Origin of the sequence: Paenibacillus melissococcoides (genome assembly GCA_944800085.1) — a bacterium.
GTDB classification, from domain to species: domain Bacteria; phylum Bacillota; class Bacilli; order Paenibacillales; family Paenibacillaceae; genus Paenibacillus_B; species Paenibacillus_B melissococcoides.
In genome coordinates, this window is sequence record CALYLO010000001.1 from 377856 (window position 1) to 435526 (window position 57671).

General features: G+C 53.8%; 50 protein-coding genes, 7 pseudogenes and 1 riboswitch (1 of these 58 only partly in view). Of the genes and pseudogenes, 44 read left to right on the top strand and 13 right to left on the bottom strand.

Annotated elements, in window-relative coordinates:
- The 5 genes from OCY70_RS01835 to OCY70_RS01855 form a co-directional block, all read left to right on the top strand.
- Positions 1–1306, top strand: partial view of a peptidoglycan D,D-transpeptidase FtsI family protein gene (locus OCY70_RS01835; RefSeq protein WP_213426539.1) — the 3' portion only. It extends 794 nt beyond the left edge of the window; 1306 of the gene's 2100 nt are visible here — the last part of the coding sequence; its start codon lies off the left edge, out of view; it ends in the stop codon at positions 1304–1306.
- Positions 1307–1405: 99 nt separating this feature from the next.
- Positions 1406–1714 (top strand): SGNH/GDSL hydrolase family protein, encoded by a 309-nt coding sequence (locus tag OCY70_RS01840; protein WP_213426490.1) that lies wholly within the window; start codon positions 1406–1408, stop codon positions 1712–1714.
- 552 nt (positions 1715–2266) lie between these two features.
- Complete coding sequence (locus OCY70_RS01845) at positions 2267–3004, top strand: Cof-type HAD-IIB family hydrolase (RefSeq protein ID WP_213426489.1); 738 nt, start codon at positions 2267–2269, stop codon at positions 3002–3004.
- Between the two features lie 24 nt (positions 3005–3028).
- Positions 3029–3514: a DUF456 domain-containing protein gene (locus OCY70_RS01850; RefSeq protein WP_197259999.1), complete on the top strand. Its 486-nt coding sequence runs from the start codon at positions 3029–3031 to the stop codon at positions 3512–3514.
- Between the two features lie 61 nt (positions 3515–3575).
- A complete protein-coding gene (locus OCY70_RS01855) occupies positions 3576–5210 on the top strand; it encodes a putative polysaccharide biosynthesis protein (RefSeq protein WP_213426488.1) in 1635 nt (544 codons plus the stop codon).
- 631 nt (positions 5211–5841) lie between these two features.
- Here the strand turns inward: OCY70_RS01855 and OCY70_RS01860 are convergent.
- Entirely contained in the window at positions 5842–6957 is a 1116-nt protein-coding gene (locus tag OCY70_RS01860) for an IS110 family transposase (protein ID WP_213426487.1), read from the bottom strand.
- 534 nt (positions 6958–7491) lie between these two features.
- On the opposite strand from OCY70_RS01860, the gene OCY70_RS01865 reads away from it, so the two are divergent.
- The 10 genes and pseudogenes from OCY70_RS01865 to fabG all read left to right on the top strand — a co-directional run bounded on the left by OCY70_RS01865 (position 7492) and on the right by fabG (position 16307).
- Positions 7492–9468, top strand: a complete 1977-nt coding sequence (locus tag OCY70_RS01865; protein ID WP_213426486.1) for a methyl-accepting chemotaxis protein — start codon at positions 7492–7494, stop codon at positions 9466–9468.
- Positions 9469–9565: 97 nt separating this feature from the next.
- Positions 9566–10745 (top strand): annotated as a pseudogene (locus tag OCY70_RS01870) (acetyl-CoA C-acetyltransferase).
- On the top strand, positions 10714–12051 hold the full coding sequence (locus tag OCY70_RS01875; RefSeq protein WP_213426485.1) for a class I adenylate-forming enzyme family protein: 1338 nt from the start codon (positions 10714–10716) through the stop codon (positions 12049–12051). Before OCY70_RS01870 ends, OCY70_RS01875 begins: the two are co-directional and overlap by 32 nt.
- A gap of 208 nt (positions 12052–12259) precedes the next feature.
- Positions 12260–13189 carry a hypothetical protein gene (locus tag OCY70_RS01880; protein ID WP_261944546.1) on the top strand — a complete coding sequence of 310 codons (930 nt, stop codon included), beginning with the start codon at positions 12260–12262 and terminating at the stop codon, positions 13187–13189.
- A 106-nt stretch (positions 13190–13295) separates the two neighbouring features.
- Positions 13296–13487 (top strand): annotated as a pseudogene (locus OCY70_RS01885) (branched-chain amino acid ABC transporter permease); the annotation flags it as partial.
- On the top strand, positions 13484–13723 hold the full coding sequence (locus OCY70_RS01890; protein ID WP_249724531.1) for a hypothetical protein: 240 nt from the start codon (positions 13484–13486) through the stop codon (positions 13721–13723). The pseudogene OCY70_RS01885 and the gene OCY70_RS01890, both read left to right, overlap by 4 nt.
- Complete coding sequence (locus OCY70_RS01895) at positions 13713–14525, top strand: 3-oxoacyl-[acyl-carrier-protein] synthase III C-terminal domain-containing protein (protein WP_261944547.1); 813 nt, start codon at positions 13713–13715, stop codon at positions 14523–14525. The genes OCY70_RS01890 and OCY70_RS01895 overlap by 11 nt, the downstream gene beginning before the upstream one ends.
- Positions 14526–14628: 103 nt before the next feature.
- Positions 14629–15009, top strand: a complete 381-nt coding sequence (locus OCY70_RS35695) for an alpha/beta fold hydrolase (protein WP_306433906.1) — start codon at positions 14629–14631, stop codon at positions 15007–15009.
- Complete coding sequence (locus tag OCY70_RS35700) at positions 15006–15440, top strand: alpha/beta fold hydrolase (protein WP_306433905.1); 435 nt, start codon at positions 15006–15008, stop codon at positions 15438–15440. The genes OCY70_RS35695 and OCY70_RS35700 overlap by 4 nt, the downstream gene beginning before the upstream one ends.
- A 123-nt stretch (positions 15441–15563) precedes the next feature.
- Complete coding sequence (fabG, locus tag OCY70_RS01905) at positions 15564–16307, top strand: 3-oxoacyl-ACP reductase FabG (RefSeq protein WP_213426483.1); 744 nt, start codon at positions 15564–15566, stop codon at positions 16305–16307.
- A gap of 109 nt (positions 16308–16416) precedes the next feature.
- Here fabG and OCY70_RS01910 read toward each other — a convergent pair whose 3' ends face one another.
- Positions 16417–17688, bottom strand: a complete 1272-nt coding sequence (locus tag OCY70_RS01910; protein WP_213426482.1) for a DUF2515 family protein — start codon at positions 17686–17688, stop codon at positions 16417–16419.
- Positions 17689–17842: 154 nt separating this feature from the next.
- Between OCY70_RS01910 and OCY70_RS01915 the strand changes: the two genes are divergently transcribed.
- Both OCY70_RS01915 and OCY70_RS01920 read left to right on the top strand, forming a co-directional pair.
- Complete coding sequence (locus OCY70_RS01915; protein ID WP_213426481.1) at positions 17843–18181, top strand: thioredoxin family protein; 339 nt, start codon at positions 17843–17845, stop codon at positions 18179–18181.
- Between the two features lie 221 nt (positions 18182–18402).
- Positions 18403–19353: a COX15/CtaA family protein gene (locus OCY70_RS01920; RefSeq protein WP_213426480.1), complete on the top strand. Its 951-nt coding sequence runs from the start codon at positions 18403–18405 to the stop codon at positions 19351–19353.
- A gap of 110 nt (positions 19354–19463) precedes the next feature.
- On the opposite strand, the gene OCY70_RS01925 is transcribed toward OCY70_RS01920, so the two are convergent.
- The gene (locus OCY70_RS01925; RefSeq protein WP_261944548.1) at positions 19464–19598 is read right to left on the bottom strand and encodes a hypothetical protein; all 135 of its coding nucleotides are present in this window, start codon (positions 19596–19598) and stop codon (positions 19464–19466) included.
- A gap of 441 nt (positions 19599–20039) precedes the next feature.
- Between OCY70_RS01925 and OCY70_RS01930 the strand changes: the two genes are divergently transcribed.
- The 12 genes and pseudogenes from OCY70_RS01930 to OCY70_RS01985 all read left to right on the top strand — a co-directional run bounded on the left by OCY70_RS01930 (position 20040) and on the right by OCY70_RS01985 (position 33508).
- Positions 20040–21824, top strand: a complete 1785-nt coding sequence (locus OCY70_RS01930) for a UbiD family decarboxylase (protein WP_213426479.1) — start codon at positions 20040–20042, stop codon at positions 21822–21824.
- Between the two features lie 15 nt (positions 21825–21839).
- A complete protein-coding gene (locus OCY70_RS01935) occupies positions 21840–22541 on the top strand; it encodes a Cthe_2314 family HEPN domain-containing protein (protein ID WP_213426478.1) in 702 nt (233 codons plus the stop codon).
- A 71-nt stretch (positions 22542–22612) separates the two neighbouring features.
- A riboswitch (SAM riboswitch) is annotated at positions 22613–22763 on the top strand.
- A gap of 127 nt (positions 22764–22890) precedes the next feature.
- Positions 22891–23916: a methionine ABC transporter ATP-binding protein gene (locus tag OCY70_RS01940; RefSeq protein WP_213426477.1), complete on the top strand. Its 1026-nt coding sequence runs from the start codon at positions 22891–22893 to the stop codon at positions 23914–23916.
- On the top strand, positions 23916–24584 hold the full coding sequence (locus OCY70_RS01945) for a methionine ABC transporter permease (RefSeq protein ID WP_213426476.1): 669 nt from the start codon (positions 23916–23918) through the stop codon (positions 24582–24584). The genes OCY70_RS01940 and OCY70_RS01945 overlap by 1 nt, the downstream gene beginning before the upstream one ends.
- Positions 24585–24713: 129 nt before the next feature.
- The gene (locus OCY70_RS01950) at positions 24714–25553 is read left to right on the top strand and encodes a MetQ/NlpA family ABC transporter substrate-binding protein (protein WP_213426475.1); all 840 of its coding nucleotides are present in this window, start codon (positions 24714–24716) and stop codon (positions 25551–25553) included.
- Positions 25554–25738: 185 nt separating this feature from the next.
- Complete coding sequence (locus tag OCY70_RS01955; protein ID WP_261944549.1) at positions 25739–25918, top strand: hypothetical protein; 180 nt, start codon at positions 25739–25741, stop codon at positions 25916–25918.
- 89 nt (positions 25919–26007) lie between these two features.
- Positions 26008–26793: an SDR family oxidoreductase gene (locus tag OCY70_RS01960; protein WP_261944550.1), complete on the top strand. Its 786-nt coding sequence runs from the start codon at positions 26008–26010 to the stop codon at positions 26791–26793.
- A gap of 112 nt (positions 26794–26905) precedes the next feature.
- Positions 26906–27603 (top strand): annotated as a pseudogene (locus tag OCY70_RS01965) (IS5 family transposase); the annotation flags it as partial.
- 214 nt (positions 27604–27817) lie between these two features.
- Complete coding sequence (locus OCY70_RS01970; RefSeq protein WP_213431159.1) at positions 27818–28984, top strand: sugar diacid recognition domain-containing protein; 1167 nt, start codon at positions 27818–27820, stop codon at positions 28982–28984.
- Between the two features lie 145 nt (positions 28985–29129).
- The gene (locus OCY70_RS01975) at positions 29130–30398 is read left to right on the top strand and encodes a GntP family permease (RefSeq protein ID WP_213431158.1); all 1269 of its coding nucleotides are present in this window, start codon (positions 29130–29132) and stop codon (positions 30396–30398) included.
- 64 nt (positions 30399–30462) lie between these two features.
- A complete protein-coding gene (locus OCY70_RS01980; RefSeq protein ID WP_213431157.1) occupies positions 30463–31608 on the top strand; it encodes a glycerate kinase in 1146 nt (381 codons plus the stop codon).
- 229 nt (positions 31609–31837) lie between these two features.
- Entirely contained in the window at positions 31838–33508 is a 1671-nt protein-coding gene (locus tag OCY70_RS01985) for a PucR family transcriptional regulator (protein WP_249725636.1), read from the top strand.
- A 1889-nt stretch (positions 33509–35397) separates the two neighbouring features.
- Here OCY70_RS01985 and OCY70_RS01990 read toward each other — a convergent pair.
- A complete protein-coding gene (locus OCY70_RS01990) occupies positions 35398–36588 on the bottom strand; it encodes an IS4 family transposase (RefSeq protein WP_261944552.1) in 1191 nt (396 codons plus the stop codon).
- Positions 36589–36748: 160 nt separating this feature from the next.
- On the opposite strand from OCY70_RS01990, the pseudogene allC reads away from it, so the two are divergent.
- The 12 genes and pseudogenes from allC to OCY70_RS02050 form a co-directional block, all read left to right on the top strand.
- A pseudogene (gene allC / locus OCY70_RS01995) lies at positions 36749–37915 on the top strand (allantoate deiminase); the annotation flags it as partial.
- Between the two features lie 64 nt (positions 37916–37979).
- On the top strand, positions 37980–39218 hold the full coding sequence (locus tag OCY70_RS02000) for an MFS transporter (RefSeq protein WP_213430501.1): 1239 nt from the start codon (positions 37980–37982) through the stop codon (positions 39216–39218).
- 23 nt (positions 39219–39241) lie between these two features.
- A complete protein-coding gene (gene allE, locus OCY70_RS02005) occupies positions 39242–40006 on the top strand; it encodes a (S)-ureidoglycine aminohydrolase (RefSeq protein ID WP_213430500.1) in 765 nt (254 codons plus the stop codon).
- Between the two features lie 131 nt (positions 40007–40137).
- Entirely contained in the window at positions 40138–41187 is a 1050-nt protein-coding gene (allD, locus tag OCY70_RS02010) for an ureidoglycolate dehydrogenase (RefSeq protein ID WP_213430499.1), read from the top strand.
- Positions 41188–41265: 78 nt separating this feature from the next.
- Positions 41266–43026 carry an acyl-CoA synthetase FdrA gene (gene fdrA, locus OCY70_RS02015; protein WP_261944553.1) on the top strand — a complete coding sequence of 587 codons (1761 nt, stop codon included), beginning with the start codon at positions 41266–41268 and terminating at the stop codon, positions 43024–43026.
- Positions 43027–43127: 101 nt separating this feature from the next.
- The gene (locus OCY70_RS02020) at positions 43128–44387 is read left to right on the top strand and encodes a YlbE family protein (RefSeq protein WP_213430497.1); all 1260 of its coding nucleotides are present in this window, start codon (positions 43128–43130) and stop codon (positions 44385–44387) included.
- A gap of 184 nt (positions 44388–44571) precedes the next feature.
- A pseudogene (locus OCY70_RS02025) lies at positions 44572–45246 on the top strand (DUF2877 domain-containing protein); the annotation flags it as partial.
- Positions 45247–45336: 90 nt separating this feature from the next.
- Entirely contained in the window at positions 45337–46278 is a 942-nt protein-coding gene (gene arcC / locus OCY70_RS02030; RefSeq protein WP_213430496.1) for a carbamate kinase, read from the top strand.
- Between the two features lie 211 nt (positions 46279–46489).
- On the top strand, positions 46490–46873 hold the full coding sequence (locus OCY70_RS02035; RefSeq protein WP_261944554.1) for an extracellular solute-binding protein: 384 nt from the start codon (positions 46490–46492) through the stop codon (positions 46871–46873).
- 4 nt (positions 46874–46877) lie between these two features.
- Complete coding sequence (locus OCY70_RS02040; protein ID WP_261944555.1) at positions 46878–47519, top strand: extracellular solute-binding protein; 642 nt, start codon at positions 46878–46880, stop codon at positions 47517–47519.
- Entirely contained in the window at positions 47479–48183 is a 705-nt protein-coding gene (locus OCY70_RS02045) for a carbohydrate ABC transporter permease (RefSeq protein ID WP_249725530.1), read from the top strand. Before OCY70_RS02040 ends, OCY70_RS02045 begins: the two co-directional genes overlap by 41 nt.
- A gap of 400 nt (positions 48184–48583) precedes the next feature.
- Complete coding sequence (locus tag OCY70_RS02050; RefSeq protein ID WP_213430495.1) at positions 48584–48790, top strand: hypothetical protein; 207 nt, start codon at positions 48584–48586, stop codon at positions 48788–48790.
- Between the two features lie 35 nt (positions 48791–48825).
- Here OCY70_RS02050 and OCY70_RS35970 read toward each other — a convergent pair whose 3' ends face one another.
- From OCY70_RS35970 to OCY70_RS02070, 5 genes and pseudogenes are all read right to left on the bottom strand, one after another.
- Positions 48826–49413 (bottom strand): ABC transporter permease, encoded by a 588-nt coding sequence (locus tag OCY70_RS35970; RefSeq protein WP_213430494.1) that lies wholly within the window; start codon positions 49411–49413, stop codon positions 48826–48828.
- Between the two features lie 20 nt (positions 49414–49433).
- Positions 49434–49766, bottom strand: a complete 333-nt coding sequence (locus OCY70_RS02055; protein WP_213430493.1) for a hypothetical protein — start codon at positions 49764–49766, stop codon at positions 49434–49436.
- A pseudogene (locus OCY70_RS02060) lies at positions 49759–50663 on the bottom strand (ABC transporter ATP-binding protein). The gene OCY70_RS02055 and the pseudogene OCY70_RS02060 overlap by 8 nt, the downstream one beginning before the upstream one ends.
- A 35-nt stretch (positions 50664–50698) precedes the next feature.
- The gene (locus OCY70_RS02065; protein WP_213430490.1) at positions 50699–51031 is read right to left on the bottom strand and encodes a LytTR family transcriptional regulator DNA-binding domain-containing protein; all 333 of its coding nucleotides are present in this window, start codon (positions 51029–51031) and stop codon (positions 50699–50701) included.
- Positions 51032–51046: 15 nt separating this feature from the next.
- The gene (locus tag OCY70_RS02070; protein ID WP_449290012.1) at positions 51047–51553 is read right to left on the bottom strand and encodes a tubby C-terminal domain-like protein; all 507 of its coding nucleotides are present in this window, start codon (positions 51551–51553) and stop codon (positions 51047–51049) included.
- A 976-nt stretch (positions 51554–52529) separates the two neighbouring features.
- On the opposite strand from OCY70_RS02070, the pseudogene OCY70_RS02075 reads away from it, so the two are divergent.
- Positions 52530–53689 (top strand): annotated as a pseudogene (locus OCY70_RS02075) (IS110 family transposase).
- A 115-nt stretch (positions 53690–53804) separates the two neighbouring features.
- Here OCY70_RS02075 and OCY70_RS35705 read toward each other — a convergent pair.
- The gene (locus tag OCY70_RS35705; protein ID WP_306433982.1) at positions 53805–53924 is read right to left on the bottom strand and encodes a DUF6677 family protein; all 120 of its coding nucleotides are present in this window, start codon (positions 53922–53924) and stop codon (positions 53805–53807) included.
- A 290-nt stretch (positions 53925–54214) separates the two neighbouring features.
- Between OCY70_RS35705 and OCY70_RS02080 the strand changes: the two genes are divergently transcribed.
- Entirely contained in the window at positions 54215–54499 is a 285-nt protein-coding gene (locus OCY70_RS02080) for a hypothetical protein (RefSeq protein ID WP_213430820.1), read from the top strand.
- 185 nt (positions 54500–54684) lie between these two features.
- On the opposite strand, the gene OCY70_RS02085 is transcribed toward OCY70_RS02080, so the two are convergent.
- Positions 54685–54930, bottom strand: a complete 246-nt coding sequence (locus OCY70_RS02085; RefSeq protein WP_006285354.1) for a NifU family protein — start codon at positions 54928–54930, stop codon at positions 54685–54687.
- A gap of 90 nt (positions 54931–55020) precedes the next feature.
- On the opposite strand from OCY70_RS02085, the gene OCY70_RS02090 reads away from it, so the two are divergent.
- Positions 55021–55275, top strand: coding sequence for a YuzB family protein (locus OCY70_RS02090; RefSeq protein ID WP_213430821.1), 255 nt, complete (start codon positions 55021–55023; stop codon positions 55273–55275).
- A gap of 28 nt (positions 55276–55303) precedes the next feature.
- On the opposite strand, the gene OCY70_RS02095 is transcribed toward OCY70_RS02090, so the two are convergent.
- Together OCY70_RS02095 and mqnE are read right to left on the bottom strand one after the other, a co-directional pair.
- Positions 55304–56377, bottom strand: coding sequence for an NAD(P)/FAD-dependent oxidoreductase (locus OCY70_RS02095; RefSeq protein WP_213430822.1), 1074 nt, complete (start codon positions 56375–56377; stop codon positions 55304–55306).
- Positions 56378–56555: 178 nt separating this feature from the next.
- Positions 56556–57662, bottom strand: coding sequence for an aminofutalosine synthase MqnE (gene mqnE / locus OCY70_RS02100; protein ID WP_213430823.1), 1107 nt, complete (start codon positions 57660–57662; stop codon positions 56556–56558).
- Positions 57663–57671: the final 9 nt, after the last annotated feature.

Below are 57671 nucleotides of genomic sequence, written 5' to 3' on the forward strand. Positions count from 1 at the left end.
TGTCAATGTGGCCAACCGCGTCATCGGGCCGATGGAAGTGACGAAGCCGCAGCGCGGCAATGACATTCATCTGACGATCCACCGGGATATTCAAAAAGCGACCGAGGAAGCGATTATGCGGACATTGGAGAAAATCCGCAATTCGACCAACCGCTCGGAGCGTGCGCCGAACGCCCGCACCGGGTTCGCGGTCGCGATGGAAGTCGAGACGGGCCATGTCGTGGCCATCGCCAGCATGCCGGATTATAATCCGGAGGTATGGAAGAACGGCTCGATCAGTCCCGAGAACTATAAAAAATATCAATATTATTTGTTGAACGGGGCGATCCGGGATGTGCCGGCTCCCTACGAGGACAATAACGAGCGCATGAAGCATCCCGGCTCGGTCGTCTATCTCGGCTCGACGATGAAGCCGTTGACCGTCTTGATCGGGTTGCAGGAGAAGCTGTTCTCGCCGGGCGAGACTTATCCCGATTACGGATATGCCGAGATCGGGCGCGCCGGGTCAGTGCGGCGGATCTGGAACTCGGGCAATGCGTCCTTCGGCCCCATCAGAGCAGCGAGAGCGTTGCAGGTGTCGTCGAACTCCTTCATGGTCGACATGGTCGGCAAGCGTCTCTACAGCCTGCCGTCGGTCAATGGCAGGAACGGACTGACGATCTGGGATGAGTATATGGAGGCGTTCGGTCTCGGCGTGCTGACGGGAAGCGGCCTGCCGCTTGAGCAGCCGGGGAGGAAGGATTACCTCATTGACGCGGAACAGAACAGCGCCCAATCCGCGCTTGCCGGAGCGTCCTTCGGCCAGATGGGCAAATATACGACGCTCCAATTGGCTCAATACGCCGCGACGCTGGCGAACCGCGGCGAGCGGATTAAGCCGCAGCTCGTCAGCAAGATTACCGATGGGAACGGACAGGTGATTCGGAACTTCGGCCGTGAAGTCCTGAACCGGACGAAGATTGAAGATGAATACTGGCGCATCGTCGAGGAAGGCATGTCCAAAGTGACAGCGCATGGCTTCGACGGCTTCCCGTATCCTTATTACCGGAAGACCGGAACCTCGCAGCAGCAAGGGGTGAACGGCGAAATGCTCGACAATGCGGTGTTCATCGCTTATGCGCCGCAGGATAAGCCGAAGCTCGCCGTAGCGGTCGTCGTTCCGGAGGGAGGATTCGGCGCTTACGGAGCCGCTCCGATCGGGCGGGCTATCTTCGATGCCTATGACGAGGTATATGGCCTGACAGGCAAGCCGAAGAAGAAGGCGAAGGAGCCGGCGGACAGCTCCGTTGGTCGGGACGCGGAATAATGGCACAGCGGGAAGCGAAGACGCGGTTGCGTTCGCTGAAGAAGGAAGCATGCGATGGCCTGCCCAAGCGATCGCTCCGCTTCGACAGGGAGGGTCAACATGCGGCTTATCGGATTGGGAGACAGTATTACGGCAGGTGTCTTTTTGCGGCCGGAGGATACGTTCCTGTACTTATTGGGCCAGCGCTATCGCATGGAAATCGTCAACGCGGGCGTGCCCGGCAATACGAGCGCGCAAGGTCTGCGGCGCATAAAGGAGGATGTGCTGGCCCGGCATCCCGATGTATACACCGTATTATTCGGAATGAATGATCACGTCGCGATTGGGCCGAACCGCCCGGCGGTTCCCGTGGATGAATTCCGAAGCAATCTGGTGCGCATCGTGCGGGCGCTGAAGTTGAAGCGCTGACCGGGCGTGCGGGATAACCCGTCATGCGAGTCACCTGCCAGGGGTGGTCCGCATACGATATCTCAACGGCCTTGCTTTTTTGCAACCTAAAAGTTGCCCCTATCCAATAGAGTTGGCCCTGTTAAATAATTGGACGAACCAGGAAGTAACATCAGCTTGCATATGTGCGAATAAAGGAGTGTTGGCAGCGATGAAGCCAAAGCAGTCGAAATGCAACTCGGCGTTTAAGAGGTTCATTATGACCCTCCTGTTCCTGAGTGCCGTCATCGGATTGTCCGCCTGAACCGATTCGAAGCTCACCTGTACAGGCAGGATGCAGCCGCGGCCGCGATCAACCCGTGGGGAAAGCTCCTGACAGCGAAATCGGAGGACGATAGGCGGTTCGTGACCGGGCGGTTGAGGAAGCCGGGCAGCGCATATGCGCAGCTTCCACACTAGCGTTAGACGGCTGCGCGCTGAAGATCTAGGCAGGAAGTCTTTGTTGCTGATGCTGTGTTATGGTACAATGGCGTTATGTGTTTTGGCGTCTTTTTTTGAGGAGTGGATACGAACATGAGTAAATATCAATTGTTAGCTCTGGATATGGACGGCACGCTGCTGACCGACGATCACCGCATCAGCAAAAAGACGGCAGAGGCCATACGGGACGCGCGCGAAGCGGGCATCACGGTCATCCTGTCTACGGGACGAGCGTTCGAAAATGCGGTGCCGTACGCGGAGGAGTTGGGTCTCGATTCCCCAATGGTCACTGTGAATGGCAGCGAAGTATGGAAGAAGCCGCATCAGATTTATATCCGCCATTTGCTGGATCGCGAGGCGGTGAAGCGTCTGGTGGCCCTGTCGGAGTGGCATGACACCTGGTTCTGGGCTTATTCCACAAAACGGCAATATAATCGGGAAAATTGGAATGCCGACATCGACAGCGAGGAGTGGCTGAAGTTCGGTTATTTCAATGAGGATAAGGATGTGCTCGGCTCGCTCTGGAAGGAGCTGCGCGTCATAGGCGGTCTTGAGCTGTCGAATTCCTCGCCTGATAATATCGAAATCAATCCATCCGGAATTCATAAAGCATCCGGTCTGCGGACGGTATGCGAACTGATCGGCTGCACGATGTCCCAGACCGTCTCCATCGGCGACAGCCTGAATGATCTGGCTGCCATCCAGGCGTCGGGTCTTGGGATTGCGATGGGGAATGCCCAGGATGATGTGAAGCGGGCGGCGGATGCCGTCGTGCGATCCAATAATGAGGACGGAATTGCCCAAGCCATTTGGGAGTATGTGCTGAAGTAAGTCTGAACGGGGAGGCCCTTGTCTATGACCTTCTTAGGCTGGTTATGTGTGCTCGTATTATTTGCGGTGGGGATGGCTGGCGCGATTTATCCCATTTTGCCGGGCGCGCTCGCCATTTATGCCGCATTCTTTGTATACGGGCTGTTTTTTGGGTTCGGATCCTTCGGGTTCTGGTTCTGGTCGATACAGACATTGATTGTGGCCATGCTGTTCGTCGCAGACTATGTCGTCAACGCCTGGGGGGTTAAGCGCTATGGCGGTTCGAAAGCCTCGGTAGTCGGCAGCACGATCGGCATTATTATCGGCCCTTTTGTCATTCCGGCGTTCGGTCTTGTCCTTGGACCGTTCCTCGGCGCTTTTCTTGGCGAGATTTTTACGGGAGCCGATGCGGAAAAGGCCCTAAAATCGTCCTGGGGCGCCGTCGTCGGGCTGTTCTCCAGCATTGCCGTAAAAATTGTTCTTCAGATCGTGATGATCGTCCTGTTCTTCACATGGGTGTTCATGTTCTAATGGATAGCGGTGAATAGCAGCATCATCCGGTGAAGACGGCATACAGAAAGAAGGGAAACGTTTGGCAAAGGAATCATTTATCAAAGGAACGATCATCATTGCCGCCGCAACGCTGGTGGCCCGCGTCCTCGGCCTGGTCCAGCGCGTGCCGCTCGAGCATATGCTCGGATCGGTGGGCAATGCCTCCTTCGCCGCCTCGCAGACGGTCTATTTACTGATTCTGGCCGTCGCGACGGCAGGCATCCCCAGCACATTGAGCAAAATGGTATCGGAGCGCTACGCGCTGAACCGTGTCCGGGAAGCGGAGCGGGTCTATTATGCCGCATTGCTGTTCGGTCTCGGCTCCGGCCTGATCGTGACGATATTGCTGTTACTGTTCGCGCCGGTGTATGCCAATATGATTCAGCTTCCGGAAGCCGCGCTGGCGATCCGGGCGCTCGCGCCTGCCTTGCTCCTGTTCCCGGTCATCGCCATGATGCGGGGATATACGCAGGGCCGCAATATGATGCAGGCGAGCGGCATGTCCCAGATCGTGGAACAGATTTTGCGCGTCATCACGGCGATTGGATTGGCCTTCATTTTCTTGCAGTCAGGAGCGTCCCAGGAGTGGACGGCCGCCGCCGCTTCGTTCGGCGGAGTGCTAGGAAGCATCGGGGCGTTCGCCGTTATGATCCATTATTTGCGCAAGCTGCGGCAGGCGGATCGGGAAGCCGGCGTCCGCGCCCGGCGATCCGGGGCCAAGAAGGTGCCATTAAGCGATATTTTCAAATCGATATTCGCCATGTCGGTGCCGATCGTCCTGTCATCGCTGGCTGTTCCGGCCGTGAACTTCATTGATACGTCGATTACGATTCCGCTGTTGTCCCCGGATGTGGGACAAGCCCAGGCGGCTCATTTGTACGCCATTCTCGGACAGCGGGCGCAGTCGATCGCCGGGATTCCTCCGATTTTGGCGATTGCCCTCAGTACCTCGCTTATCCCGGTTATCTCTGCGGCCTATGCGAAGAAGGACATGAATCATCTGAAGCGGCAGACCTCGCTCGCGATGCGGATTTCCGTCCTGAGCGGCATGCCGATTGTGCTTGCTCTCTCCGTTGGCGCGTTCTCAGTGAATGGCTTCCTGTTCAGCTCGCTGGACGGATCGGAAATTATTGCGATGCTGACGATCGGAACGATATTCCAGATTACGATGATGACATCCAGCTCGATTCTTATCGGGTTGGGCAAACCGTACATCGCCATGATCAGCGTAACGCTCGGCATTCTGATCAAGCTGCTGTCAAGCTTCCTGCTCGCCAATTACTTCGGTATCTACGGCATTATCGCAGGTACGATGATCAGCTTCCTCATCATTACATGGCTTAACCTGCGGGTCATGAAGAAGGTCGTTCCGTTCGACGTGCTCGGCAACCGTTGGACAGGCTTCCTGTTGACGATCGTGCTGGCGGGCGGCATCGGCTTCGGCGTCGAGAAATTGGGCGAGCAACTGGTCGTCATCCTGCCAGCCAAGCTTGTCTATATGCTCACCGCCGGAATCGTGGCGTTGGTCGTTGTAGCGTTGTTTGTCGTGGGCCTCGTCGCGTTCCGCGTGGTGCGCCAGGATGAGCTCGGAAGCTACCCGCGATTAGTCCAGAAGGCGCTGCGCCCTTTAATGCGCCTGCAGGGCGGATCGGCACGCGGACGCGCGCGAAGATGAGCTCCGCATTCGTGCTCTTATAATCACACCAGCTAAGATTGGATAATGGCCTGGTCCCTTTCGAAAGGAGAGGGATTAGGCCATTTTTACTTGGTGGAAAAAGACGCTTCGTCGCTGCCATTTCCCTTAAGGTCAAGAACTCGTGAATGGTGTATCTCTCTCTTTATGCGCATTATCCCAATGGTTCAGAGATGCGATGAACGAGTGTGTACGGGTTCTCTTATCGCTATGAACGTGACTTGTCAAGCTCCACCTCAAAAAGCTCAAATACTCGGCGCGAAGGCAAAATGCTAGTCGTCGGCTGGCACACTGCTATCCGTGGGTTGGGTACCACATTTTATACCTGCGACAAAGGGAGCTTCCGTCAACTATCCTCGCGTGTTCCTAAAGCGGACATACGCCAGCCTTACTAACGCAGTGCCTAAAACGCGGATTTCTCCCTTACACCTTCTCTTTGCCTTCGGGCCCAATATTTCAGACATGCACTTTCCGTAAGTTTGTCAAGGTGCTTTCCCTTGACAAACGACTCCTTTTACCCACACTATTTTTCATCCCCAGCCATTGCTGGGGAGCTGCCACACGGCGAGTGAGGGGGTGCAGGGGGCATCGCCCCTTGCCTATCCGTTTTCTCTTACGCATTCGCTCTTTCTGCTTCCCTGGCGGTGGCCCATACGAACCCAACGAGTTCTCTGGCTACGGCTCCAATCGCGACATTTTTGTGCTTTCCCCGTTGAAGGACAAGACGCATATATTTTTTGTGCAACCGGTTTTGAGCTTTCCATGAAATCTCCTGGATTCCCGGCTCCAGCTCCTCTAATCTAGTACGGAGTTTTCCCTTTACTGCAGGACGGTGCCTGTAATGCCAGGCGGCCTCCACCATAAGACGTCGAAGAGAAGCATTTCCAGCCTTCGTCATTTTGCCTTTCCGATTCGATTCACCCGAAGAGTATTCCCGAGGAACAAGACCTAGAAAAGCCATAAGCTGCATGGGAGATTTGAAGCGCTCAAAGCTTCCAATTTCCGCTGCAATGGTCACCGCGTTAACCAGACCAATTCGACGGAGTCCTTGCAAAGCCTGAATCACGGACGCATTCGCTCCCTCTGCCGCCTCCATGACAATCGCCTCTTCCAGTCGCTTTAACCGCATCTCGCATTCCACGATGGTATGATAGTATTCTTGAAAAACAACCTGCTCGGCTCTTCGTTCAAAAGTAAGTCTGGTTAACCATTGAACATAGGTCTTTGTCCATCGCGTTTTCATGGTAGGTGGATGATGAATCTGGTGTCGGAGCAGGAAATGAACGACACGCTGCCGGGCACGATGCAGATCTTCACGGGCGGCCTCCCTAGCTCGAACCAAATCACGTAAAGCTTCATTTTCACGAGAAGGAACAAAGACAGGAGTTAGTTCACCGGCCCGAAGTAGCTGGGCTAGTCTTAGGGCATCCCGTCTGTCGGTTTTGATATGGTCACCAGGACGAGCCGGGATGAGCGAGGGTGCAATGACGCTGCAAGAAATCCCCATTGAAGTAAGCCAGCGGTACAGATCGTACCCTGTAGGTCCTGCTTCGTAACAAACCTCCAGTGTCGATGGCGAACCTAATTGCTTGACTAGTTTGCGTACAGCTTCCGGTTTATGGGGAATTTCTCCCCAATAGCGAGCCTGCTCTCTGCCTTCTTCCGCAATGGCTACCGAAATTTTTTCTTTCGAGACATCTAAACCAACGTATTTTGTGGTATCCTTCATAATGAACAGCTCCTTTTGCTTTGTAGCTCTGAAATGGTGGTTTTCCTACTTTCCATTTTAACCTACGAAATGAAGCAAATACGGAGCTGTTTTCACGTTCATTATAACTATCCCATTGGTTCAGTTACGTGATAGTGTACCCTAGCCTCTTATATGCAATCTCCCCGTTACTCAGAATCGATTACCTCAACATTGTGGATCGGATATTTGAACCTGCTCAATTTCAATCAAGTCGTGTTAGTAATTTACGGACGTTCATTTCAATAAAATTTGTTTCCCGCCACTTGAATTGAAAATGAATGAAATGACTGAAATGATGGAAGGAAATAACGACTAATACCGAAAAGGCGGTTGGGATAGGCTGAACCTGACCAGAAGGGAGGCTTCCAAGAAAGGAGCAAGGGGAGGATAAATCCACTCGCTTTCCTTTAATTACCTTTTGACTTTTTTTCTGAATAGTATAAAAAAGTATGGCGAAAATGTCCGATATACGTACAGAGTTGAATTTAAAACGGACAAAGAGGAGATTTCACAGTGAAATACGGTAAAAACTGGGCGCAGTCGATTCGGCATTCCATGCAAAAAAAGATGATTCTGCTGCTCACCTGCTTTATCATCGTTCCAACGATTATTCTTATTGTCGTGTTGACGATTACAGCCTCGAACAATACGAAGAATATGATGTATCACGAGGTTAGTGAAGCGACGAAGTCGATTTCGCGGCTGCTGAATCAATCGTATGAGACGAATGCCTATATGATTGGGAGCTTGGCCAACTCAATTAGCGAGTACCCGCAGGACATCGAGCGAATCAAGCATCGGGTGACGGAGCTGGCTGGAGACGTCAACACGATTTTGAATGCTTATGTGGTGCTGGGAGACAAATATCTCGACAGCAACGGGAGCAAGCTCAGCATTGATGATGCGTCCGAACGCGAATGGTATCAGTCGGCCTTGCAGCGCCCGAACGAGGTCTTCGTCTCGAAGCCTTATCAGGACATCATTACGGGAAAACTGGTAATGACGTTCTCGCACTCGCTGCCTAACGGAGCCGGTGTCGCGGGAATCGATGTCTCGATCGAAAACATCAAGCAATCGGTAAGCCAATTCAAAGTCGGAGACAGCGGATATATCAGTCTCATCGATAAAGATAATCGTATTTTGTTCCACCCGGAATATGAGCAAGGGACTCAAGTGGACAAGGAGCAATATAAGGAGCTGCTGACCGAGGAATATGGCGAGTTCCTGTCCAGTGCGGACGGGCGGAACGAGTTCATCAGCTTCGATAAGCGGAACAAATTCGGCATCAATATCGTCTCGGTTCTTAGCCTTGGCGAAATCAATAAGCAAGCGAATCAAATCGTTATTATCGCTTCGGTGTTTCTCGTCATGCTTATCGGGCTTATTGGATTATTTCTGTGGAGATTTGTCCGCAATATCATCCGCCCTGTCGTTCGGATACAGCAAATGACGGAGCGGATCGCGGGCGGGGATTTCACGGCGCGCATTGCGACAAGCGGCCGGACGGATGAAATCGGACGTCTGGAGAAAAATTTCAATGCCATGTCGCAGGCATTAGGCGAAATCATGACGCAATTACGAGAAGTGTCCGAATCGGTCGCGGCTTCCGCCGAGGAGCTGTCGGCGAATTCGGAGGAGAATCTCAGCTCCCTGCAAGAAGTATCGGCATCCTATCAGCAAGTGTCGGCGCAGTCGGCACAGTTGAATGAGCGCTTGAATGTCGCAACGTCCCAAGCGCATCAGTCTGCGGCGCATCTCAAGCGCGTCGTCGAATTGGTCGGGAATTCCTCCCATGCGGCGCATGAGATGAGCGAATGGGCCGTGAATGGGGAGAAGGCGCTCGAAAATGTGCGGAAGCAGATGGAGGCCATTACAAAGAACACGGAACAGGCCAAGGAGGAGACCGAGCGGTTGAATCAGCAGTCGCATGATATTCACCGTATCGTAACCTTTATTCAAGAGGTGGCCGCACAGACGGAGCTGCTTGCGCTTAATGCGTCGATTGAAGCGGCCCGTGCTGGCGAACACGGCCGCGGCTTCGCCGTCGTCGCGGGCGAGGTTCGCAAGCTGGCAGAGGAGACGAAGGAAGCGGCCGGAAAGATTACGGGCGTGGTGCAGCAAATGAGAGCGCGCTCCGAATCGGTATGGGCCGCCATGCAGAACGGAGTCGAGACGGTGGCCGAGGGGCACGCGATGACCCAGGCGGTGACCGACAGATTCTCGGATATGTTCCAAGCTATCGATGAAATGAACATTCAATTGAGCCATGTGGCTGATTTGGGCGCCCAGCTTGCGTCTTCCAACAGCGAGATGATCGAGTCTTTCGATGCCGCAAGCGAGATGACCAATGTGACATTAGTAGAAATGGAGACTGTAGCGGCAGCGAGCGAGCAGCAAAATTCGGCGATGCAGGATATGGCGTCGTATGCGAATCACTTGGCAACCATTGCCGACGATCTGCAGCAGCTGTCCGCGCGCTTCAAGTCCTAAACGATAGACAGAACGTCAGCAAGAGAGCGTTCGAGCCGAAAGCGGCCGGCGCTCTTTTTGTTGCTGCCATGTTCGAATTTCGTCAGAGGTGGACGACTTGAACGAGGTGTTCGTTGCGAGTGCGGTGCGTACTCCGATTGGAGCGTTGCAGGGCAGCTTCCAGGATACGGCGGCCACAGAGCTGGGGGCCGTTGTCATGAAGGAAGCTTGCCAGCGTGCGGGAGCGGCCGGCGAGCGAATAGACCAGGTGTATATGGGGCAGGTGCTGCAGGGCGGAATTGGAATGAACGGAGCGAGGCAGGCCTCGTTGCAGGCGGGAATTTCGGAGCAGGTTCCGGCGACGAGCGTGAATCTCGTATGCGGATCGGGCCTGCAGGAGGTAATGCTGGGAGCCCAGTGCATCCGTGCGAGGGATTCGGACGTGATTGTGGCGGGCGGCATGGAAAATATGTCGCAGTCGCCTTACATGCTGAAGAAGGCGCGCCAAGGGTATCGGTACGGGCATGGGGAGCTGGTTGACTCGGTGCTGCATGACGGCCTGACGTGCGCGATTACCGGTCAGCCGATGGGATGGACGGCGGAGCGCCTTACCGAACGCTACGGACTGGTTCGCGAGCAGCAGGATGCCTTCGCGCTCCGGAGCCAGCAACGGGCGCAAGCGGCGATGGAGGACGGACGGTTCCAAGAGGAGATCGTCGCGGTAACCGTTGCGGACCGCAAGGGCGGGCACGCCTGATTGCGGCGGATGAGCATCCCCGTCCGGGGCTGACGTTGGAGGCGCTGGCCAGGCTGAGGCCGGCCTTCAGCGCGCAAGGCATGGTGACGGCGTCAATTCGTCCGGCATCAATGACGGCGCGGCGGCTGTCGTATTGTGCACCCGGAAAGCGGCCGACACGCACGGCGTCGCCCCGGCCGCAGCCATTCGCGGATATGCCGCAGTCGGGCTTGAGCCGGAGTGGATGGGGCTGGGCCCGGTTCTCGCCCTGACGGAGGCTATCCGCAGGGCAGGCTTGCGGCTGCAGGACATCGGCCTGTTCGAAATCAATGAGGCGTTCGCGGCGCAAGCGCTGGCCGTGATGAGCGAGCTGGAGCTTGATCCCGAACGGGTGAATGTGAACGGCGGGGCCATTGCGCTCGGCCATCCGATTGGCGCGTGCGGCGCGCGTGTGCTGGTCACCTTGATTCATGAGAGGCGGCGCAGGCACATTCGCTACGGTGCGGCAGCTCTATGCGTAGGAGGGGGTTATGGTGTCGCTGTTATTATCGAACGGATCTGAGCCGGAACGGAGGGATCGGGCGATGCATGACAGCGCGCTTCAATGGTTCGACAATGGGTGCCGCCATACCCCGGATCGGATTGCCGCGGTAGATTGGTATAGAGGGCTCCGCCTTACGTACCGCACTCTGCATCGCCGCGCGGAGCGGTTGGCTGCGGCCTTGCAGTCGTCAGGCATCGCGCTTGGCGACCGGGTGGCCGTCCTGCTGCACAATCAGACGGAGATGCGGGAAGCGCTGCTCGGCTGCGCCATGATCGGAGCGATTGCAGTGCCGTTGAATTGGCGGCTGTCCGTGACCGAGCTCCACGGGATTATGCTGGACTGCGAACCGAAGCTGATGGTGTATGACGCCGATGAGCCGGAGCTGTCGCGGCTTGCCGCGGGGCTGCCGCTGGCGGACAGCGCGCTGCTGTCTGTCGCGGCATTGGAGTCAAGCACGGACTGCGCGGCGGTGCGGCGCCATCATCCGGTGCATGGCGATGCGTGGATGATGATCTATACCGGCGGCACGACCGGGAAGCCGAAGGGGGTAGTGCTGACGCCTGGCTACGTGTATTGGAATGCGGTCAACACGGTCGTCAGCTGGCAATTGACGGCGGACGACGTGACGAGGGCGTTCCTGTCGGGAGGAGCGCCTTGCCCGCTAACGGTATATCAAGCCTTCCAAGCGAAAGTCCTTCCGTTCAAGGAAGGCTACGGAGCGACCGAATCGGGGCCGAACAACTTCGTGATCGATCCGGCGATTGCGGCGCAGAAGCCCGGCTCTGTCGGCCTTCCGATGATGTTCAGCGAGGCGAAGCTTATTCCGCTGCCAGGAGATTCAGCACAGCCGGAACGGGATCAGGTCGGAGTACTCGCGCTCCGGGGCGGGCACCTGTTCTCGCATTATTGGAATAACCCGGAGGCGACTGCCGCGGCTTTGCGGGAAGGCTGGTTCGTGACGGGGGATCTGGCTTCGCGGGACAAGGACGGTTATTACTATATCGTCGGGCGTAAAAAAGATATGATCATTACCGGCGGAGAGAACGTATATCCGCTGGAGGTGGAGCAGACGCTGGAGAGCTTCCCGGGCGTCAAGGAGGCGGCGGTCGTCGGGGTGCCGGACGATAAATGGGGAGAGGTCGTGGCCGCGGTTGTCGCCGTTCACGAAGGCGCTGCGGTCACGGAGGCCGGTCTTGCTGCCTTTTGCTCGGCGCGCATCGGCAAGTACAAGGTGCCGAAGCGGTTCCTGTTCGTACGGGAGCTGCCGACAACGGCGGTAGGCAAATTGGATAAGAAGCGGATGAGGGAATGGTTCGGCGGTTGACGCAAGTCGGCCGCTTTTTTGAGGAAACCAGATTAGCAGTCGAATCAATTATGCTACAATATACAGGAGAATATGGGAAAGAGAGGTTCGTTATGAAGGAAGGACGCGTGCTTAAAATGAAGCTGATGCCCCCTCCCTTGAAAAAGCAGCTGCTTCACCGTCCCCGTATCGCGAAGCAGTTGTCCCGCATCCCGGACTTTCCCTTACGGTGTTGACATCGGGCCCGGGCTTCGGCAAGACGACAGCGCTCTCCGCATTTCTTCGATCCTCTGATTTGACGTATGCATGGTACGGCGTATCTCCCCAAGACAATGACTTCATTCCTTTTGTATCTCATATCGTCTATACGCTCAGGCAAGCGGTGCCCGGATTCGGGGAGACGGTGCTCGGCGACATGAAAGGCGGAAGCCGCAGCGGAAGCGAGGATATTTATGCGTTGGCGGATTTGTTTTTGAATGAATTGACCATGCTTCCGCAGCAGACGCTGCTCATCATCGACGACTATCACCTGGTGGAAGCGACGGACAGCATTGAACAGTGGATGCAGTACGTGCTTGCCTATCTGCCCGATTGCGAGAAGCTCCGAATCGTTATCTCCTCCCGTTCGCGGCCGCAATGGGACAGATTGGCTTCGATGCGTATCCGCGGCCATTTGCTTGAGCTCGCCAGAGAAGACCTCGCTTTTAATGAAGAAGAAATTGACGTTCTGTTCAGCGATTACTATGATTATCCGTTATCGTCCAGTGAAGTCCGGCGGATTTTCGAGCAGACGGAAGGGTGGATCATTGTGGTTCAGCTCATTTGGCAGCGCTTACTTTCGTCGAACGGAACGGACGCCTGGAACTCGTCTGCGCCGCTCTGGCGGGGCTGCCGGAGCGCAGCAAGCACCAGCATCCTTACCTGCTTGTGCTGCAGGGCGATATTTTCCGCTACCAATGTCAATATGAGGCTTCCGGCGAGCAGTATCGGCTGGCCGAGTACGGAGCCGGAAGCGCAGGCAACCGGATGGTGCAGCTGCTGGCTCTCGAAGGGCAGGCGCTGTTGTTTTTGGACACGATTCGCCCAGGACTGGCGGAGCCCTTGCTTGAGCGGGCCATTGCGCTGGCCGAAGCGCTGTACGGATATTACCCGCCGTTAGCGGAAGAGGCGGAAGCGGGCTTGGCGGCGGAAAAGGGGCCGTCCGGGCCGGCCGGGAATCGCTCGGACCCGCAAGCTTCAGGCGCGCTGGCCGCTTATCGGACGGCATGGCACGGTTCCATCCGATATTCGAGCGATGGATCATTTTTTTCGGCTTGCTGTACATTATCGTCGTGCTGCTGTTCCCGGCCGGCATCGTCGGCACGCTGCGCACCTGGATAAGAACGCGCGGAGGAGGCCGGCCCGGGCATGAACGGAAGGCGGCTTCCCGGCCTGTGCGGAAGGAGGAAGCCGGATGATGGAGCACGGCGGCAGGGAGGGCTATAGCCAGCCCGAGAGGGCGGATAGCGGAACCGCGGTCGGCTCCTTCGTCATCCGCTGCCAGACGCGGTACGATGATGCTTCCTGCGGCGCTTGGCGCATCCGCGTCACATATGTGCAGGGGCAGGAAGAACGGACGGCCGCTTCCTGGGAGGAGGCGGTGCTGTTCATGCAGCAGCGAATGAAACGGGGGAAGATGCCATATGATCGGTAACGGATATGACGAGGCGGACGCGATCCGCTTGCTGGCCACGGGGAGCTATATCCCGGAAGGGCGGATGACGAGCGCGGATATCGCCCGGGCGTCCGGCATACCGCAGGAGATCGTCGGGACGAAGCTCGGCATGAAGCAAAAACCGGTTCCCGGACCGGAGGATCACCCTTGCGAGATGGGGGTGCGGGCGGCACGGCAAGCGCTGGCCCGGGCGGCAATCGATCCGGGAGAGATCGATCTTGTCATCTATATTGGCGAGGAGCATAAGGAATATCCGGTATGGACAGCCGCCCTGAAGCTGCAGGACGATCTGGGCGCCGGCGCCGCGTATCCGAAAGTGATGGAGACGGTCGTGATAACGGACGGATCCTTTGCCGAGGATGTCATTATTCAGGCGGGCGGGACAAAGCGGCCGTTGACGGCCGAGCTAATCGCCCAGGGAGAGCCGCGGTTCCGGGTGCCTGATCCCGGCCGGATGAAGAGCCGGCTGGATGCGGTATCGATGGCCCGGTTCACCGGGGTGGTGGAACGCTCCGTGAGAAGCAGCGGCTGGCGTCCGGACGAGATCGATTTTATCGGTCTGCTCCATATGAAGCGATCCGCCCACGAGGCGGTGCTCCGGGCGCTGGTCATTCCGGCCCGGCGTTCGGTGTATCTGGATGAATTCGGGCATATCGGTCTATGCATCGAGCTGGGCGTGCAGCAAGGCCTGATTCGCCCGGGAAGCGTAGTGGTGCTGGCCGCGGCGGGCATCGGCTATGCTTGGGGGGCGCTCACATTGAAATGGGGGGAATCCGTATGAAGGCGAAGGCCGCATTGAAATCGGTCCTGCTGCCCAAGGGGGAGACGCTCGGTTACCGTGAACGGGAGGGGGGGAGGAGGTCCTGCTGCTGATTCACGGCAATATGAATTCTTCGTACCATTGGGATGTGGCGCTGGAGCGGCTGGATCCCCGCTATAAGCTGTACGCGATCGATTTGCGGGGCTTCGGCATCTCGACGTATCACCAACCGATCCGCGCCTTGCGCGACTTTGCCGATGACGTGAAGCTGTTCGCCCGGGAGCTTGGACTGGACCGGTTCGCGGTCATGGGCTGCTCGACGGGCGGCGGCGTAGCGATGGAACTGGCCGCGGATTGGCCCGAGGCGGTGACGAAGCTGATTTTATTGGCTTCGGTATCGACCCGCGATATCCGTTCTATGAGGATGGCGGCAGCGGACTGCCGCATAGGAGCAGACGGATTGCGAGCTATGCGGGCATCGAGGCGCTGGAGCGCAATCGCTTGATCGCGGAAGCGATCGCGCGGGGCGACCGCGCATTTTTAAGGCGGCGGTATGAGACGGTCATCTATGACAAGAACCGGCCGGAGGCAGCCCGTTATGAAGCATATCTCGATGATATGCTGACGCAGCGCAATCTGATGGACGTATATCATGCGCTAAATACGTTCAATGTCAGCGTGTTCGACCATGAGGCGGCCGCCGGCAGCGGCGCGGTTCGGCGCATTGCGGCCCCGGCGCTTGTGCTGCGCGGAGATCGGGACATGGTCATCAGCGAAGCGATGGCCGCCGAGACGCTCGCCGACCTGGGAGAGCGCACCCGGTTCGTCCCGCTGAAGGACTGCGGGCATTCCCCGCTGGTCGACGATCCGGCGCAGCTCCTGCAAGCGGTGGAGGCGTTCCTGGCGGCGGACATCGCCGTGCAGCCGGAAGCATGACCGGGGGATGCGGGAAGGCAGGAGAGGCGGGAAAGGCGGACAGGGCGGCCTGCCGGACCGCTTGACGGAACCGCCTGAGGGACCGGCGCAGGCAAAGGCAAGGAATCAGACAGGAGGGGGAACATGAAGCTTGAGGGCAAGACGGTAATCATTACAGGCGGAGCCAACGGGATTGGCGAAGCGGCTGTGCGGCTGTTCCTGGATGCGGGGGCGAATGTCGTCATCGCCGATTACAATGAAGAAGCGGGGAAGCGTCTCCTGCATGAACTTGGACCTTCCGCAGCGGAGCGCGCGCTCTTCTCGGCATGCAATGTCGCGGATCCGGCCAGCGTGGAGCAGCTTATGGAAAAGACGCTGGAGCGCTTCGGCGCAATCGAGGTGCTGATCAATAACGCCGGCATCACCCGCGACGCGATGCTGCTCAAAATGGCGCCGCAGCAGTGGCGCGATGTCATCGATGTGAATCTGACCGGCGTGTTCTATTGCACTCGGCATGCCGCGCCTTATATGGCGGCTCAAGGACGGGGCAAGATTATTAACACGGCCTCCATCGTCGGCGTGCAGGGCAATATCGGCCAGACCAACTATGCCGCCGCCAAAGCGGGCGTCATCGGCATGACGAAGACATGGGCGCGCGAGCTTGGTTACAAAGGCATCTGCGTGAACGCGGTCGCGCCCGGCTTTATCGCGACGGAGATGGTGGCGAAGATGCCGGAGAACATTGTCGACGCCATGCGGAGCAAAGTGCCTTTGCGCCGGCTCGGACAACCGGAAGATGTCGCGCAGGTCTATCTGTTCCTGGCGTCCGGCGCAGCGGACTATATTAACGGAGCCGTCATTGAAGTGAACGGAGGGCTCTCGATTTGACAAGCGATGAAGCCGCCGCATAGCGGCTCGCACAAGAAAAGGATCTTGGCCCGCCTCGCGAAGCGGCGGCGCAAGATCCTTTTTCAGTTGAAGCGGGCAGCGGCGGGACTCAGGAAGGCTGCGTCCGGCCGGGATGAATGAAGCCGGCGAGCGAAGCCGTTTCCTTCCATAACCGATCATGCGATAGCGTCATATCCGCATGGAGAGGAGGGCGCATCGGCTGCAGATGCTTCAGCATCCGGTCGTCGACGAACCAATCGCTGGCCCCGGCCTGGGGCAACGGCTCGTCCGGCCAGGCATCGGCCAGCCGCGGACTGTAGGCCCGATGCGCCGGCGGCAGGTTCGTATCATCCGGGGCCGTGGCCTGGGTAGTGAAGGCATGCGGCCAGTAGTCGGCGCGCGATCCGGTGGGCGGGACGCCGCGCATGAAGCTTAACGCCCTGCCGTGAATGTCAGGGGCATGAAACAATAGGGCGTATAGTTTGCGCCCGAACGCGATCCGCTCGTCCAGATCGGAGAAATTCTCCAGTGTCAGGCCGACGAGGGGGACGGCCGGCTCCTGCACCGACGGGATTGCGAGCGGGATAATGACCTGATTCATCTGCATCCAGCCGTGCAGGCGGAAATCCCACTTCGCGATGACCTGCTCGCGGAACTGTTCATTCTGGACGACGCTTCCTTCGATGACGTTCTGTTCATTGATGATAAGTGCGGTCGTCAGCAGCGGGCTGTCCGGCTGAACCCAGAAGCTGTCCCAGAATGGATTCATGAATGCCGATATGCCCAGGTGCGGGAGCAGATGGAACAGGCTGCGCCCTTCGCGCCGGCTGGCGTCATATAACAGCAGCTGCGGGAAGGCGTCATGAAAAATAAGGGCATTGCTTCGCTCCAGCATGCGGAACGACCACTGGCGCTGTGCCGGACTCATGATGCGCGGCAGCCATTCCCCCTGCAGATCCGTCATATTCCAGCCTCCATTGCGGCAGACGGTATGGGCCAGCAGCGCCCAGTGGAGCTCCGGGTGCTCATTATAGACCCGAAGATAAGCCTCTGCGCGGGTAACATTGTTCCGGTTCCCGGCCGCTGCCGCATGGCGGATATGAGCGAGAAGCTTCAATTCTTCGGACGTCAGGCTCTGACGCTCATGGGCTCGGGCCTCTTCGGCATGCGGGCGGCTCTGCTCCGCGATGATCCGATAAAGACGCTCTTCCGCCCGTCTGGCGGCGGCCCGGTTCCACTCCATCGCGCGCAGATAGCGTATGCTTCTCGCCTGCCTGCGCAAGCTAGTCCATAGATTGCGTATGGCGGAGCAGGCGCTGCCGACGGCATGCCGAAGCAAGCGCCAGGCGTACCGCCAGCGGGTTGGAGACATGGACTCCATCGTATTTGCGCTCTCCTTTCCCGGAAATCCCTTGTTTTCCGTTCATTTTTTTACTAGTATGTCCAAATTGACGCCCCTGTGAACCTATTTGCGGTTTGACTTTTCATTTCAAATTGGTTTATCTTGAAAACAACCTAGTTGGGAGTGAAGCGTGATGGAAAAAGTACAAACCGTGGAACGTTTTAAAGAATTGATTGCTCAGCCGTTGACGGCGATCGCCGTATTCAAGACGTCCTGGTGCCCGGACTGCCACTTTATTGATCCGTTCATGCCGGAAGTGGAGGCGCAATATGAGGGCAAGGCCGTATTTTTCGAGGTGGATGCGGAAGCGTTGGTCGATGTGGCCCAGCAATATCATATTCTCGGCATTCCTAGCTTCGTCGCCTTCAAGAACGGCAAGGAGACGATTCGCTTCGTCAACAAGCTTCGCAAGTCGCGGCCGGAGATTGAACAGTTCGCAGATCGGGCCATTGCGGTGTCTGAAGCGTTGTAAGCCACACGAGAACGCATAATCCGCCCTTGGATGGGGCGGATTTTTTGATGTGCGCACGGACGCGCATCGACTCGGATTGATGGGGATGTGTAATATTTGTCACAATTTTGCCGTACATTCGATTAGGAAATCTTGTATAATGGGGACGATTGGCATGCTTTGTAGGTAAGAATTATTTTAATATTAAGCGTTCAAAAGGGTCGAAGCGTGATTGATTTCAAATGAGACTAACGGGTCAGGTGAATCTGGTGAATGCGAACATCTACCGTAAATTGAAGTTATTGGCTTACGCCACCTGCATCAGCATGTTCATCGTCGTGCTGAACGGCGCCCTCGTCACGAAGACGGGCTCCGGCCAGGGCTGCGGCACCGATTGGCCGCTGTGCAACGGCAAATTCGTGCCTGCCTATACCATTGAATCGATGATTGAATACTCGCACCGCATGGTGACCGGAATTGTGGGCATTCTTGTCCTGGCATCATTTGTATTTGTTTTCCGCTACGCGCGAGACAAGCGCGACGCAGTGATGTATTCGTTGCTGACGCTTATTTTTACCGTTATTCAGGCGATTATGGGGGCGCTTGCCGTTGTGTTTACCCAATCTCCCCCCGTCATGGCGCTGCATTTCGGAATCTCTCTGCTGGCGTTCGCCTCATCCTTCCTGCTGTGCCTGGCGCTGCGAAGGTATGAGCGGGGCATCGTCCAACCTGTTGGGAAGATCAGCGATACGTTCCGTTACGGCGTCTGGTTCACATGGTTATATACATATATCGTGATATACGTCGGCGCCTTCGTACGGCATACGGAGTCATCCGGCGGCTGCCTGGGATGGCCGCTCTGCAATGGCGAGTGGATTCCCGAGATGACGGGAGGAACCGCAATCGCTTTCATGCACCGGGTGGCTGCAGCGCTGCTGCTCGTTGTCGTCGCGGTGATGGCGCATTTCGCCTATCATCATCATAAGAATAATCGGGAGATCCAACTGTGCGGGATATGGTCGATTGCGCTGTGCGCGGGGCAAATTGTAAGCGGGGCGCTCGTCGTGTTTGCGATAACGGATGAGAATTGGTATTTATTCGCGGGAATGCTGCATGCGGTGTTGATCTGCGGACTATTCAGCGTGCTATGCTATATGAGCATTCGCGTATGGCAGCTCCGGGAACGGACATAATGCGAAAAGAAGCAGTCACTTGACGGTGCGCGGCGCCAGGGCGGGCCAACGTGCTACAAGCGAACTGCTTCTTCTTGTATTGCATGGGGTTACAGTGAACATAATCCGATTTACGCTCCTTCTCTCAATTGACGGGCATCTTCGGCGTGAGCGCCGAACAGCAGTACGGACGCGGCCGCTTTCGCCGCAGCCAGCCAACGGACATTCCAACGTCTGCGCTCTGTCTCCCGATTCGTGCTTCTCATGAACATCTACCTCCCGTAAAGTGTGGTCTTGCTTAAGAATCGTAATGAGTGTTCAAAAAGGTCGTTTCTCAGCACCGAGAAGATTGATTGAACTCGAAGAAAGAGCAGCGCAATGTAGTTATTAACGACATGAGCAGCGGATTTCGAGAGTGAGTGCAAGATTCGATGCCGAACTGCTTACTTGAATTCTTCGTGATCAGAAGCGAGCTTTTTGAACTTCCTCTCTTATTTTACCGATACGGATGGGGCGGTGCCATGCAACCCGCTTACGTTTATCTTACATTGTCGTAAGCTGTCCGGTTGTAGCGCTTTAGGTTCTCATGAAAAACAGATATACTACATAATAGTACGTTACTGTGGCGTCTATTACAGAATTATCCTTATAACGAGCCGATTTTTCAGCAAGTATTCACCCAGCAAACGATCTAAGGAGGGCTAGCGTTGTCATTTTCCAATATTCGCAGTTTCATTCATACGCTCAAGCGGGAGAACGAGTTGGCGGTCATCGAAGCCGAAGTCGATCCGTATCTCGAGATCGCCGAAATTCACCGGCGGGTGATCGAGGAAGGCGGCCCCGCCCTGCTGTTCACCAATGTGAAGGGAAGCCCGTTCTCCGTAGCCACGAACCTGTTCGGGACGACCCGGCGGGTGGACATGGCCTTCGGTCCGAGACCGGAGCAGTTCGCCAACAAATGCATCGAAGCGGTGAATCGCCTCATGCCTCCATCGCCGAAGAAACTGTGGGAAGAACGAGGCCTCGTCAAGGAATTGCTGAGCCTGCTCAAGGTAGGCATGAAGGATGTATCGTCCGCTCAGGCGCCGATTATGGACGTGAAGCGGACCGATATGCCGCTGCATGGGCTGCCGGCGTTAACGAGCTGGCAGTTGGACGGAGGGCCGTTCATTACCCTCCCGCTCGTGTACACCGAGCATCCCGCGCGCAAGGGCAGCGATCATAACCTGGGAATGTACCGGGTTCAAATATATGACGACAAAACGACTGGAATCCACTGGCAGATCCAAAAGGGCGGCGGCTTCCATTACCATGAAGCCGAGCTCCGGAACGAGGCGCTGCCGGTATCCATCTACGTCGGCGGCCCGCCCGCATTGATTGCGGCCGCCATCGCGCCGCTTCCGGAGAAGCTGCCGGAGCTGCTCATGGCCTCCTTCGTCATGGGCGAACGCCTGCCTGTCGTGGACAGCGGCTTCGAAGGCCACCGCATTCCGGCGGAAGCCGAGTTCGTCATCCAGGGCTATGTGCCTCCGCATGAGCGGCGGCTGGAAGGGCCGTTCGGCGACCATTACGGTTATTATTCCTGGGCGCATGAGTTCCCGCTGGTCAATGTGAAGCACATGTATCACCGCAAAGACGCGATCTACCCGGCGACGGTCGTCGGCAAGCCGCGCCAGGAAGATTACTATCTGGGCGAGTATCTGGTCAAATTGCTGTCACCTGCCTTCCCGATGGTCATGCCGAGCGTGCGCAAGGTGCACCCTTATCCGGAGACGGGGGTCCATTCCTTGGCCGCAGCCGTAGTCCGCGAGAGCTATTCGCGCGAGGCGATGCTGAGCGGCTTCCGGATTCTCGGAGAAGGCCAGCTCAGCCTCACCAAATTCCTGATGCTCACCGATCAGGATGTCGATCTGGACAATTTTGCGCAGTTGATGGAGAACGTATTGGAGCGCTTCCAACCGGAGTCGGATCTGTACGTGCTGAACAATACGTCCCATGATACGCTCGATTATACCGGGCACAAGCTGAATCATGGCAGCAAGGGCATTATGCTGGGGGTCGGCGAGCCGGTGCGCGAGCTCCCGCATACGTACGAGGGTGGCCCGATTGACGAAATCACGGATGTGGCCGTGTTCTGCCGCGGCTGCCTGACGATGTCCGGAGCGTCCTATGAGGCCGAGCCGCAGTTGGCGGAACGGCTGATGGAGCGGTTGGCCGATCAGGAGACGCCTTGGCCGCTCGTATTCCTGGTGGACGATGCGCAAGTGGCCCGCACGCAGTTGTCTTTCCTGTGGACGGTGTTCACCCGCTTCAACCCTGCTTCTGATATATACGCGCGGATGGAAGTCCGAAATCACCACATTGCGTATCGGCTGCCGATTGTTATCGATGCGCGCATGAAGCCGGGCTACCCGGACGAATTGTTCCCGCGGGAAGATATCGTGCAACGGGTTGACGATCGTTGGAAAGACTATTTCCCGAACGGATTCTAATCGGGGGTGGTCACGATGCTGCGAAGCTTGTTCGGGGAAGAGCCCCGCAGGGATGAAGGCGCGTTGAAGGAAGCGATGGAGGCGATAGACCGCTATCTGTCGCATGTAAGGAAGCAGATGGACAACGGCGGGGATCCGGGGCATTATTGGCGCAAAATCGAAATCTGGACGGTTGGGCTGCGCACGTCGCTCGATGAGCTGGAGCAGAGCATCTATGCTTCCGGCAAGTATGCGGAGCGGGTGACGAAGCAGTACCAGGAGGATATGAACGATAATGAACTGGATGATTATTACCGTCACGTCTACTTTTACAAAAATGCATTCATCCGCGTCTTCTCCATCCTGGACAAGCTGGGGACGCTGTTGAATGAGGTGCTGCGGCTGGAGACGGAGGAAATGAAGCATTTTTTCTCTTACTTCACGGTGCTCCGCCGTCTGCATATGACAGGAAGGCACCCGCGCCTGACCGACAAGCTGTCCGGTCTCAAGCAGCTTCATGGAGAAGCGATGCAGCGCTTGCGCAAGCGCCGCAATACCGAGATTCACTATATGAATGCCGAGATGCAGGACGATCTGTGGCAGCGGCACCGCAGCTTGAACAGCAAGCTGCGGCTGGAGGATATCCAGGCGAATATGGACGATGTGGCAGAAGGCATGCACATGGTATGCGGCGCCCTTACCGCTTCGTTCCGCGCTCTGGTTGACCTGGAAAAATGAAACGTAAGGCAAAAAAAGTCAATTGACAATATCCGAGCAATATCATATACTTTGAATAATTTCATAACGATTTCTTATCAAGAGTGGCGGAGGGACAGGCCCTGTGAAGCCCGGCAACCGATCCTGCAACCCGTATTTGCTCGCAGCTTACCGCTGCCGCAAGATTGCAGGGTGTCAATGGTGCTAATTCCTTCAGAACGGATAAGTTCTGGCAGATAAGAAAGGGCGCTAACCCACCTGGAATGAAGAAGCAAATGTGACAGCCCCCTTTTGGCATCTGCCAAGAGGGGGCTTTTGGCGTGAATACAGAGATACAGGTCACCGCTAATTAGGAAGGGGAAAACTATCATTGATTCGTCTGGAGCATATCAGCAAGCAATATGAAGTCAAAGGGAAGCTATCCGGACCTCTCGCATTAAATGATGTCACGTTGACGATAGAGCAAGGGGAGATTTTCGGCATTATCGGCCACTCCGGGGCCGGCAAGAGCACGCTGTTGCGCAGCATCAACCTGTTGGAGCGCCCGACCTCCGGGAAGGTGTTCGTGGATCAGGTGGACATGATGAATCTCTCGAAGCGGGAGCTGCAGGAGCAGCGCAGCAAGATCGGCATGATTTTTCAGCATTTCAATCTGCTGTCCTCGGCCACCGTGTTCGACAATATCGCGTTCCCGCTGCGGCTGCAGAACACGCCTGCCGCCCAAGTGAAGGCGAAGGCGGATGAATTAATCCGTCTCGTCGGACTGGAGGAGCACCGCAATAAATATCCGGCGCAGCTGTCCGGAGGACAAAAGCAGAGGGTCGGCATTGCGCGCGCGCTGGCCAACGATCCGAAGGTGCTGCTCTGCGACGAAGCAACCTCCGCGCTCGATCCGCAGACGACGCAATCGATTCTGGAGCTGCTGCTCGATATTAACCGCCGCTTCGGCATCACGATCGTGCTCATTACCCATGAGATGCATGTCATTCAGGCGATATGCGATCGGGTCGCCGTCATCCATGTCGGCCAGATTGCGGAGCAGGGCAAGGTGGTCGATGTCTTCCTGAAGCCGCAGCATCCGGTGACGAGGGAGTTCATTATGAAGGAGCGCCATGACGCCGACCTGCAGCCGTGGATGGCCTTCCAGGGGCAGGCGGGCGAGCACTCGCGCGTCGTCAAGATCAATTACTTGGGCGATGTGACGTATGAGCCTGTGCTGCAAACCGTCCTCACCGAGGCGGGGGTCCGCTTCACGATACTGCAGGGGACGATTTCGCGCATGAAGGATATTCCATACGGACAATTGGTCGTTCGTCTGGACGGCGGCCAACCGGATGTCGAGCGTTCGCTCTCCGCGCTGAAGGATAGAGGACTTGAAGTGGAGGTGATCGCGTAATGAAGGATCTCGATTTCTCCAAAATCAACTGGGACGAGCTCGGAACGGCGACAAGCGATACGCTGGCGATGATGCTGTTCTCCGTGTTGTTCACGATTGTTATCGGGCTTCCGCTCGGCGTACTGCTTTATTTGACAGGGAAATCAAAAGGGACGGCCGGGAGAACTGTATATTTCGTCGTATCTTTTATCGTCAATATTTTGCGTTCGGCGCCGTTCGTTATTTTGATGATTGCGCTCATTCCGGTTACCCGGATGATCGTCGGCACCTCGATCGGGGTCGAAGGCACGATTCCGCCGCTCGTTATCGCGGCTGCGCCTTTCTTCGCCCGCCTGGTGGAGACCTCGCTGCGCGAGGTGGACCGGGGCGTCATCGAAGCCGCGCAGGCGATGGGCGCTTCCACCTGGCAGATCGTGCGCAAGGTGCTGCTGCCGGAGGCGATGCCGGGCTTGATCGCCGGCGCGACGATTACGGCCGTGACGCTCGTCACTTATACGGCGATGTCAGGCATGGTCGGCGGCGGCGGTCTCGGGGACTTGGCGATTCGATACGGGTATCACCGCTACGAATTTGAAGTTATGATCATTTCGATTTTTATTATGGTGCTGCTCGTGCAAATTCTGCAATGGATTGGCGACGCGTTCGTCCGCCGGTTCACCCGGAAGTAGGCGGCCGCCGATGGCCCGCAAGGGTCCGGCTGCGGATAGCGAAGGAATTCGCTCGGTATCGAGCTTCCATATATAAATGTAAAACAGCATATTATCAAAATGGGGAAACAATAGGAGGAGAAGAGAGACATGAAAAAATGGACGTATGTATTGACGTTGATTGCCCTGATCGGTGTGCTCGCGGCATGCGGCAGCAAGCAAGATGCCGGAACGGATACGAACGCGGCGGGCGGAGAAGGCGGCAAGGAGACGTTGAAGCTGGTTGTCGGGGCATCGCCGGTGCCGCATGCCGAGATTTTGAAGCATATCGCGCCGAAGCTGAAGGAGCAGGGCATTGAGCTCGAGGTCAAAGAGTTCACGGACTATGTGCAGCCGAATGTGCAGGTGCACGAGAAGCAGCTGGATGCGAATTTCTTCCAGCATAAGCCGTACATGGACAACGAAGTGACGGAAAAAGGCTATGATCTCGTGAGCGTGGGGAATGTCCATGTCGAGCCGTTCGGCGGGTATTCCAAATCGATCAAATCGATTGATGAACTGAAGGACGGCGATACGGTGGCGATTCCGAACGATCCGACCAACGGCGGCCGCTCGCTCCTTCTGTTGGAGAAGCAAGGCCTGATCAAGCTGAAGGAAGGTGCTGGCCTGAACGCCGGCGTGAAGGATATTGCCGAAAATCCTAAAAATCTGAAATTCAAAGAGCTTGAGGCGGCGATGCTTCCGCGTACGCTGGATGAAGTCAACCTGGGGCTCATCAACACGAACTATGCCCTTGAAGCCGGACTCAATCCGACGAAGGATGCCCTCTTCATCGAGGACAAGGATTCCCCGTATGCGAACATCTTGACGGCGCGGAGCGACAATAAAGACAGCGATGCGATCCAGAAGCTGCTGGCTGCGCTGCAATCGGATGACGTGAAGCAGTTCATCAGCGAGAAATACGAAGGCTCCATCGTCCCGGCGTTCTAATAAGGTTTATCTTCGCTACTCGAATAGTCCCCCTTGTACGGCAGAATGTCTGTCATGCAAGGGGGTTTTGTCATGCGTGCGGGAGCAGGACGATGATTTTAGGAAACATTTAAAAAATTCCAGAAGGAGATCAAAGCCGGCTGCAGAAACCGTTCAAGGGACTTATATCTCTTTGGAGGGGGAAGATGTCATGTTCGAACGAATCGATACGGTGTTTGTACGGGTGCCTGATTTGGATGGAAGCCGCTCATCGGCAATTGCAGGCTGCCGGAGTCGAAGTGTCTGCGGTGGAGGAGGAACCGGACGTGCGGTGGTTTTCCTTTGAAGATCATTGCGGCAACAGGCTGGAGGAATGCTCCTTCTAACGTATCGTTCCATACCTCCCCAAGTTGTCCTGCCCTGGCAAATCGCATATACTGAAGAGGAATAATGCGGAGGCCGGGAGGAGGAGAGGATGTTGGAACAGGAGCGCAGGATTGCGCTGATTACCGGCAGTGCCAAAGGGCTGGGGAAGATGGCCGCGCTCGCCTTGGCCGAAGCCGGACATGACATTGTGCTGAATTACATGCATAGCGAACGCGAGGCAACCGAACTCCAACGCCGGATAGCTTCCATGGTCGTCCGCTGCTTGCTCGTGCAAGCCGATATTTCGAAAACGGAAGATGTCAAGCGGCTTGTCTATACGATGAATGAACGAATAGGCATGGCGGATATCGTCGTCAACAATGCCGGACCCTTCGTCCGGGAACGCCGGCTGTTCGCTGACTATACCGAAGAGGAAATCCTGTTCCTGCTGAACGGCAACCTGACCGGCGTCATGCTGCTTGATCATATGCTGCTTCCCTCTATGCGCCGGCGCGGGTGGGGACGAATCATCCATTACGGATTCGGCCATGCGGGAGAAGCGCGTTCCTGGCCTCATCGCGCCGTGTACGCCGCAGCCAAGGTCGGGCTCGTCTCTTTTACGAAGACGCTGGCCGTGGAGGAGGCTCCGTACGGCATTACGGTCAATATGATCTGCCCCGGAGATATTCGCGGCGACAACAAGGAGCGGCGCATCGACGAGGTGCAGGGCGTGCCGGATGAAGAGACGCCTCGGGGCCGTCCGGGGACGGGCGAGGATGTGACCCGGGTCATCCGCTTTTTGTGCGAGGAGCAATCGGATTTCTTCACTGGCAACATCATGAATGTGTCCGGCGGGCTCGACCCGATACGGGCCAATATCGGCAAGCTTACGTAAGCCGGAGGAACGACTTCCTCGGGAATGCGGGTTTAAAAGTTTATTTTTTGAACAACCTCTAGGGCGTGTACGCAAACTATCGAAATAGCCAAATATCTGGTAAACTTATCCTATGAGAAGACGATATGAGATACGAGATGACCAATGGGAACGACTCAAAGACCTCTTGCCACCGGAACGGAAACCACAGGGTGGACGTCCGGCAATCGATAACCGAAAAATGTTCAATGCCATGCTTTGGGTGATTCGTTCTGGTGCGCCTTGGCGAGACTTGCCAGAGCATTATGGCTCCTGGAGCAGTGTCTACAGTCGTTTCCGCCGCTGGGAGAAAGCAGGCATCTTTGATCGAATGCTAGAGGTTCTGGCTGCCAATCCCGATGACGAAAGTGTTATGCTCGATGCTTCCATCGTTCGTGTTCACCAACACGGCGCGGGGGCAAAAGGGGGCAGCAATTCCAAGCCATCGGACGATCACGCGGAGGCTTAACCAGCAAGATTCATGCCGTTGTAGACGGCCTTGGCAATCCGCTACGCTTCGAAGTAACCGCAGGCAACATCAATGATTGTGTAACGGGTTATGAGATCCTGCAAACCCAAGACATACAAGGTAAACATGTTTTGGCGGATCGCGGATACGATACCGATAAAATCATTGCGCTTTTGGAAGAGAAACTGGCCCATTCCGTCATTCCCAGTAAGAAGAATCGCACGATCCAACGTACAACCGACTGGTGGTTGTATAAAGAGCGTCATCTGGTCGAATGCCTGTTCAACAAACTCAAACATAATCGTCGGCTGGCAACTCGGTACGATAAATTGGCCTGTACTTTTGTTGCCTTCTTAAAGCTGGCCTCTTCCATGATCTGGTTGGCTTAAGGTTTGCATACACGCCCTAGTAAGGGTGTATATTGCGTTATGCTGGAGCTTAATGCCCCTGTCCTGACAAGAGCGCGGTGCGCCGCGCTTTTCAGCCGGATGGAGGGCGTTTTTTCATATCGCGTGAGATGAACAGGTGGTAGACAAGATGAGCAGACTGACCAAAGAATTGGCGCAGGAAATCGTGAGGCGAACGATGCAAGTGATTCACTATAACGTGAACGTCATGGACGAACGAGGGCGGATTATCGGGTCAGGAGACCGTTCGCGTTTATACCAGAAGCATGAGGGGGCGCTCATCGCGATTGAACGGAAGGGGCGCTTCGAGATAGACGAGGAGAGCGCGCGGAAGCTGCAAGGGGTGCTGCCCGGCACGAATCTGGCCATTCAGTTCCAGGGGGAAGTCGTGGGCGTTATCGGCATTACCGGCGATCCGAATGAGGTGACCAAGTACGGCGAGCTGGTGAAAATGACGGCGGAAATGTATCTGGAGCAAGCCGATCTGCTGGAAAAAGCCCAGTGGGACAAGCGGATGAAGGAGGATTTCCTGTTCTCCGTCATTCATGCGGACGGCAAGGATAACGACATGCTGCGGCTTCAGGCGGAACGGATCGGATTCAATCCGGACCGGGCGCGCGTCGCATGCATTATGGAGCTAACCGGAACAGAGCGCGCGGATGCGCTGCCTACGCTCAAGCGGGTGGTGGAGCTGCTGGAGGGGCGGCCCGCCATCGATCTGATCGCCATCCGCAATACGCGCCAAATCGTGCTGTTCAAGCCGCATCTGCATCCGCGGGAGCCCGGGGCCGATATATGCGATGGCATCGGCCGCATCCGCAGGCTGCTGGAGGAGAAGCAGATTGCGCCGCTCCGCATCGCCGTCGGCAAGGCGTATTCCGGCATCGGCGGCTTAATCGCGTCCTACCGCTCCGCGCAGGATACGATGCGGGCGGGCCAGGCGATTTTCCCGGAGCAGACGGTATATTATAGCGAAGACATGCCGAATGAGACAGTAGCAGCCAATGTCAAGCCATCATGGATAGGGGAAGAGCTGAGGCGGCTATGGCGGCGGTTCGCGCAGGAGGACAAGAGCGGGGAGCTGCAGCAGACGCTGCAGGCTTATTATGAGGAGAACGGCGAGCAGCAACGTATCGCGGACCGATTGGCGATTCACCGCAATACGCTTCGTTACCGCCTGCAGCGCATCCATGAAGCGACCGGCAAGGACCCGAAGCATTTTCGCGATTTATATACGCTGATGACGGCCCGGTGGTTAAGCGCCCTGGGGGACAAGGAGAACGAGAGCAGCGTCTGAGCGGGCTGGCTTCTATTGTGCATTTGAACAAAAAACATGCTAAGTAAAGCGCTGTATTTCATTTTTATGCATGATGAAGCGCTTTCACATTACAGGTACAGTAATAGTACAAGGATTTGATATAACACCTTAGGGGGAGTACACTATGGACGTATCTGTAACTGTGCTCGGTGCTTTGACGGCATTGGTCGTAGCCATTGTGTTGATATTGCGCAAAGTTCCTCCGGCGTACGGCATGATGATTGGCGCGCTCGCCGGCGGGATTGTCGGCGGAATCGGGCTGGTCGATTCCGTGAACCTGATGATGGATGGCGCCAAGGGCATGATCCCGGCCGTGCTGCGCATCCTGGCGGCCGGCGTGCTGGCCGGCGTCCTGATTGAGTCGGGCGGGGCCAAGACGATCGCCGAGACGCTGGTCCGCAAGGTCGGCGAGACGCGCGCCTTGTTCGCGCTGGCGTTCGCGACGATGGTCCTGACGGCGGTCGGCGTCTTCATCGACGTCGCGGTCATCACAGTGGCGCCGATTGCGCTCGCGATTGCCCAGCGCGCCGGCTTGTCCCGCATGGCTATACTTCTCGCCATGATCGGCGGCGGCAAGGCCGGCAACATTATGTCGCCCAATCCGAACGCCATCTCGGCGGCGGAGGCATTTGACATTCCGCTGACATCGATGATGATGGCGGGCATTATCCCGGCTCTGTTCGGGCTTATTGTCACCTATATCATCGCGAAGCGGCTGACGAAGAAGGGCACGATGATTGCCGCTGAAGAAAGCGTTGACAATGGTGAGCAGCAGCTTCCAAGCTTCCTGGCGGCGATGATGGCTCCGCTGACGGCGATTGTGCTGCTGGCGCTGCGCCCGTTGGCCGGCATCGTCATCGACCCGATTATCGCACTGCCGGCCGGCGGCCTCGTTGGCGCCTTGTGCATGGGCCGCATCAAGCATATCAATCAATATGCGATATCGGGCCTCGGCAAAATGACGGGCGTGGCCGTCATGCTTCTCGGCACGGGAACGCTGGCGGGCATTATATCGAACTCGCAATTGAAAGATGTCATCATCAACAGCCTGGCCTCTTCCGGCCTGCCGGCTTACTTGTTGGCTCCGATAAGCGGCGCGTTCATGTCCTTGGCCACCGCCTCGACGACGGCAGGCACGGCGGTCGCAAGCTCGGTGTTCGGCTCGACGATTATGGAGCTTGGCGTCGCTTCCCTGGGTGCGGCGGCCATGATTCATGCCGGTGCGACCGTCCTCGACCATATGCCTCACGGCAGTTTCTTCCACGCGACGGGCGGAAGCGTTAACATGGCGATGAAGGAGCGGCTGCGTCTCATTCCGTATGAGACGGTGATCGGTCTTGTCCTGGCCATCGTCTCGACATTGGTGTTCGGCGTATTCGGCTGGTTCTTGTAACCCGGGATTCCCCCGGGGAGCAGTGGCCGTTGGTTAAGGTTTGATGGAGAGGGAGTGTAGAGAAATGAAGGTTGTAATTGCTCCGGACTCATTTAAAGAGAGCTTGTCCGCAATGGAGGCATGTCACGCGATAGAAAAAGGATGGCGCCATGTATACCCTGAAGCGGAAATCATACATGTGCCCATGGCTGATGGCGGCGAAGGCACGGTCCAGTCCTTGGTCGATGCGACGGGCGGACGCTTGATCCACCGCGAAGTGACAGGACCGCTTGGCGCGCCCGTGACCGCGTTCTACGGCTTGCTTGGCGACGGGAAGACGGCGGTCATCGAGATGGCGGCCGCCTCGGGTCTTGCGCTTGTGGCGCCAGACCAGCGCAATCCGCTCGCGACGACGACGCGCGGCACCGGCGAGCTGATTCAGTCGGCGCTGGACGAAGGCGTCAGCACGATTATTCTCGGCCTGGGGGGCAGCGCCACGAACGACGGCGGCGCGGGCATGGCACAGGCGCTCGGCGTGCGGCTGCTTGACGCCGCTGGCGCGGAAATCGGCCATGGCGGCGGAGAACTGCATCGCATTGCCCGCATCGACGTGAGCGGAGCCGATCCGCGGCTGAAGAGAGTGGCCTTCGTGGCCGCGTGCGATGTGGACAACCCGCTGACCGGCGAGCGGGGGGCCTCGGCCGTATTCGGCCCTCAGAAAGGCGCCGGGCCGGACATGGTGCGGCAGCTCGACGCCAATCTCGCCCATTATGCGGCGATGATTAAGACGAGCTTGGGACGCGATGTGGCCGGGATTCCCGGCGGCGGCGCAGCCGGAGGACTTGGCGCGGGCGTGCTCGCCTTTTTGGACGCCGAGCTGAAGCGGGGCGTCGATATCGTCATCGAAGCGACCGGGCTCGCTTCGCATGTGAAGGATGCGGATCTCGTCATTACGGGAGAAGGCCGCATCGACAGCCAGACGATTTACGGCAAGACGCCAATGGGCGTGGCCAACACAGCCAAGCGGTATGGCGTGCCGGTCATCGGCATCGCGGGCTCGCTGGCGGACGGGCATGAAGTGGTGCATGCGCACGGCATCGATATGGTCTTCACGATCGTGCCCGGCGTATGCAGCCTGGACGAAGCGATGAGACAAGCCGCTGCCAATATGGAGCGCACGGCGCGCAACATTGCGAAGACATTGCAATGCGGCGGCAGTCTGACAAAATAAGGCGAGTGATATGGGGCGGACGCTTCCTTGTGGGAAGGGGCCGCCTCTTTTTATGTTATGACGGTCACAAAAAAGTTCATCTTGCTCATGTCGATATATGAAGAATTGCATGCTGACATGATATACTGGTAAGTAAGAGGCAAGGAAATCGATATTGGCTTTTCTTCGCTCGACGAATCTACCTCTATACCGAGAGGAGGCGGACATCATAGAATTCAGGGTCAAGGATTTGTTACAGATCGACACATTGAAGCAAGCGTTCGTCGTCAGCGGCAAGCAGGGTCTGAACAACCTTGTTCGCGGAGTGACAATAATTGAAGCGCCGGATATCGCCGAGTGGATCAACGGGGGAGAATTGCTGCTGACCAGTCTGTACCCGCTCCAATCTTTCGATTATAGCGAGCAGCAGACCTTCATGGCGCAGTTGTCTGATAAGAAAGTAAGCGCTCTCGTTATCAAGACGGGGCGATTCGTTCATGATATTCCATCCGGCATCATTGAAGCATCTGAGACGCTTCATCTGCCTGTCATTCAAATCCCGAAGCAAATTCCTTATCGTGAAATCATGTATCCGGTGATGGAATTACTTTTTAACAAACAAGTGGTAAAGCTCAAGTATTTTAAAGAAGTCCATGACCGATTTATCGCGCTTACGCTTGCCAATAAAGGTGCGGAAAATATTATCATGTCCTTGAAAAAACTGATTGGCAACCCGGTTACTCTATATGACCGGAACTTTTATCCCATATCGGCAACCGATCCGGATCTGGTGCAGTTTGAGGTGCTGGATCACGAGGAAGTGGATGGTGCCCGCATCGATACGGAATTTGCTTGTTACCGGCAGCGCGTGCTCTACCCGGAATGGGGGAACCGGACGTGCGGGCATCTTGTTGTTCCGGTAGAAACAGTAAACCATATCAAGATACATCTCGTTATCCATGAGACGCGCAAAACCGTGGAAGCGCTCGATTTCATTGCCATTGAAAACGCAGCCACCTCCTTGTCGCTCGATCTCGTAAAGCAGTATGCCGTAGCCGAAGTGGAGATGAAATTCAAAGACGACTTAATCGATGATCTGCTGAACGCCAAGATCGAATCGCTCCAGAGCGTATACCAGAGGGCCAATTTGATTGGCTGGGATTTGAACAAGACCTATGTTGTCGTGCTGTTCCGGCTCCAGATTATGGATGGTCACGATGAGAAGGAACAGGATCTGTACAGTCTTCATCATCCATATCAGCGCTTGCTGTATGATATGATTCAGCGGGAGCTGCCGGAAGGCACTATCCGGATACGTAACGATCAGCTCGTTGTACTGTGGGGAATCGAGACTCCTCCAGCGGATAAAACAGCCTCCTTGCGCATGATAAAGGCGGCAGCCAGGAATATCCAGCACACATTTTGCAAACGTATTCAAAGCATCGATCTGCAGGTTGGCATCGGGAACGCGGCCCATTCGATATCCGAGCTGCCCCGGAGCTATAAGGAAGCCCAAGATGCATTGCAGCTTGGGACATTGATTAATGGCAATTCCGCGATTTCCGCCTTTTCGGATTTGGGCATATACCGCTTGCTCTGCCAAATCGAAGATGCCGACGAACTGGCGAAGTTCATTCCGCTTTCGTTAAAAAAATTGCTCGCCTACAAACAGCCGAACCGGGATGATTTAATCAAAACGCTGCAGACGTTTTTGGAGCATCATCAAAATGCCGCCAAAACAGCCGAGGAGCTCTACGTCCACTATAAGACCGTGACCTACCGGATTGAACGGATCAAGGAGATTACCGGCATGGATATGGATGACCCGGATGAGATGCTGTCGGTCCAAGTCGGATTGAAAATTCTCGTCTTGCTCAACGATCATCCGGTCGCATCGCATCCAGAGCTTGTGGGCGTGTAAGCAAAACAGCATACTGTCACTTTGCCCAGCCAGACTCCGCCTTAGGAGAGCAACGAGCTCTTTGCAAGCGGAGTTTTTGGCGTCTCGACATTCGAATCTCGTATATGATGTGACGCCGCTTACTACCATCTCCCATACAAGTCAGGAATGTAGATGTATGTGCGTAAAGCCTTAATAGCAAACTCCCCGTTGGTCAGGAAAGAGTAAGTGCACGGAGGTTCTTTTGACCAATCTCCCATCGAGTAAGGAAGGCGTAGATGTGCGTAGTTCCTTTAATAGCAAACTCCTCGTTGGTCAGGAAAGAGTAAGTGCACGGAGGTTCTTTTGACCAATCTCCCATCGAGTAAGGAAGGCGTAGATGTGCGTAGTTCCTTTAATAGCAAACTCCTCGTTGGTCAGGAAAGAGTAAGTGCACGGAGGTTCTTATGAGCAGTCTCCCATCGAGTCAGAAGGCGTTAGATGGGCGCAGTTCCTTATTAACAAACTCCCCGTTGGTCAGGAAAGAGTAAGTGCACGGAGGTTCTTATGAGCAGTCTCCCATCGAGTCAGAAGGCGTTAGATGGGCGCAGTTCCTTATTAACAAACTCCCCGTTGGTCAGGAAAGAGTAAGTGCACGGAGGTTCTTATGAGCAATCTCCCATCGAGTCAGGAAGGCGAAGATGTGCAGTTCCTTAATAGCAAACTCCCAAAGGTCTCAGGATGCATCTGCGTGCTGCCTTTATATGCAGGATCCCCAGCACTCAGAGCTAGGTTCTTGCACGCATGACTTGGGTAAAATGGTCCCTTTATCCTTGCTTGCAGCATAGATAGTCAGGCTGTTGATTGCTCAGTGGCACCCAAGACATTAGCCCTTCAGGCGGACCTTATCCAGTGGGAGAGTGGTGCAAAGAACCGAAACAGAGGTGGAACCTGACCCAGTGGGAGAGTGGTGCAAAGAGCCAAATCGGAGGTCGAACCTGACCCAGTGGGAGAGTGGTGCAAAGAGCCAAATCGGAGGTCGAACCTGACCCAGTGGGAGAATGGTGCAAAGAACCGAAACAGAGGTCGAACCTGCCCCAGAGGGAGAGTGGTGCAAAAGAGCCGGAAGGGAGGTCGAACCTGACCCAGTGGGAGAATGGTGCAAAGAACCGAAACAGAGGTCGAACCTGCCCCAGTGGGAGAGTGGTGCAAAAGAGCCGGAAGGGAGGTCGAACCTGCCCCAGTGGGAGAATGGTGCAAAGAGCCAAAACGGAGGTCGAACCTGCCCCAACGGGAGAGTAGTGCAAAGAGCCGGAACGCACATCTGACCAAATGGGAAACTTATGATGAAATCACAAAATACAGATGAAGGGTGCTACACCTGTGAATTCTGTAACCGATTGGCGGCTTTCCACCTGCAGGAAAGCCGCTTTTTTGTGGCCTTTATCCGAAGTGGATAAAAAGGAGGGGTGTTTTTTATCGACATGTTTCGATGTTATTCGTTTTTGAAGCGTTTACAATCAAGGTGCAAGCAAAAATCGACCTTATTTATGCGAGTTCAAAAGGTCACACCTGCAGGGATTTTAAGTTGATCAGTGGGCGGTTTGAACAGCTAAGGTTGGGCCACGGATAAGCGGCACGCCGTTTATCCCGCTTGGATAATGCGCACATCTTACAGAAAGGACAGATATGGTCATGGATAATATCCAAACGGAAACGGTTCGTCTTGTCGAATGGCTGAGCCAGTTCGGTGAAGACCCGGCTGGAGCACTAGCGTTGCATCGAGCGGTTAGTTCATAATCTAATTTCAATTAACATCAATATATGATATATATTTACATTTGCGATGTCCGCGCTAAGTCTAAAAAAGTCGAGCTGGAAACAGACCCTACGCGTTATCCATTATATGTAAAAATCGTTTTCGTTTGTCATTACGTCACAATCAGTCTCGGTTTCATCGACTTTGTTGCCTTTTTCGGACGTCTCCCATTTCGCTTTGGTCGACCTCTAGATGTTCGAGTCGGCTTGCGGTTGAGTGCAGCGATCAAATTTTCCCATGGTTTTTCCGCATAGATGCGAATCAACTGGAGGAGGTCCCATGTCGACTTTTTACAGTCCAGTGTTAATTTAATCAGCAAACAGAGAGCATACGCGATTAAAGCAATATACATTTGGTTCCAAATCGCTTCGGCCGTATAACCGTGGGGTTTTACCAATCGAATATGCTGCTTGACCCATTTAAAAAACAACTCAATATGCCAGCGATTTCGATAAATCTCGGCAATTTGATGTGCGGATAAGTCAAATCGATTCGTTACAATTCGATAGGTACGCCCTTGGTCATCCTTAAACTCAATCAAACGCAGAACCGCTGGCAGCTCCGGCATCGTCACATCAGCATCAAGGATAAACCCATTCTGCCTTTTGGGGAGGTCTCTTTTTCTGATGATCGTTAACCGGCTCTTTTGCTTGACGCGGCAAACAAATTTAATCTTATCCTCTACCCATTTCTGAAAATGGTCGTATACCTGGTATCCTCGGTCCATCACGTAGGTCGCATCTTTATCCACTGTAAATTCCAACACGACTTCATGATCGGCTACATCTTTGGTTGAAGCGACGATCTTGTCTGGATACATCGTTTTGGAGTCCGCAACGACCAAGGAGGTGTGCATCTTCACGCCATGGCTACTTTTGGAACAATAGGACCATTTCGCGAGAATGGGAGGTAGTGTAATTCCCGATGAATCGATTAGCTTGAGTTTCCCAATACCAGGCGTAATGCCGCGTTTCCCTTTTGTAAGTTGCTTGATTCGATCAATGAGCGAGAAAAAGAGCGTCTGAAGATACTCCATAGGCAGCCGTTTCAGCTTCCGCGATAGTTGAGAAGCGCTTATGCTCTTGAGACCCAGAAGATCTTGAAATTCAGGATTAGCCGCTACATGCTCTGACATGACTTTGTATGAGTCTCGTTGCTGAAGCTGTGCCTCTACAAATAAGAGTGTCGAAGAGCCGACAAACAGCTTTTGGGCCCGGTAATCCAATGACTCGTGTCGAGTAGAATGGACATGTAACCATTTTAGGCATTGACAAATGACGTTATGATTCGGTACGTTATCCATAAGAAATCTCCTTTGTTGAGGCGTTTTATGGATAACGTTAGGGTAACTCAACAATAGGAGATTTCTTTATTTTTGTCCATGAATATAGTTCAATAAGTTACAAATATAGAGACTTATGGGATAGAAATTTTCGTAAAAAGATTGATGCAACGCTAGTGCGGCTGGAGGCGTCTCGCGCCTGCTTTATTCCGAAGCGTGGACGGCTGCGCAAAAAGCATTGGAGCAGTACATGCAAGCAGAAGGCTTTACCACGTATTACGATGAGGTCGGCAATTTGTTCGGGCGGTTGGAAGGAAGCCAGTACCCGGATGAAACGATTATGAGCGGATCTCATGTGGACACGGTGTTGAACGGCGGCAAGTATGACGGGCAATATGGCATTCTCGCCGCGTTGTTGGCGATGAAGACCTTGAAGGAAAAGTACGGACAGCCGCTGCGCACGTTGGAAGTGGTCTCGTTCGCGGAAGAAGAGGGCAGCCGCTTCCCGTATACGTTCTGGGGCAGCAAAAATGTCGTGGGTATCGCCAAAAAGGAGGATGTGCAGGACATCGCCGACTTCAAAGGCGTGCGCTTCACGGAAGCGATGGAGAAAGCAGGCTTTGGGTTCCGCCAGGAACCGGTGAAGCCGCGGACCGATATTCAAGCGTTTGTCGAGCTGCATATTGAGCAGGGCAGCGTCCTGGAGCGCGAAGGCCTGTCCGTCGGCGTCGTTCACAGTATCGTCGGCCATCGGCGCTTCACCGTCGAGATTGCGGGAGAGGCGAACCATGCCGGCACGACGCCGATGGGTTACCGTAAAGATGCGGTTCACGCGGCAGGCCGGATGATTCAGCAGATTCTGGACCTGGCCCAAGAGCATGGCGATCCGCTCGTGACGACCGTCGGCAAGATCGAGGTCAAGCCGAATGTGGTCAATGTCGTGCCGGGCAAGGCCTTGTTCACGCTCGATATCCGCCATACGGACAAAGCGGAGCTGATCCGGTTCACCGATGAAGTGACGGAGCTGATGGAGCGCACCGCCGCAGCCATCGGCGTGGAATTGAAGGTAGATATGTGGATGGACGAGGATCCGGTCCCGATGGATCAACGGATTCTCGACGTACTGGAGCGGCAGTGCCGGTCGCATAACATTCCGTTCAAGCTGATGCACAGCGGAGCGGGTCACGATTCTCAGATTATGGCGAAATTTGTGCCTACGGCCATGCTGTTCGTTCCAAGCCGCAATGGAATTAGCCACAATCCGGCAGAGTATACGAGTCCGGAGCATCTGGCAGACGGGGTTCGCGCTTTGACCTACGCTCTGCATGAGTTGGCGTATCAAGCATGATAGGCATTGAAGACAGGACAAGCAGACAGGCACAATTCGATCTGCGCTGAGGAGAGTGAGAATTATGAGGGACGTCAGCCAACAGGGCAAGTGGGAATATTGGAAAAAAGTCATCGTCATGCTTTGTCTCGGATGGACGGTCATTTGGATCTACCGGACCATCTTGAATCCGATTCTTCCCGAAATTCAACAAGATTTACATGTAACGTCAGATGCTAGCATGGGCCTCATCTTCAGTGTATTTTTCTTCGCCTATACGATGATGCAAATTCCGTCGGGATTGCTGGCAGATAGGTTCGGACGGAAGACGATCATCATTCCGGGATTTATTTTGTTCACCTTAGGGGCAATTCTTGTCGGGTTCTCGACCTCACTCATGTTCATCCTGGTCGCGAGCTTCATTACCGGGTTGGGGCAAGGCACTTATTACGGCCCGGCCTATTCCATCTCGTCGGAGACGATACCGAAGGAGAAGCGGGGCATTTCCACGGCAATCATTAACAGCGGTTCCGCCATCGGGATGGCCATCGGCCTTATTGGCTCGAGCTTCCTGGTGAAGGATGCCGGCTGGAATTGGCGGGTGCTGCTCTTTATTACGGCAGGTTTGGCCTTCAGCTTAATGCTGGTTTTTGCCAAAAACATCAAGAAGAACACGCCGCAGTCGAAAACGGCTGTGGAGACATCGGGCGCCGAGAACCAAGACAAGGCGACATTTAAACGGCTGTTAGCCAATCCGAAGATGGTCGCCTCCTATGTGCTCTATTTTGCGACCTGCTATGGATATTACATGATCGTGACCTGGCTGCCGTCGTATTTGCAGGATGAACGGGGCTTCGAAGGGACCGCGATCGGCTTCGCGGCCGCTCTGGTTGCGTTCAGCGCAGTGCCTGGCGCCTTGCTGTTCAGCCGGATGTCGGACAAGTTCATGCATAAGAAGGTTACGTTTATCATCATTTTGGAGCTGCTGGCTGCGGTGATGTTGTACTTGACCGTCTCGGTCCAGACGACCACTTTGCTTATCGTCTGCCTTATCTTGTACGGCTTCCTCGGCAAGCTGGCCGTCGAGCCGATCTTAATCTCGTATGTGGCGGATATCGCGCCGAAGCAAGGGGTCGGGTCTACGTTCGGAATTTTCAACTTTTTCGGCATGATGTCATCGGTCGTAGCTCCGTTCGTTACCGGTCTTATTTCCGACGCGACGGGCAGTAAAGTATTGGGCTTCTATCTGGCGACGATCATTATCTTGGTCGGGTCGGCCGTGATGCTCGTGGCTAATATGAAGAAGACGCCACAGACGACTTAATTAGAAGAAGGAGAGAGTGCAGTATGGGTTATCCAAAAGACTTGTTGTCTAGCCGTTCCATCATCAAGCGCGGCAATTTTGCCTTGATACCGCCGGAGGGGTTGGTCAAAAATACGGTTCCTGGCTTCGAGCAATGCGATATTTCGATTCTGGCATCGCCGCGGCTTGGCGCCAAATTCGTCGATTATGTCGTGACGATGCACGAGGGCGGGAAGAACGTCCGTGGCTTCGGCGAAGCCGGCGTGGAAACGTTCGTGTACTGCATGGAGGGACGCGTGAAGGCTTCGGCGGACGATCAATCGTTCTCGCTCCAGGAAGGCGGCTACCTGTATTGCCCGCCGGGCGTGAAGCTGTACTTGGAGAACGAGCAGGCAGAGGATACACGCTTGTTCCTGTACAAGCAGAAATATGCGCCGCTGGAGGGAAGCTCCCTTCCATGGGTCGTGTCGGGGAATGTGCATGAGCTGGAAGCGGTGGATTACGACGACATGGCGAACGTCAAGCTGAAGGATTTGCTGCCAACCGACCTTGCCTTCGACATGAACTTTCATATTTTGTCGTTCGAGCCAGGCGGCTGCCATCCATTCGTAGAGACGCATTATCAGGAGCATGGGGCGATTATGCTGTCCGGCGAAGGCGTCTACAATCTGGACAATGAATGGATTCCGATCAAAAAAGGAGACTATCTCTATATGGGGCCTTATGTGCCGCAAGCGACCTACGCAGTAGGCAGAGAGCCGTTCGCCTACTTGTATTCCAAGGATTGCAACCGGGACGCTGCCCTGTAGGAGAAGCAGGCTAGCGCAACCTTCCTATGGGAGAAGCAGGTCGTCAGACACCGCCTTCCCCGCTGCCGGTTGGAGCTTGCTCCGCCCGGCGGCAGGCGGAAGGCGGAATACAAGCCAGAGAGGGAATGGACATGAGAGTAAGCAAACAGAAATTGCATGAGCTGATCCGGACAAAATTGTCCCGGGCCGGACTAACGGCCGCGCATGCGGATGTGGTGGCGGAAGTGCTCGTTCATGCCGATGTCCGCGGGGTTCACTCGCATGGCGCCATGCGGGTCGAATATTATGCGGAGCGGATTGCCAAAGGCGGCACGAACGTGAATCCCCAATTCGAATTCAAGAAGACGGGGCCATGCTCCGCCGTGTTCGACGGGGATAACGGAGCGGGGCATGTGGCAGCCAAGCTGGCGATGGGAGAGGCCGTCAATATCTCGAAGGAGCATGGCGTCGCCGTCGTCGGGGTACGGCGAATCGGACATAGCGGCTCCCTGTCCTATTATGTGCAGCAAGCGGCGCGGGAAGGGCTGATTGGCATTTCGGTATGCCAGTCCGATCCGATGGTCGTGCCTTTCGGCGGGGCCGAGCCTTACTATGGCACGAACCCGATTGCTTTCGCCGCGCCCGGGGAAGGGAACGCGCTCATGACCTTCGATATGGCAACGACCGTTCAGGCTTGGGGGAAAATTTTGCATGCCCGTTCGAAGCATGAGTCGATTCCGGAGACGTGGGCCGTCGATGAACGAGGCGTGCCAACGACCGACCCGTTCCAGGTGAACGCGCTGCTTCCGATTGCCGGACCGAAAGGGTACGGCTTGATGATGATGGTCGATGTGCTGTCGGGCATTTTGCTCGGACTGCCGTTCGGGAACCAGGTCAGCTCCATGTATCATGACTTGACCGAAGGCCGGAACCTGGGCCAGCTTCACATCGTAATCGATCCGTCCTTCTTTACCGATCTGGAAGCGTTCCGGCGCAATATTTCGAAGACGATGAGCGATCTGAACGGCATCAAGCCGGCTCCTGGCTTCGAGAAGGTGTTGTATCCGGGCCAGAATTATGACTTGATTGAACAGGAAAACGAAGCGAACGGCATCGAGATTGTGGATGAGATCTATGACTATCTCGTATCCGATGTCATTCATAACAATGCGTACGACCATAAAGATCCGTTTGCCAAGTGACGTTTCCGCTGAATAGGGAAACCAACCTTTTCAGAGAGTAATCATCCACTTCGAACGGACAACCAGAGGTGAACTAGAATGCTGCATACGATTATTAAAAAGAATTCGTATCAAGATTCCGTCAACTTAATGCTTCTGACGAATCATATTTCGTCGCTGGAAGGCGTCAAGCAAGCATCGATCATGATGGGGACGCCGGCCAACAAGGACATTATGAACAATTCCGGCTTATATACAGATGAGCTGGAGCAGGCCGGAGCCAATGATATGTGCATCGTCATCGATGCCGAGGAGCAGAGCAACCTGGATGAAATCCTCGCTGCGGTCGACAGCTTTTTAAGCGACCAATCGGTTAGCTCCGCTTCGTCCTCGCTCGAGAGCGTACGCTCGTGGGAGCGTGCGCTGAAGGAGAACCCGGGCGCCAATCTGGCGATTATTTCGGTACCGGGCCAATACGCGGCGGCGGAAGCGGACAAAGCGCTCGATTACGGCCTGCACGCGTTTATTTTCAGCGACAATGTGCCTGTGGAGGAAGAGCTGAAGCTGAAGCAGAAGGCGCATGACAAAGGGCTGCTCGTCATGGGTCCGGATTGCGGCACGGGGATACTGTGGGGGGTTCCGCTTGCCTTCGCGAACCGCGTCAAGGCAGGCAATATCGGCGTCGTCGGCGCCTCGGGGACAGGCATTCAAGAGGTGACGACGCTTATCGACCGCATGGGCGGCGGTATCAGCCATGCGATCGGCACTGGCGGGCGCGACCTCTCGGAGACGGTCGGGGCGATTACGATGCTGGACGGCATCCGCGGACTGGAGCACAATGACCAGACCGAGGTGATCGTCATCGTGTCCAAGCCGCCGGCGAAGGAGGTGCGCGATCAGGTCGTGCGCCAGCTGCAAGGGCTGTCGAAGCCGGCGGTTACCCTGTTCCTGGGTGAGAAGCCGTCGGCGCATGAAGGCAATGTCTATCAGGCCTATACGTTGGAGGAAGCGGCAAGAATTGCGGTCGACCTCGCCAAAGGCGCCGATGTGCAGCCGCTGTACAGCGTGCCGCTCGAGGTGCCGAAGATGGATTTGCAACCGGGGCAGACCTCGATTCAGGGCCTGTATGCCGGCGGCACCTTGGATGCTGAAGCGGCCATGCTTATCGCGGATGCGCTTCAATTGAAGGACGGCCTCATTCATGAAGACGGTTACGTCCTCAAATCGAACGGTCATGCGATTGTCGATCTGGGCGATGACATGTATACGCAGGGCAAGCCGCACCCGATGATCGATCCGGCTACCCGGATCCAGCATATCGAGAAGGCGGCCCACGATCCGGCGACGGCGGTCATCCTGTTCGACGTCGTGCTTGGATACGGCGGCCATGATGATATGGCGAGCGTGCTCGCGCCGGCGATTGCGAAGGCAACGGCCAAGGCGAAGGAGGAAGGGCGCAACCTGTATTTTGTCGGTGCCCTGTGCGGCACGCAGCAGGATCCGCAGTCTTATGCCGAGCAGAAGCGCAAGTTCGAAGAGGCGGGCGTGCTGGTGAAGGAGAGCAATAATCAAGCGGTGCGCACGGTCCTGGCGATGATGAACCTCAGCCTGGAGGACGCGCCGAAGACGCACCGTCCGGCGGCAGCGGTCATGCCGGAAGAGACCTCCGCGTCCGCGCCTGTCGCAGCGCTGCTTGGCGGGAAGCCGTCCGTCATCAATGTGGGGCTGCAGAAGTTCACGCAGGCCATCCTTGCAAGCGGAGCCACGGCGATTCAGTATGATTGGCGTCCGGTTGCCGGCGGCAGCGCGAAGATGCAGCGCGTATTAAAGCTATTGAACGAGTACCGGTTTGCGAATTAATATCTGGTGACGTTTTTCCAGTGGACGATACATCCACTCCTGTGAACCGCGTCCATGACGACCATCGACGCCGCAGACGAACAGCTGGGAGGGAATTATAAATGAAATTTAATACGATTGATGAAGCCAATCAGGCGGTGATTGACAAGATTGCCGGCGGCACGCCGTTCCTCGTCGATGCCGTGCCGGCCCATACCGTCATTCCGGAACTGGAAGGCAAGACGCTGCTGCATGCAGGTCCGCCGATCGCCTACCAAGACATGACGGGACCGATGCAAGGCTCATGCGTAGGCGCCGCGTTATTCGAGGGCTGGGCGAAGGACGAAGCTGAGGCCCGCGCCATGCTGGAACGGGGCGATATCCGCTTCATTCCGTGCCACCATGTAAAGGCTGTCGGACCGATGGGAGGCATCACGTCCGGCAATATGCCGGTCTTCGTCGTCAATAACCGCTCCGAAGGCAATGAAGCGTACTGCATTATGAATGAAGGCATCGGCAAGGTGCTTCGCTTCGGCGCTTATTCGGAAGAGGTCATCACGCGCCTGAGATGGATGAGGGACGTGCTCGGCCCGACGCTGTCCCGCGCATTGAAGGCGACGGAGGAAGGTCTTAATCTGAATGTCATGATCGCGAAGGCGATTACGATGGGGGACGAATTCCATCAGCGCAACATCGCCGCTTCGCTTGTCTTTTTGAAGGAAATCAGCCCTTATATCGTTAGTCTCGATATGGATAAGCAAGAGATGCAGAGCGTCATCAAATTTTTGGCGGACACGGATCAGTTCTTCCTTAATATTATGATGGCAGCGTCCAAGGCCGTGATGGACGGAGCGCGCACGATTGAAGCCGGTACGGTGGTCACCGCGATGTGCCGGAACGGACGCGACTTCGGCATCCGCATCAGCGGCATGGGCGACGAATGGTTCACCGCGCCGGTCAATACGCCGCAGGGGCTGTTCTTCACCGGCTACTCGCAAGAGGCCGCCAATCCGGACATCGGCGACAGCGCGATTACGGAGACATTCGGCGTCGGGGGGATGGCGATGATTGCCGCTCCGGGCGTAACTCGCTTCGTCGGGGCCGGCGGATTCCACGACGCGCTGGCGACGAGCAACGAGATGGTCGAGATCTGCATCGACCAAAATCCGAACTTTACGGTTCCAACCTGGAACTTCCGCGGCATTTGCCTCGGCATCGATGCGAGAAAGGTCGTAGAAACCGGAATTACGCCTGTCATTAACACCGGGATCGCGCATAAGGAGCCGGGTGTGGGACAGATCGGCGCGGGCACGGTCCGTCCGCCTGTGGAATGCTTCGAGAAGGCGCTGGAAGCGTATGCGGCCAAGCTCGGACTTCTGTAACGCGCCGCAGCATACGTATTGTCTCAAGGGAGAGGAGATGGACGCCCGGCTTGGGGCGCTCCTCGCCCGGAGGCCGGCGGGCCGCGTCCACAGCATCTTCGAGAACGGCATCAACCTGGCGCTGGGAGACGCGTTGATTTTTGTCGGCACAACGAAGAACGGCAGGCTTCCGTTCGGCATCCATATGGGGCAGGACAGCGTCAAAAGGCTGCGCCGCCATGTCCGGCTCGATGACACCGTCGTGGCCGGGGGGGCGGACACGATTCGCTTTCTCCATCCAGGCGGTCCGCTGACGCTTGATCTGGCGCAGGCCGTGCCGTTCCTGGATGAAATCCGATCGGATCGGTATCATTTTGTTCGTGATTTGTTTCACGTAGACGAATTTTTGAAAACCTGCCTCGTTTGGGGCGTGCCGACCGGCCTCGGTGTGGAATGGGACCGCTTTCTTGCCAATGATTATCGGGCCGATGAACCGCAGTATGTGGTGGTGCGGCAGGCGGATCAGTTGCTTGACGCCCTGTTGACCGGCGAGGTTGAGGCGGCCGTGGGGCCTTTGCGCTATTTTCTCGGGCGCGGGCCGGGATTGACGCCGTCGGGAGATGACTTTCTCGTCGGCGTGCTGGCCGTCCACAAGCTAACCGGCGCATTTCATCCCGCGTGTGTGGCCGCCTTGCGTCATATGGTGGAGAGAGAAGCCATCACGACCGATGTCAGCAGAGCGTATTTGCTCCATGCGCTGCATGGACGCTTCAGCGACAAGGTCACCCGGGTGATGAACGCGATGGTAAGGGAAGATATGGGAGATAAGGAAGTCAAGGAAGATATAGAAGATGCAGATCAGCTCCATGCCGATGTTGAGCAAATGCTTCAGACCGGACATAGCTCCGGAATCGATACGGCATTCGGGATCGCCAGTGCCATCATGGCCCTTAGGAGGAATGAAAAGAACATGTCAAAACGAGTTGTGATCGCATTTGGGGGCAACGCTATCTTGCAGCCTCATCAGGCCGCGACCTATGAGAACCAGCTTGCCAATGTGCGCAGCAGCAGCAAGAAAATTGCCGATATCGTGGAAGCGGGCTACGAAGTCATTATTACGCACGGCAACGGCCCGCAGGTAGGTTTGATTTTGCAGCAAAATGAAGAAGCGAAAGAGGTTGTCCCGCCTTTTCCGTTGGACGTGTGCAGCGCAGAGTCTCAGGGCTTCATCGGATATATGCTCGATCAATGCTTGAAAAACGAGCTGCGCAAGCGGGGCTTGCCGCAGCAGGTCGTCAGTGTGCTCACTCAGACGAGAGTATCCCCGGAGGATGAAGCGTTCCTCCACCCGACGAAGCCGATTGGCGTCTTCTATACCGAGGAAGAAGCGAAGCGATTGATGCGGGACAAAGGCTGGAACATGCAGGAAGATGCGGGCCGAGGGTGGAGACGCGTCGTGCCTTCGCCGCAGCCGCAATCGATTGTGGAGGCGGATACAATGATGAAGCTCGTCGCAAGCGGGGCCATTGTCATTGGTTGCGGCGGCGGAGGCATTCCGGTCGTGCAGGCCGCGGACGGCACGATTACCGGCGTCGAGGCAGTCATTGACAAGGATCGCAGCGGTCTCAAATTGGCCGAGGAAGCGAACGCCGATATTTTTATGATGGTCACCGATGTGAAAAATGTGTATATTCATTATGGCAAGCCCGAGCAAAAGGCGCTGGGGCATATCGGCACCGAGGAAGCCAAGCAATATGTGCGGGAAGGGCATTTCTCCAGCGGGAGCATGGGGCCGAAGATGGAGGCCGCCGTGGCCTTTGCGGAGCTTGGCAAGCACGCCATCATCTGCTCGCTTGACGATGCCGCTCTGGCTCTTGAAGGAACGGCCGGAACGCATATTTCTTCATTATAATATCATGCAGGCAACCGACAGGCTGCGTAAAGCGGGGGACGACCGCTTGCGCAGCCTTTTTGTTTCCGGTACAAGCCTTGCATCACCGCTCGTCCCGCTGAATACAGTGGAATAGGCAGCACAAATTTTTCCTTACAAGTTTTTTACAATCCGATCATCGTCCGTTAACAATAGGGCCGTACATTAAATAGGCAAGGAGCTTGATTACGAAATGGATATGAAATCATGGCTGCGGCCACTGCTGGCCGGCATGCTCGCCATCAGCCTGACAGCGTGCTCCGGCGGTGAAGGAGCAGGAACGACGGCGGATGTGAAGGCGCCGCCTGCCGGCTTGAAGGATGACACGACACCGGTAACCATTCAATACTGGCACGCTCATGCGGAAGCCCAGCTCAAAGGCTTGAACGCGCAGATCGCGGCGTTCCAGAAGAAATATCCCCATATTACGGTCGAAGCCGTCTACCAGGGAGGATATGGGGATCTACATAAAAAACTGCAGGCCCCGGTCGCGGCCAATGACGTTCCTGACGTGACCAACATATGGAGGTCGCTTCGCTTCCGAACTTCGCCGAGGGCGGCGTGTTCGCCGATCTGACGCCTTGGATCGAGCGGGACAAGGTGGATCTGGACGATTTCGCCTCCGGGATGCTGAGGCGTATGCCTATCAAGGGAAGCAGTACGGCTTCCCGCTGATCGTCAGCACGAGCGTATTCATCTATAACAAGACGCTGCTCGATGAACTGGGGGTGGAGCCGCCGCAGACATGGAGCGAGATCGATGCCTTCAACGCGAAGGCCGCCAAGCGGGAGAACGGCAAGACGACCCGCTATGCCTTCTCGGTGCCGGGCTGGGTTACCTGGTATTATGATCCGTGGCTTATCAACGGCGGCGGCCATATCCTGACTGAAGACGGAAGCGAAGCCGCGGTTCAGACGCCGGATTCGCTCCGGTATGTGGAGAATTTCCACCGCTGGCTGAAGGAAGGCGTCGTCCATATGGGCTACGGCAAGGGCGCGTCCGATAATATGCGCCAGATGTTCCTCGGCGGCGAGATCGCCATGGTGCAGCATACGCCGGCCATGCTGAAGATGTACCGCGAAAACGCCAATTTCGAGGTCGGCGTCTCCTTCCTGCCGGGAGATCAGGAGCGCACCTCGAATATCGGGGGCGCCGGCATCGTCATGATGGACGGCATCAAGGATGACAAGAAGCGGGAAGACGCCTGGAAATTCAGTTCATGACTGCTTGGCGTTCCGGATCATTCCTTATGCGCGCTTCTTCGGCAATACGCTTCTCATGTCCGCAGGCATCGTCGTCCTGCAGCTGAATGTGGCGCTGCTGGCCGCGTTCGCGTTCGCCAAAGGCAGCTTCCGCGGCAAGGAAGTCTTGTTCTTCCTCGTGCTGGCGGCCATGATCGTGCCGGATCAGGTGACGTTCGTCCCAGTCTATGTCATGATGTCGAAGCTGAACTGGCTGGATACGTTCTGGGCGTTGATTATTCCGCACGGGGCATCCGCTTACGGCATCTTCCTGCTCCGGCAAGCTCTCAAATCGGTCAACAACGATGTGCTGGAAGCCGCTCGGGTAGACGGAGGCGAGCGGCTGACGCTGCTGTACCGGATCCTGCTGCCGATGACGATGCCTACCGTCGTCACCCTGGCGGTGCTGCAATTCATTGGCGCCTGGAATTCTTATTTCTGGCCGCTCATCATGACCAATTCGAATGACATGCGCGTCCTTACCGTCGGCATCAGCATGCTGCGCGATTCGATTGCCGGCGACGAAGCGATGTACTTCCATATCATTATGGCCGCCAGCGTCATGGCGATTGTGCCGATTATCATTCTGTTCACGTTCATGCAGAAGCATATCGTCTCCGCGATGGCCAACTCCACCTTTAAATAGCGGATGGCTCCGGCCATAGGCACAAAAAAGGGATGCCGCCGGCCTCTTCAGGCCGGTGCATCCCTTGTCCATGCAGGGAGGGCAATTAGAACACTTGAACGACTTCCGTAATGCCTTTTATGTGGAGGGGGCAACGAACGCCGTGGGCTGAGGCCGGCAATATACGCAAAGTGGAGGCATTATATGTTAATAAACTTATGCGCCAGCAAATCTAAAAGTTGCAAATCGTTGCTCATTTATGTAACAATCTAGATTAACTGAAACCTTTCCCCAAATCTCGCATGCGGAAAAGGCTGCAAACCATCTCACCGTTTCTCCCGTTTCTTTGTATAAGGGATGAGCAATTGAAGGAGTCGCGGTAATAGGGGAAACATATTGACCTAATAGGGAGTTGATCATATTGCAACAGTTCAAAAAAGCTATTGATAGAAAGGGAAACCTGCTAATTACAGTTAGGGACTTTGAAAAAAATGCACTTCTCACTATGAAGAAGAAAGAAAAAGAGATTGCAATAGAAATAAATGTAGAGAACTTTAAATCCGCACATTTTACGCTAAATGAAGATGTTTTTCGGCAAATTTTTTCGGAAATATCCCAACATAAGTAAAAAATATGCAATGTATCGTATGCGGGCCTTGTTGATTATATACTCCTTTTCTTAAAAATATATAGGGAAGGTATAAAAAATAAAAAACTGTAAAGCAGAATAATGGTAATTGAAAACCATTCAGTTTCCCATGGCATCGAAGCAGTGCCTTGTATGTATTTTACTAAGTCCGTATTTACGAAGAGCACATACTTTGCGAATGGATACATGCTTATAGAAGCAGCTAGAATTCCACCAAAAGTAGAAATGGATATTGAAACAGCAGCAGCTACACCACTTGATTTTAAAAGGGTTGACACCATCAGGGCCAAACATATATAAGAAATATTAGGAATAAAATTGTATAAGTACATTTTCATGATTACGTAATAAATGTTTTGCTCTGCCACTTGTTCATGTTTAAAATTGAGCGTGATGTAATGGTTAAATTCGAATCCGTGAATTATTAAACCAACTATAAATGAATATATCATCAATATCATATAACAAAAACAATTAAGTATGAGTATTGTCAAAAATTTCGAAATTAGAATTTTACTTCTTGAATAAGGTCGTATAACTAGAAACTTGATAGTTCCCCAAGCATATTCGTTTGCAATAATGCTGCTCGCACAAAAAATCATGATTACATTAATAATCCAAGTTACTGATTTACGAAACCTATGGCAGAAGAGTCTTCTATTGGAGGAATATTTTTGTTAAGAGAATATTCATCTAACATTATTAATTCATTTAATTTCTTTTTATACTTTCCATTTGTCTCATCATTTTCAAGTTGTGATAGAATGGCGTAATTATCTTGAAGCCGTTTTTCTATATATACCTTCCAATCTCTTGTTTTTGTGTCTAGCTCAGTTTTAGCTATTATGCCTGAAATAGAAATGACACCAACAATAAAGATTAAAAATAACCATAATTTCTTGTTTTTTGAAAATTTATATAATTCACCCTTTATTAAAAGTGTGACATCACTCAATGGTATTCCCTCCAACGACATTCATAAACCGTTCTTCTAATGTGTTTTTTTCCTGCCTAACCTCAAAAACTTTGATTTGATTATTTAATAAATAGGCTAAAAACTCGGGAACGGAATCTCGTTTTATTGATATGGTCAGCTTATTATTTAAAGGATCGAGTTGAACATCGTGACCTGTCGAATGAAGAAGAGACAGAGCATGAAATATGTCATCGACATAGAAAGATGTTTTACTAGGCATTTGGCCAACATCTCTCAAACTAAAATCATCAATTATTTCCCCTTTTTTCATAATAATAGCTCTATTACAAAATAATTCAATTTCGGACATAAGGTGACTTGCAAGAAGGATGGCCACTCCTTCTTTGGCAGCAAGTTCCTGAAATAATGTCCTAACTGATTTAACTCCTTCTGGATCCAGGCCATTAAAAGGTTCATCTAAAATTAAAACGGAAGGTTTATGAATTAGTGCTTGTGCGATTCCTAATCGTTGCCTCATTCCCAGTGAGTAGTTCTTTACTTTTTTTTTAATACTTGCGTTAAACCTAACTTTGTTGTGATATCCTTAACATCATGAATAGAGCATTTGGATAGTTTAGCATAATATATTAAGTTTTCATTCCCTGTAAGCGAGGGGTAAAATCCCGGAGTTTCAATTATGCCTCCAATTTTACGAATTACACCTTCAAAATGGGTGGTAATACTTTTGCCATAAATTGTTACATCCCCCTGTTGAAATGAGGTTAATCCCATAATGGCCTTCATTGTTGTCGTTTTTCCGGCGCCATTTGGTCCTAATAAACCGACAATTGTGCCGGCTTCTACAGTAAAAGTAACATTTTTTACTAAATCTTTATTTTTAATTCTTTTCGTAAGATTCTTTACGTTCAACGCCATTCTCTGTCTCCCCCTCTTTTCCGTAAACGTCCCTGCTAACTCCTTAAAAAATACTCTACATGTTGCTTTAAAACTAAAGCCTGCTTATCGTTAGGGAAATTAGCTTCATATGTTTTTTCATTCAATAGCTTTAACCCTTCAAGATATTCTTTATTAACTATAAAAGATCGATGGGATCTCTTGAAATTGGGAGGGAGAACTCCCTCCAGATCTTTTAGGGGTACATTTACAACAATTTCATTTTTATCGGCAACTTGTATATAAGTTTTATTATTAAATCTTTCAATAAATAGAACCTTTGATAAATCAATGAAGTCAATATTTCTTTTTTTCTTAATTATTAGTTTCCCGTTATTTATCTGAAACATCTCGTCTCCTCCACCTTAATCTCTCAATGTGAATAAATAATAAATACACGATAATGTATATATATCCATTTCATCATTCATGATTTCGAGAGTAATAGTTTGAGGCGGAACCAGCTTATCGTATGTAACCAGGGCTATTATTTCATTATTTGATTTTTCCAAACGTGTTACTCTATCAGCGAAATCCTTCTTTAATTGATAAACAGTATTGTTAATGGTGAATTCCAAACATGGATTTGACTTTATTCTTGTTTTATCCCTTAATATGAACTTTCCAAAGTGATCTGAAAAAACGTTCCACTCCGATCTAATAATTGTTTTTAATGAAAAAACTTCAGAAGCCTTGATTACAGGCTTTTCGTCTTCATTAAACACTTCTACATTAACCCAAAATTCATCAAAAATATTATCAAAAATAAAATGAAGCCCACTATTGTATATTCGTTGAATGCTGCCTATTTTATTGCCTTTAAAATCCGTTATTGCGATTTTTTTTCGGCTCTTGCGAAGAATTGGCTTTATAAACTGTTAATGAGACATTATCTCACCACTTTGCTGTTTTTTATAAAAGAACTTTGATTAAGGGATTTGAAACATATACTTCAAGGAATGCACTGATCAAAATTATCATGCTTACCGTTGGAAGGAGATACTTCAGTGCTTTCTTATAGAAAGAAGAAATGTGTATCCGGTTCACCTCACCTTTGGCGTAATGAAATAATAGGTTTATATGGCTAAGCGTAAAACTAAGAAGAATGCAACCGATAAGTAACTCACAGAAGCCATGGGTAAATGAGGAAAAATAATAAATTACAGGATTTATCCCTGCTTCATGCGCTCCCTGCGCGATGATTAGGGGAATTTTAATGATAAATATCAGGGATAGTCCAACAAAAGATAATAAAAAACCTGCAAGAGTATAAGCAAGATTATTTAAAAAGATAAATAGAAACTCACTTAACCCCATTACTGGTATTTGCTTAGTTATCGAGGAGGAGGAAGGGGAGGCGAGTATATTAAAAACAACAATAAAAATCAACGAACAAAGCAAATATAAGATGGTAAATGTCCTATTTCCTTTCATCCGTTTTATACCTGAATTTTATTCATATTCATATTTATTTTATCCGTTAACCTAAGAGCATCTATTATAGCGTATATCCATATAATGAGCATGGCAAACAATCCTATCACGAATGAAGACAATAAAATAGAGATGATGTTCAAAAAAATAAACATTCATGAACTCTCGTTCGCAAACCTAGCATGAAAATAGCGAGGGTTTAGTGGTCGGACCTATTTCCCATACTGCTACTACATGACGCGAAACACGTTCTTTTTAATGGTGGTGTAACCCCGACAAATAAACTGTTGAGGATGAGTTCTGTGTACAAACCTGTGCTGGCTCTGTATGCCCAATCAGAGAACCGCGAACAGAAAAATGCTCAAGCTCGAATTCATCCGCCGTCATGTATTTCAGTTATGGAGGGAAGCCAAGATGGAAGTATTGCTTGAACGCTGTGCTGGAATGGACGTTCACCAAGAGACAATCGTCGTTTGTGTGATGACCACAGATGCTGCGGGGGAGGCCCACAGCGAGATCCGAACCTTTGGAACGATGACCAAACATCTTTTCGAACTGCTTAAGTACCTGGAGTCCCAAGGCGTTACACACATCGCAATGGAGAGCACGGGAATCTATTGGAAACCTGTCTACAACATCCTTGAAGGCTACTTCACCGTCGTACTGGCGAATGCGCAGCGCATTAAGAATGTTCCTGGCCGCAAGACGGATGTTTGTGATGCCGAATGGATCGCGAAGCTGCTTCGAGTCGGTCTAATTGAGCCCAGCTTTGTGCCATCCGAGGACTTAAGGGAGCTACGGGACCTCTGCCGACTTCGAAAAAAACGAATCGGCTCCCTAACAGCGGAGAAAAACCGAATCCAGAAGTATCTTGAAGCAGGTAACGTCAAGCTAGGCAGTGTCATCTCAGACGTATTCGGTGTATCCGGGCGCAGTTTGTTGCAACGCTTAATCGAAAAAGGTTACGTTGACGCGGAAGATGTTGAAGCGAGCGTCAAGGGTTCGATCAAGAACAAAAAAAGTGAAGTTACTGACTCTCTTTTTGGCACGATGACCCCGCATCAAATTCGATTGATTAAAGATTGTTGGGAGCATATCGAATACTTAGAGAAGTCCATTGCTCGGTTGGAAGCCGAAATTAACGATCACTTGGAGCCCTATCGGACGGAGTACGAACTGCTTCAGACCATTCCAGGTGTTAGCGAACGAACAGCTGCAGCACTCCTTGCAGAAATCGGGGCCGATATGGAGCAATTTCCATCCGCAGATCACCTTGCCTCTTGGGCTGGCGTAGCACCCGGCAACCACGAGAGTGCAGGCAAAAAAAAAGTACAAAAAGCGTAAAAGGCAATCCTCATGCAAAAGTGACACTATGCGAAGCGTCTTGGGCAATCGCTCGCTCACGAAACACGGTCTTGGCAACAAAGTTCTGGAAGATTGCTTCACGACGAGGAAAGAAAAAAGCTTGCATTGCCATTTCACGTAAGATACTTATCATTGCTTACCACATGCTGAAGAACAAACAAATTTACATCGAAGGTGGACCACAAGCACCACTCATGCAGATCAACTAACCTTACAGCATTGACGAAACATAGCGATTTTAAACAAGGCCCCTTCAAAGAAGGTGGACCGGGCATCTTATGGTCATTTCTCAGAAAATTGCTGCTTTTTAAAGACGATAATCGTTCATGAGTGCGTTTGGATTTTCACAGAAAAAATTAATCCTTTCTGCACTTTTCCTAAATACAAATGTCCTAGGCCCGGAAAAACAAAAGACAAGACGCCAGCCATCCATTTTTTCTTCATATTACATAATATTCCCTTTCATTTCAAAATAATACAAAATTAATTGATTTTAACGTTATGTTATACATCACTGGCCGGTTTGTAAATAGGTCTAATTACTCAAATGAAAACTATAGTATTTTTTGGTATTTTTTCGTCAAATTGGGTTGGATTTTCTCTTTTCCCACCGAAATAGCATACTTTTAAGCATATAAACCGTATTTATGGTTTAAATTCCAATTTATCCATTTTACATGTATTACACTTTGTTGTGACGACGTCAACTAATCTTGTGAGAGGAGACATTCTAAATGTTATACAATTTTTTCGTATCTGGAACGGGTGAAGCAGGTGTTGCACAATCTATTGTCAACGTCATCAAGAGTAAATTTAATATTGCCGGTGAAGTAGCCCATCTATTAAATAATCTTACGTTCAAGCTTAAAGTCATTTATCGTTCCTTTGACGGCAATTTTTCTTGGGCAGATCTTGGCGGCGCAATTCTTGATTTGGGCCAATTAATTCTTACATTTGTTCCGGCTGCTAAACTTACAAAAGTCGTTTCAGCCCTGTGGGACATTTCATCTATCCTGTAATCATCACACTATAATCTATAACTGATGATGTTGGCGTCGTCATCGGCGTTACTTCATATCATGTCGGATTAAGTTATGGCCAACCTCGACCTTCAAATAGCGGATGGCTCCGGCCATAGGCACAAAAAAGGGATGCCGCCGGCCTCTTCAGGCCGGTGCATCCCTTGTCCATGCTGGGAGGGCAATTAGAACACTTGAACGACTTCCGTAATGCCTTCCACTTCTTCTACCAATGCGCGTTCAATACCCGCTTTGAGGGTAATTGTGGAGCTTGGGCAGCTGCCGCATGCGCCCATCAGGCGCAATTTGACAATACCGTCCTCGACATCGACCAATTCGACATCCCCGCCGTCACGCTGCAGGAACGGACGCAGTTTATCGAGCACTTCCAGCACTTCATCGTACATGCTGTTCTGTGTTTGTTCACTCATCTTTCGCCAACTCCTTTCATCCATGCTCCTTTTATTATATTATAAAGCTAATCGAAATCAAAGGCACGACATGAAAGCGGGGAAACATCTATGCGTCCGATCATAGAAATATGCGTGAATAACATGCATCAGGGAACGGACCAGTTGATGAAGCGGCTCGCCGATCTTCCGGATGTCGATGTGATCGAATACGGCTGCCTCGGCAATTGCGGAGAGTGCTTCCTGTTCCCATATGCTTATGTGAACGGGGAAATGGTGGCCGCGGAGACCGCGGAGCAATTATATGATGCGATTATGGAGAAAGCCAGGGAAATAAAAGCATGGGAGCAGCCGGACGCCGATTGACGCCGCTGCTCCCATTCTTGTCTCGCGGTTATCCGAAATGCTGCTTGGACATCCACAGCACGCCGCTCTTGATGACGCGCGGAACGTATCCGACCATCGTGCGCTTGCCGAGCAAGCCGAAGCCTGCTTTCTTGCCGAGGGAGCCGAGCACGCCCTTGAGCTTGATCTTACCCAGATGCGGCGTCTCGTTCTTCCAGATCGCCTTGATGACATCGGCAATCTGCTCTCCTTGGGCTCCGGCCGCTTGCGCGCTCGGGGAGAACGGCAAGCTGGCGCAGTCGCCGACCACGAATACGTTCGGATAATCCGGAATCTGATGGTGCGCATTCAGCAGCACGCGCCCTTGCGGATCTTTGGGCACCCGAAGCGCCTGGACGACCTCCACCGGCTGTATGCCGGCGGTCCATACCGTAGCGTGAGACAATATCTCTTCTTCCTTGTCTTCCGTGCGGTTATAAATGACGCCCTTGTCCAGCCGGCTGACGTGGACATGCGAGCGGAGCTCCACATCATGCTCACGGAACCAATCCGATACGTAGCGGGACAGCTTCTCCGGGAAGGCGGACAGCACCCGTCCGCCCCGGTCCAGGATCCGGATATTCAGATCGGGACGGCTCTCTCGCAATTCCGCCGCCGTCTCGACCCCGCTTAGTCCGCCTCCGACGATGCTGACCTGCCCGTATGGCTTGACGTCGTTCAAGCGCTGATAGGTCTGCCTCGTGCTGGAGAGCGATTGAATGCTGCAGCCGAACTGTTCCGCGCCGGGAATGCCATGGTACTTGTCCGTGCAGCCCAGGCCAATCACCAAATAATCGTATGCCATGGCGTCATCATGCTCGAAATGAATCAGCCGGTTGTCCAAATCGATGGCTTGGACATTGGCGTAATGAAGCTGGACGCGCGGATCGATCGGAAAGGATACGCGAATATCGATATCCGGAACCGTCCCGGCCGCCAGCGCGTAGTACTCGGTCTTCAATCCCTGGTATGGCATGCGGTCAATCAATACAAGCTGTACGTCAGAGGGAAGCTCGCCCTCTAACAACCGTTGAATAATGGCCAATCCTCCGTAACCGCCACCTAATATGACGTATCGTTTCATCCGTTCGACTTCCCCCTATGATGCCGGAATAATAGATAAAGTGCCGTCATCGACAGCGCCTACGTCGTATGGCTCCTCTCCTGAAAACGGGTTGCTCGTGCAATGATGCCTGTCTATTTTTATCTATTTATCTCTGTTCCTATCTCCCAAATCCATAGCTTGGCCTGCGATACCCATGCTACTCGTAAACCTTCACTTCATTGTAGAAGGTATCTCGCTCCACCGGAATGCGGCCTGCGCCCTTCACGAGCCAGATCAACTCGTCGCGCGTCAGTCCTTCCGGCGTCAGCGCGCCTGCGGCATGGCTGATCCGCTCCTTGACGAGCGTGCCGTGCACGTCGGAGGCGCCGAAGGTGAGCGCCACCTGGGTCAACTGCGTGCCGATGTTGATGAAGTACGCCTTGATATGCTGAACATTGTCCAGCATGAGACGGCTGATCGCGATCGTCTTCAGGTCCTCGTACGCGGAGTTGCGCCGCTTGATGCTCGCTTTCGGGCTCTTCGGCTGCATCGAGAGCGGAATGAAGACCTGGAATCCGTTCGTCTCGTCCTGCAATTCGCGAATCTTCATCATGTGGCGCACCCGATCCTCATGCGATTCGATCGCCCCGTAGAGCATCGTGGTGTGCGTCTTCATGCCCAACTGATGCGCCGTGCGGTGCACCTCCAGATACCGGTCGACACCGGCCTTCTCCACGCGCATCTTCTTGCGGTATTCATCCGACAGAATCTCCGCGCCGCCCCCCGTCAGCGACTCCAGACCGGCGTCCATCAGTTGGCGCAGCACTGCTTCGATGCTCAAGCCGCTGATGCGGGTGAAGAAGTCGATTTCGGCAGCCGTATACGCTTTGAGCGTGACTTGCGGGTATTTCTCCTTCAGCACGCGCAAGGAATCGACATAGTATTGGAACGGCACATGCGGGTTATGGCCGCCGACGATATGGAATTCCCTTACACCCGGATGGATGTGCTGGTCGACATAATCGATCATTTCCTGCCCCGACAGCGTGTACGCTCCTTCTTGTCCCTGATCCTTGCGGAAATTGCAGAAGGCGCAGTGCGCTTCGCAGACGTTGGTAAAATAGAGAGACATATTCTCGATGAAGTATACTTTCTTCCCGTTCTTGCGCAAATTGGCGAGATTCGCTAATTGGCCCAAGGTCAACAAGTCGTCCGTCTCATACAAATATACACCGTCTTCCAGCGTCAAGCGTTCCCCACGCTCGACCTTGTCCACTATTTCGGCCATGCGGGTATCCGCATGACGGGCGATGACCGTTGTCATGCACAGGCC

Coding starts and splice junctions, on each gene's coding strand:
- OCY70_RS35695 (WP_306433906.1), top strand. CDS start 14,629: ATGAATTCTTCGTACCATTGGGATGTGGCGCTGGAGCGGCTGGATCCC.
- OCY70_RS01915 (WP_213426481.1), top strand. CDS start 17,843: ATGGAAAAAGTACAAACCGTGGAACGTTTTAAAGAATTGATTGCTCAG.
- OCY70_RS02085 (WP_006285354.1), bottom strand. CDS start 54,930: ATGAGTGAACAAACACAGAACAGCATGTACGATGAAGTGCTGGAAGTG.
- OCY70_RS01910 (WP_213426482.1), bottom strand. CDS start 17,688: ATGGAGTCCATGTCTCCAACCCGCTGGCGGTACGCCTGGCGCTTGCTT.
- allE (WP_213430500.1), top strand. CDS start 39,242: ATGGGTTATCCAAAAGACTTGTTGTCTAGCCGTTCCATCATCAAGCGC.
- mqnE (WP_213430823.1), bottom strand. CDS start 57,662: ATGACAACGGTCATCGCCCGTCATGCGGATACCCGCATGGCCGAAATA.
- OCY70_RS01955 (WP_261944549.1), top strand. CDS start 25,739: ATGTCATGTTCGAACGAATCGATACGGTGTTTGTACGGGTGCCTGATT.
- OCY70_RS02095 (WP_213430822.1), bottom strand. CDS start 56,377: ATGAAACGATACGTCATATTAGGTGGCGGTTACGGAGGATTGGCCATT.
- allD (WP_213430499.1), top strand. CDS start 40,138: ATGAGAGTAAGCAAACAGAAATTGCATGAGCTGATCCGGACAAAATTG.
- OCY70_RS35970 (WP_213430494.1), bottom strand. CDS start 49,413: ATGATTTTTTGTGCGAGCAGCATTATTGCAAACGAATATGCTTGGGGA.
- OCY70_RS01890 (WP_249724531.1), top strand. CDS start 13,484: ATGATGGAGCACGGCGGCAGGGAGGGCTATAGCCAGCCCGAGAGGGCG.
- OCY70_RS01845 (WP_213426489.1), top strand. CDS start 2,267: ATGAGTAAATATCAATTGTTAGCTCTGGATATGGACGGCACGCTGCTG.
- OCY70_RS01860 (WP_213426487.1), bottom strand. CDS start 6,957: ATGAAGGATACCACAAAATACGTTGGTTTAGATGTCTCGAAAGAAAAA.
- OCY70_RS02020 (WP_213430497.1), top strand. CDS start 43,128: ATGAAATTTAATACGATTGATGAAGCCAATCAGGCGGTGATTGACAAG.
- OCY70_RS02045 (WP_249725530.1), top strand. CDS start 47,479: ATGACAAGAAGCGGGAAGACGCCTGGAAATTCAGTTCATGACTGCTTG.
- OCY70_RS02000 (WP_213430501.1), top strand. CDS start 37,980: ATGAGGGACGTCAGCCAACAGGGCAAGTGGGAATATTGGAAAAAAGTC.
- OCY70_RS01980 (WP_213431157.1), top strand. CDS start 30,463: ATGAAGGTTGTAATTGCTCCGGACTCATTTAAAGAGAGCTTGTCCGCA.
- OCY70_RS01840 (WP_213426490.1), top strand. CDS start 1,406: ATGCGGCTTATCGGATTGGGAGACAGTATTACGGCAGGTGTCTTTTTG.
- OCY70_RS01895 (WP_261944547.1), top strand. CDS start 13,713: ATGATCGGTAACGGATATGACGAGGCGGACGCGATCCGCTTGCTGGCC.
- OCY70_RS01935 (WP_213426478.1), top strand. CDS start 21,840: ATGCTGCGAAGCTTGTTCGGGGAAGAGCCCCGCAGGGATGAAGGCGCG.
- OCY70_RS01920 (WP_213426480.1), top strand. CDS start 18,403: ATGAGACTAACGGGTCAGGTGAATCTGGTGAATGCGAACATCTACCGT.
- OCY70_RS01975 (WP_213431158.1), top strand. CDS start 29,130: ATGGACGTATCTGTAACTGTGCTCGGTGCTTTGACGGCATTGGTCGTA.
- OCY70_RS02090 (WP_213430821.1), top strand. CDS start 55,021: ATGCGTCCGATCATAGAAATATGCGTGAATAACATGCATCAGGGAACG.
- OCY70_RS01990 (WP_261944552.1), bottom strand. CDS start 36,588: ATGGATAACGTACCGAATCATAACGTCATTTGTCAATGCCTAAAATGG.
- OCY70_RS01875 (WP_213426485.1), top strand. CDS start 10,714: ATGGTGTCGCTGTTATTATCGAACGGATCTGAGCCGGAACGGAGGGAT.
- OCY70_RS01950 (WP_213426475.1), top strand. CDS start 24,714: ATGAAAAAATGGACGTATGTATTGACGTTGATTGCCCTGATCGGTGTG.
- OCY70_RS01850 (WP_197259999.1), top strand. CDS start 3,029: ATGACCTTCTTAGGCTGGTTATGTGTGCTCGTATTATTTGCGGTGGGG.
- OCY70_RS01945 (WP_213426476.1), top strand. CDS start 23,916: ATGAAGGATCTCGATTTCTCCAAAATCAACTGGGACGAGCTCGGAACG.
- OCY70_RS02065 (WP_213430490.1), bottom strand. CDS start 51,031: ATGTTTCAGATAAATAACGGGAAACTAATAATTAAGAAAAAAAGAAAT.
- OCY70_RS01925 (WP_261944548.1), bottom strand. CDS start 19,598: ATGAGAAGCACGAATCGGGAGACAGAGCGCAGACGTTGGAATGTCCGT.
- arcC (WP_213430496.1), top strand. CDS start 45,337: ATGTCAAAACGAGTTGTGATCGCATTTGGGGGCAACGCTATCTTGCAG.
- OCY70_RS01970 (WP_213431159.1), top strand. CDS start 27,818: ATGAGCAGACTGACCAAAGAATTGGCGCAGGAAATCGTGAGGCGAACG.
- fdrA (WP_261944553.1), top strand. CDS start 41,266: ATGCTGCATACGATTATTAAAAAGAATTCGTATCAAGATTCCGTCAAC.
- OCY70_RS02035 (WP_261944554.1), top strand. CDS start 46,490: ATGGATATGAAATCATGGCTGCGGCCACTGCTGGCCGGCATGCTCGCC.
- OCY70_RS01960 (WP_261944550.1), top strand. CDS start 26,008: ATGTTGGAACAGGAGCGCAGGATTGCGCTGATTACCGGCAGTGCCAAA.
- OCY70_RS35705 (WP_306433982.1), bottom strand. CDS start 53,924: ATGAAGAAAAAATGGATGGCTGGCGTCTTGTCTTTTGTTTTTCCGGGC.
- fabG (WP_213426483.1), top strand. CDS start 15,564: ATGAAGCTTGAGGGCAAGACGGTAATCATTACAGGCGGAGCCAACGGG.
- OCY70_RS02080 (WP_213430820.1), top strand. CDS start 54,215: ATGTTATACAATTTTTTCGTATCTGGAACGGGTGAAGCAGGTGTTGCA.